Origin of the sequence: Paenibacillus antibioticophila, assembly GCF_000455265.1 — a bacterium.
In the GTDB taxonomy this organism is placed as follows: domain Bacteria; phylum Bacillota; class Bacilli; order Paenibacillales; family Paenibacillaceae; genus Fontibacillus; species Fontibacillus antibioticophila.
In genome coordinates, this window is sequence record NZ_HG005139.1 from 1,605,052 (window position 1) to 1,647,175 (window position 42,124).

Consider the following 42,124-nt stretch of genomic DNA (forward strand, 5'->3'; position numbering starts at 1 on the left):
CGCCGTTGCAGCGGGATGCCGGATTATGAGCGCATACCCGATTACTCCGGCTTCGGAGATTATGGAATACTTGATCAAGAAGCTGCCGAAGTTCGGCGGCACTGTCATCCAGACGGAGGATGAGATTGCGGCGGTAACCATGGCCATCGGCTCCTCTTACGCCGGGGTGCGCAGTATGACAGCCTCGGCTGGACCTGGCCTCTCCCTGATGATGGAAGCAATCGGCCTTGCCGGGATGACCGAGATTCCGGTCGTCATTGTGGATACACAGCGCGGCGGTCCGAGTACAGGGCTTCCTACGAAGCAGGAGCAGAGCGACATCCATGCGCTGATCTACGGAACACATGGTGAAATTCCGAAGATTGTACTCGCTCCAAGCTCGATTGAAGAGTGCTTCTATGATACAGTGCAGGCCTTCAACCTAGCGGAAAAATATCAGGTTCCGGTCATTCTTGCAACCGATCTGCAATTGTCTCTGGGCAAGCAATCCTGCGAAATGCTGGATTATGAGAAAATTCAGATCGAGCGCGGTTATATCGTAAAGGACATCCCAGAGCGGGAAGATCAGAGCATGTTCAACCGTTATGCCTTTACCGAGAGCGGCATTTCACCACGGGTGCTGCCTGGGGACAAGAATGGCATCCATCACGTGACCGGGGTCGAGCATGATGAATCAGGCCGTCCATCGGAAAGTCCTGTGAACCGCAAGAAGATGATGGATAAGCGGCTCCGCAAGCTTGCGAAGCTGGAGGTTGAAAATCCGATCCATCTGCATGCTCCGCATGCGGAGCCGGATTTGCTGATCGTGGGCATGGGCTCTACCGGCGGGACAATCGACCAGGCTCGTCTGCGGTTGAACTGGGAAGGAATTACCTCCAACCATATGACCGTTCGTCTGCTTCATCCGTTTCCGGCTGAAGAGGTTCGCGAACAGATGGCCAAGGCCAAGAAAATCGTTGTACTGGAAAATAATGCGACAGGTCAACTGGCGAATCTGATCAAGTTGAATGTTGGATACCACGATAAAATTGTTAACATTCTGAAATACGACGGCAACCCGTTCCTGCCAGCGGAGATTTTCGAACGCTGCCAAGAAGCGGCTGGGATCAAAGCACAGGAGGAGTTGGTGAAGAATGGCAACATTTAAGGACTTTCGTAATAACATCAAGCCTAACTGGTGCCCTGGATGCGGGGATTTCTCGATTCAGGCGGCAATCCAGCGAGCGGCGGCGAATGTCGGTCTGGAGCCGGAAAGTCTTGCCGTCATCTCCGGTATAGGCTGCTCAGGACGGATTTCAGGTTACATTAACGCATATGGTTTGCATGGCATCCATGGTCGCGCACTTCCGATTGCTCAAGGCGTGAAGCTGGCTAACCGCGACTTGACTGTAATTGCCTCCGGCGGGGACGGAGACGGCTTCGCCATCGGGATGGGCCACACCGTCCATGCGATTCGCCGGAATATTAATATCACTTATATTGTTATGGATAACCAGATTTACGGCCTGACGAAGGGGCAGACCTCGCCGCGCAGCGGTGAAGGCTTTAAGACCAAGAGCACACCGGAGGGAGCAGTGGAGACAACACTGTCCCCGCTGGAGATTGCGATTGCGTCAGGGGCGACCTTCGTAGCCCAGTCCTTCTCAAGCGATATTAAGCAGTTAACGTCCTTGATCGAACAGGGCATTCAGCATGAGGGCTTCTCGCTGATCAACGTATTTAGCCCTTGCGTTACTTTTAATAAGGTTAATACCTATGATTGGTTCAAGGAGCATATTATTAATCTGGATACGGTTCCGGATTATGATCCGGCCAACCGCGCGATGGCGATGGGTAAGCTGATGGAGACCGGAAGCATGATTACCGGCCTGATCTACCAGAACCGGGAGAAGAAGAGCTACGAGAATCTTATTCACGGATTCAAGGCAGAACCGCTGGCACATCAGCCGCTTGATCTGAAGAAGAATGAGTTTGACAATCTTGTTGCGGAATTTGTATAAACCCTGAAAAGATGTCTGTATTTGCAGACATCTTTTTCATTTTAGATAAAATAGGTGTATAATGAGTAACGATGTGAATCGTCATCGATACAGAGAATATACGAGGAGTGTTATCACAAATGAGCAAAATTGTACAAGTCGGCGTATCAGCGCGTCATATTCACTTGACGCAAGAACACATTGAGGCTCTGTTCGGTCAAGGCTATCAGTTGACCGAGTTCAAACCATTGTCCCAACCGGGCCAATTCGCGGCTAATGAGACGGTAGCGGTAATCGGTCCTAAGGGTCAATTCGACAAGGTTCGTATTTTGGGGCCAGCACGTTCGGCTTCCCAATTGGAGATTTCCCGTACGGATTCCTTTGCAATCGGCGTGAAGGCTCCGGTTCGTGAATCAGGCAATATCGACGGAACACCAGGTGTTAAGATCAAAGGTCCTGCTGGTGAAGTAGAACTTCAAGAAGGCGTCATTGTTGCGGCTCGCCATATTCACTTTCATACCTCGAACGCTGAGAAATGGGGCATCAAGGACAAGCAATTGCTGAAGGTTCGCTTGAGCGGCGAACGCGGACTGATCTTGGAAAATGTCATCGCTCGCGTATCCGACAATTTCGCACTTGATATGCACATTGATACCGATGAAGCGAATGCGGCCGGCGCTAACAATGGCGACACGGCAGAGATCGTAGACTAAACCGATACACGGAATATCAAGAGGCACAGAAGCTTGAAAGCTCCTGTGCCTCTTTGTCATGGTTCGGACTATCCGCCCCGCTCGATGGCGACTGCATGTGCGATACAAGGAATACTCTCGCCTTGCTGGAAGGATAAGGGGGAGAGCAGAGCGCCAGTAGCAACAACCAGAATCCGGTTCAATTCGCCGGATCGGAGCTTTCTGAGCAGATGTCCATAAGTGACGACAGCGGAGCATGCGCATCCGCTGGCGCCCGCCTGAACATTTTGTTTCTCATAGTCATAGATCATCATGCCGCAATCCTTGTAGGTCGTCTGCTTGATGGGGATGCCATGCCGCTCGAGCAGCTCATTGGCAATCTCATAACCAACCTTGGACAAGTCTCCGGTGACGATCAGGTCATAATAGGAAGGCTCGATTTGCAGATCGCGGAAATGTGCCTGAATCGTATCGACGGCTGCCGGAGCCATGGCCGCCCCCATGTTGAACGGGTCGCTAATCCCCATGTCAATCACCCGCCCAATGGTAGCCGACGTTAATACGGGGGACCCGGCGGGGCCCTCGAGAGAAACGACGGCAGAGCCTGAGCCTGTAACCGTAAATTGAGCGGTAGGGGGCTTCTGCGAGCCATATTCGGTGGGGTAGCGGAACTGCTTCTCGACACTGGCGTTATGGCTGCAGGTGCCTGCCAGCGCGTAGTTGGCGCCTCCGGAATTGACGATGTAAGCGGCCAGCGCCAAGCTCTCCATCGAGGTGGAGCAGGCTCCGAATACGCCGATGTAAGGGATGGCGAGTGTTCTGGCGGCAAAGCTGCTGCTAATAATCTGGTTCATTAGGTCTCCGCCGAAGAAAAACTGGATCTGCTCCTTGGTCAGTCCCGCGTGCTGAATCGCCAGGGAGGCGGATTCCTCCAGCAGCTTCTTCTCGGCTTTCTCCCAGCTGTCCTGGCCAATGTACAAATCTCCGTGGATGACATCGAAGTCATCACTTAGAGGGCCCTGTCCTTCAAAGGGTCCCACAACGGTAGCCGTGCTAATAATTTTGGGGCGTCCGGCAAAGTGCCAGCTTTGATGTCCCTTTAACATCGTTAATGACCTCCTGCATAACCGGGAACGAAAATCGCATAAATGATCCCGATAATAAATGCGGCAACCGTACCAAAGACGATGACCGAGCCGGCAAGCTGAAACATACCTGCAGCTACGCCGAGGACGAACCCTTCCGGGCGGTGTTCAATGGCGCTTGAGGCCATCGAATTGGCAAAACCGGTTATAGGTACGGCGGTTCCCGCACCGGCCCATTGGGCAATCTTGTCATAGACGCCAAAGCTCGTCAGCAGGACGGACGCAATGACCAGCACGGCGGCCATCGGACCTGCCGCATCTTTATCGCTGAACCCGCCAAAATGAACAAACGCCTGCCGGATGCATTCTCCAAGCAGACAAATGATTCCGCCGCTAAAGAATGCCTTCAGGCAGTTGGCCGCTACCGGCCGTTTCGGTTCGATGTCCGCAGCCAGTCTTTGATACTGCTGCTGTGTGGGCGTCAACTTCTTGTTCTTCTTTTTTGCCATTGTCATTTTCTCCTTTATTGCGTGAGCAGCGGTTTCATCTGGTTGATCACGCCAAGCAGCTTCGCCGAGCATTCGCCGTACATTTGCTTGGCTTCGGCCTCATCGGTGGATAGCGCGAACAGCTCCAGATCGGCTTCGCATTTTTTCAGCTGGGCGTAGAGGGTAGCTCTCTCCTGGGGCTGGGGAACCTGAATCATGTCATCGTACAGATCGACATACAATTGGCCGAAGCTGTCCACTTGCGCAATATTGACATTGTCAAGTGATACCCCGAGCTTCTCCAGCTCGGTATGCAGCCACTGGCGTGAATATCCGCTTGTTGCCAGAGGCTCGTCCATGATATTTCCATCAATAATGACAGTCTGTGTTTCTTGCTCGGGCGCGACCTTAATCCCCAGGCTGGAGGGGGTGATCGGCTGATATTCTTTCTTGAGCAGCGCATTGATCTCCCCGTCGGGCTCGATCACGGCGAACTCTACCTGTGCAGCTTGGAAAATACTTTTTTTCCGCAGTTGTTCCAGAAGTTCGTCGTTGGTCAGCTTCTCCTTCTTCAAATTTTCTTCGAGAATTTTGCCGCCTTTGATCAGCACGGTTGATTTGCTGTCGATCCAGTTCCTGGCCTTCACGCTTTTGATCTGTAAATACTCGATCCCCAAAGAGACCAGAAACCAGACGCCCATCGAGATTAAGCCGAGCGACCAATGGTTATCAACATCGACGGACAAGTAGGCGGTGATACTGCCGATGGTAATCCCGGTCACGTATTCGAAGAAGGACAACTGGGATATTTGCCTCTTACCGAGCAGTCTTGTAAAGACGAACAGCGCTAGGGCGGAAGCCAGTGTTCGAACTACTACTTCTAGCCATAAAGGCATAACAAAAGCCCCTTTCATCACCACGTCGCAAAATGATTTTTTGTTTTTCTGATTAGTCCAATTATGTGTAGTGGGGGATGCTTTTATCTATTTTTTAAAAGTAAAATTATGTAATGAATAACATTATTATGCTGTGGGAACATTATGTCTCGGTAAGCGGTGAAAAAAGGACCAACAGTTCATAAAGGTGGTGAAGCGAAAATGACAGTTGCATCTCAAGTCAAAACAACACTTGCCTCGTTGAAGAGCGCTCAAGCCAGCTTGGAGCAGTTTGCACTTGGTACGCAGAACCAGGAGGCCAAAACACTGTTCACCAATGCGGCGGAACAAACCCAACAGATTGTTACGCAAGTTGAGAGCCGTGTTCAGCAGTTGGAAAATGAAGAGCCGCAATATAAAGGCTTCTAATATCTGCGGATAAAAGCATATTCAGAGTTTGGAGTAAGGCACTAAGAAGGCCCGTAATAACAACGGGTCTTTTTGCTGCGTACTTCATAAGACTATATATGGAAGAGCATGCGGTTGTAAGGATACTCAGAAAGTCGTCTTTGACCGGGGCTGAAAAGCGACTTTTTGAACTCGCATTTATATGATATAATTTTTAATTGATATGTCTAATTATTGGATATCCAGATCGCTAGGGATTTTATGAAATAAAAGGGTGTGAACAGCATGACGAAGGGGAGCCAGACTCCAGCAGACTTAAAATCTGCCAAGGACAAGGATTACTCCAAGTATTTTGACTTTACGGATGCTAGGATTATTTCTGAAGATGAACATGGGAAGAAGATTCGGATTCGCGGAAGAGATATCCAGATTTTATCGGAGCCGAATCACCGGAAGGAAAAGCAGCGCGGCAAGGAGGATGTGCAGGTGCATTACGATCATGCGGTGCCTGAAGAAATGCGGGGCATCGGGATCGGCAAGCACTATATCGTCTATACCTTTGGCTGCCAAATGAACGAGCATGACTCCGAGACGATCAAGGGAATGCTGGAGCAGATGGGCTACCGGGCGACCGAGGATCGGAAGGAAGCGGATATTATTCTTTTGAATACCTGCGCGATTCGCGAAAATGCGGAGGACAAAGTATTCGGAGAGCTTGGACATTTGAAGCATTTAAAGACCGAGAAGCCGGGACTCCTGCTGGGTGTTTGCGGCTGCATGTCGCAGGAGGAAGGCGTGGTCAACCGGATTCTGCAAAGACATGGCTTTGTGGATATGATCTTCGGAACCCACAATATTCATCGTCTGCCTCACCTGATTCAGGAGGCGCTGTTCAGCAAGGAAATGGTTGTCGAGGTCTGGTCCAAGGAAGGCGACATTATCGAGAACCTGCCGAAGAAGCGCGAGGGGATGCGGGCCTGGGTCAATATTATGTACGGCTGCGATAAGTTCTGTACGTACTGTATCGTGCCGTTTACGCGGGGCAAGGAAAGAAGCCGCAGACCGGATGACGTGCTTGCCGAGGTTCGGGAGCTTGCCCGTCAGGGGTTCAAGGAGATCACCTTGCTGGGACAGAACGTGAACGCCTATGGCAAGGATTTTACCGATATCAGCTATACCTTCGCCGATCTGATGGACGATATCCGGAAAATTGATATTCCGCGCGTCAGATTTATGACCTCCCATCCCCGGGATTTTGATGACCGGCTTGTGGAGGTATTGGGGAAGGGCGGCAATCTGGTTGAACATATTCATTTGCCGGTCCAATCGGGCAGCAGTGAAGTGTTGAAGAAGATGAGCCGGAAGTATTCCAGAGAAGTATTCCTGGAGCTTGTCCGGAAGATCAAAAAGGCGGTTCCGAATGTCGTATTGACTACGGATATTATCGTAGGATTCCCAGGCGAAACGGACGAGCAATTTGAAGAGACGCTTTCGCTAGTTCGGGAGGTTGGATTTGATTCCGCATACACCTTCATTTATTCTCCGCGCGAAGGTACGCCGGCAGCTGCCATGGTCGACAATGTACCGATGGAAGTCAAGAAGGTCCGGCTGCAGAAGCTTAACGAAGTGATCAATGAGTATTCCCGTCAAAGCAATGATCTGATGCTGGATCAAGTAGTTGAGGTGCTGGTTGAAGGCGAGAGCAAGAACAATTCAAGCGTCTTGTCCGGACGGACCCGCAGCAACAAGCTGGTTCATTTCGAAGGCGGTACGGAGTTGATCGGACAATTTGTCCAGGTTAAAATTACGGATCCGATGACATGGTACATCAAGGGAAGTCTGATTCCCGAAGCTGTAACTTCGGCCTAGTGCCGGGTCCTTCATGCAGGTAAGATCAAATGAGGAGGGAATTCCTTTGGGAGAGCAACATCAGCATCAGGAGTTTACGGATTGCGGTATTCCAACGTATGATTCGCGCAACCTGGTCATTCGTGATGATATTATGGTCAAGGCAAAAGAATTGGCAGGCCTGATAGGTACAAGCGAGGAGGTTCGCCAGTTCCAGAAGGCTGAGCAAATGATCCAGCAGCATGAGCGGATTCAGCAGCTGATCTCCACGATCAAGAAGAAGCAGAAAGAGGTTGTTGCTTTCGAGAGCTTCCAAAACAAAGCGATGGTGGATAAAATCGAGCAGGAGATTGCCGAGCTTCAGGATGAGCTGGACGGCATTCCGCTGGTTACTGAATTCCAGCAGAGTCAGAGCGATATTAATTACTTGCTGCAGCTCGTTATTACTGTGATCCGGGATACCGTCTCGGAGAAGGTAAACGTGGAAGCAGGGAGCGAGCCGGCAACGACTTCCGGCTATGGAGAATGAGATTCAAGTCGGTGCGGAAGGTTTCTTCCGCACCTTTTTGATGAATTTCAATTCAAATCAAATATAACCTCTAATATTACATAAAAGACTACAGACACAATAGTTACGAAAAGGGCCTGTAGCGGACAGGAGGCAGGTCTTTGCATGGAATGGAAAGAGATTATGGGTAAGGAGGAGCACTCCTTCTGGGGGCTTCTTGGCATGGAACTGATTTCGGTAAACAAGCAGATGGTGGAGATCGGGCTGAATGCTGACGAACGCCATTTGAACTCGATGGGCATCGTTCACGGAGGCGTTCTGTCGGCAATGATGGATCAGTCGATGGGGACGTTGGTAGCGGCCGTTAAGGGAAGGCTGGGCGTCACGACGCATTTGAATGTCCAGTTTCTGTCGCCGATGCATAAAGGTATACTGAAGGTATCTGCATTTCCATTGCACGAAACTTATCGTACAATGACCCTTAGGGCGGAGGTGCGGGATGCCGAAGGGATATTGGGCTGCATCTCAACGGCAACGTTCCGTGTGCCGAAGGCCTGAGATTTTCCAACAGTTTATGAAGGAAGCGACTGCGAGGAACGATCTGCGCGGCGTTTACAACTCACAGATGTGGTGATAAGGATGAGTAGTGGAGAGCGGCAAGAGGAGCCGATGAATGAAGTGAAAAAGTACCGGACACCGGATGGAATTCCGGCAGATATAGTGATGTTCACATTGACCCGGCAGGAGCGAAAGGCGGTCACCAAGTCGCTGCCCCGCTTTGACCTTAAGGTCATGCTTATCCGCCGCAGAAGCTGGCCGTTCGCCGGCGCTTGGGCATTGCCGGGGGGGCTTTTCCCAGGAGAACGAGTCATTATATGAGACGGCCAGACGTGAGCTGAAGGAGGAAACCGGGGTTGATGGCCATCATCTCGAATATTTGGGAGTCTACAGCAAGCCTGGGCGTGATCCGCGCGGTTGGATTATCTCTCATGCCTTTTTCGCTCTGGTCGAGGAATGGGTGCTTGAGAAGCGGCAGTCAGCGGATGATGCTCAGGAGGTAGGACTGTTCACGATGCAGGAGGCATTGGAAGAGCTGGATCTAGCGTTTGACCATCGCGAAATTCTGGAGGATGCCTACCGCCGGATTCAGGCGCAAATGCTTCAGACAACGATTGCCAAACAGTTTCTTCCTCCGCAGTTTACGCTTGGCGAGCTTTATCAAGTGATTCAGACGGTAGTACCTGATTTTGCAGAACTGAATTTCATTCGAAAAATCACCTCTACCCGCAGCCGCCAGGGCATTCTGGAGGAAGTGCTTGATGAAACGGGAAAGCCGATGCTTTCCAATCAGTACTCCCAGCGGCCTGCGCAATTGTACAGATTCACTGACTTCACGCCGCAGTTATCTATTTATACTTAAACAGCACATGTTCAGTCAAGGAGGAGAAGAACCATGCGCAGCGAAAGCCTGGCGCTTCATACAGACAAATACCAGATTAATATGATGTATGCCCATTGGGTCCATGGTACCCATCTTCGCAAGGCGGTATTTGAGGCGTACTTTCGGAAGCTTCCGTTCGGGAACGGCTATGCTGTGTTTGCCGGATTGGAGCGGATTGCTAAATACGTGGAGCATCTGCGTTTTACGGAAGAAGATTTGAGCTACCTAATGGAGCAGGAAGAGAATTACGATCCTGCATTTATCGAGCTGCTAAGAAACTTCCGGTTTCGCGGAACGATCCTCTCCATGCAGGAAGGCGATCTTTGCTTTCCTAACGAGCCGTTGATCCGGGTGGAAGGGACGATTCTGGAGACGCAGCTCATCGAGACTGCACTGCTTAATTTTATGAATTATCAGACATTGATTGCTACTAAGGCGTCGAGAATCAAGCTGGTTGCAGATAAGGATGTTCTTCTGGAATTCGGAACGCGCAGAGCCCAGGAAGCGGATGCTGCGGTCTGGGGCTCTCGAGCCGCCTATATAGCCGGGTTCGATGCCACTTCGAATCTTTTGGCCGGCAAAATGTTTGACATTCCTACCAAAGGAACCCACGCCCATTCCTGGGTGCAAACCTTCGGCTCGGAGCAGGAGGCATTCGAGGTGTTCGCCAAAGCCTTGCCTGATCAAGTCTCCTTGCTAGTCGATACGTATGATACGTTAAGCAGCGGAATTCCTCACGCGATCAGAACCGCGGAGCTGCTGGAGAAGATGGGCAAGCGACTCGGCAGCATCCGGATTGATAGCGGTGATTTGGCTTACCAGTCCATTCAAGCCCGGCAGCTGCTTGATGAGGCGGGGTTGTCCTATGTGAAGATCGTTGCATCCAATGATCTGGATGAAAATACAGTCTTTAACCTCAAGGCCCAGGGAGCGAAGATTGATACTTGGGGAATCGGCACACAACTGATCACCGCTGCGGATCAGCCGGCGCTTGGCGGTGTTTACAAGCTGGTGGAACGCGAGCTTGACGGGGAGATGGCGCCGACGATCAAGATTTCAGGCAACCCCGAGAAGGTGACCTCACCGGGCAAGAAGGATGTCCTGCGGATTGTGAGTAAGGAGAGCGGCAAGGCCATTGCAGATTATATTTGCCTTCCGCATGAGCAATTGGCCCGTGAGGGGGAGAAGCTGCGTCTGTTTGATCCGGTGCACCCTTACATGAAGAAGACGGTCAGCAACTATGAGGCTGTCTCGATGCTGCGCCCGATTTTTATAGACGGAGAACGGGTCTATTCATTACCTGGCCTTCAGGAAATTCGGCAGCATCATCGGGAGCAGCTTAGCATGTTCTGGCCTGAGTACCTGCGGAAGCTGAATCCGGAGATCTATCGGGTTAATCTGAGTCAGGAAGCCTGGGAACTGAAACAGCGAATGATTGAAGAATATATGAGCCAGCTGGAGGAATAATCCGGCTGGTTTTTTTATTTCTTGGGAAAGCGCAGGATTCGAGATTTTAGTCTGTTTCATGCGGTGAATTCGACATTCTGTGATTTTTATGACACCTGCGTAATCACGGATGATTTGAGATTGTCCATATGACATTTGTTACATTCGTCACACTATGATTGTGATAAATTAAAACATTAATCAAGGATTATTTTTGTGTGACTAATTTAACTATGTTAATTATGTAACTGTATTTCATTCGCAGCAGCGAAGAAGGGGGAGTCGTCGGACTAATGGTACAATTGCCGAAGCTCAATCAACTTGGTTTTTTTGAAATTCGTTTGGAATCGATCGGAGGCCTTGGCGCCAACCTGGCCGGCAAGATGCTTGCCGAAGCGGGGGTGGAAGGAGCAGGTCTTGGAGGCGTCAGCTTCTCTTCCTACGGATCGGAGAAGAAGGGTTCGCCGGTTAAGGCGCATATCCGGTTCTGCGATCTGAATACCCCGATCCGCGATACGTCGCCGGTAGAACGCCCGCATATGGTAGCTATTTTTCAGGAGGCGCTTTCAAAGACGTTGAATGTGATCAGCGGGATATACGAGGACAGCACCGTACTGGTCAATTCCAAGAAGACGCCGGAGCAATTGAAGGAAAAGCTGAAGCTGGTTGGAGGAACGATTGCGGTCATTGATGCAACCGGAATTGCATTGGAAGAGAATAACAAGGTAAATATGGCGATGCTGGGTGCGATGTTCCGCCTTTGCCCGTTCCTGGATCCCGAGACGATGAAGACGGTTATTCGCAAGTCGCTGGAGAAGAAATATCCCGGAGCTGTCGCCCCGGCCTTGGCGACCTTTGAACGCGGGTATCAGGAGGTTGAAATTCGAACCTTTAAGCTGCCGGAAGGAATCCAGATGCCGGAATTTGTTCGATCGGACACGCCGGTGCTCGGATATGAAACCCAGCCGATCGGCGGTTTGGTCATTAATCCGGGCAATAGCATGCTGAAGGATCTGAGTATCTCCCGCTCAGGGATGCTTCCTCATTTCAAATCTGAGTCCTGTATTCACTGTGCCCAGTGCGATAACGTCTGCCCGGATAATTGCTTTGTCTGGGAGGAGCTGCCTGACAAGAAGGGGCGTCCTCAAATGTTCTTGATGGGCATTGATTATCAATACTGCAAGGGCTGTTTGAAGTGTATCCATGCTTGTCCGACGGACGCGCTGTCCGGAGAACGGGAAGAAGACGGATACGGCGAACAGTACCGGGTGCCGCATTTGTTTGATCTGGTGAATCAATAGAGGTTGTTCAAAAAGTCATCTTTTGATCACGAAGTAATTCATGAGGTTAATTCGACATCGAATCTTGCGCTCACCCTAGAAGTCCGAGCGGATGCTTACGAGGTATGCTTCCTTTAGAAGCATTTTGCTCATGTAGGTTTTGCCTACACTCCGTTCCTCCTTCTTCGGGTTCTCACAACCTTTCGGTGCTGAAAACCCAACTTTTTGAACACGAATCAATAGGAACATTCTAGGAAAAAAGAAAGGCGGTATACCAATCATGGCGATGAATTTGGATCAGGAGCATGAATTAACCCATGGAACAGTAGAGCAGCGGGTTGTATATGAGTCAGGCAACGAAATGGCGGCCTATGCCGCAAGTCAAATCAATTATCATATTATGGGGTATTTTCCGATCTCGCCTTCAACGGAGGTGGCGCAGTTCCTTGATCTGATGAAGGCGAATGGCCAGCATGATATCAAGCTGATTGCCTCTGACGGCGAGCATAGCTCGGCGGGGATTTGTTATGGCGCCTCCACGGCGGGCGGGCGAGTATTTAACGCCACAAGTGCTAACGGGTATATGTATATGCTGGAGCAAATGCCGGTACAGGCAGGTACCCGTTTTCCGATGGTCATGAACCTGGTCTGCCGCTCGGTCTCCGGGCCGCTGGATATCCACGGCGATCATTCGGACTTGTATTTTGCCCTGAACACGGGCTGGCCGATCCTGATGTGCCGGGATCCGCAGTCGGTCTATGACATGAATATTATTGCGCTCAAGCTGGCTGAGGATCCAGAGGTGCGCTTGCCGGTGCTTGTGGCATCGGATGGTTATTTTACCTCCCATCAAAAGCGGCGTGTGAATACTTTTGCCAACAGTGAGGATGTGCTCAAATTTGTTGGAGAACGGCCGCCGGCCGGGTTCCCGCATACGCTGGATCGTAATAATCCGATTACGGTCGGACCCTACATGAACGAACCGGATTATATCAATAACAAATACCAGCAATCCCAGGCGATGTACCGTGCGGAAGCGGTATTTGAACGGATTGCCGATGAGTATGCAGAGCTGACCGGCAGAAAGTACAGCATGCTGGATACGTATCGGATGGAGGATGCCGAGGTAGCGGTGTTCCTGATGAACTCGGCTTCCGAGATCATTAAGGACGTAGTTGATGATCTGCGCCGTCAAGGTATCAAGGCCGGTTCAATTGCACCGAATGTCATCCGTCCCTTCCCGCAACAGCAAATTGCGGATGCCCTGAAGCAGGTCAAGGCGGTTACAATCGGTGATCGGGCAGACTCCTATGGCGCTTACGGCGGCAATATGAGCAATGAAATCAAGGCTGCGCTGTTCACCCACGGCAACCATACTACTCAGGTGATTAGCCGCGTGTACGGACTGGGCGGTAAAGAGTTCTATGCCGAAGACGGCATGCATCTGTTCGAACTCGCGATTGAAGCCGCCAAACAAGGCCGGGTTGAAGTGCCGTTCGATTACTATGGACATACGCCGGGGAATCCGGATGCGGCCCCAGCCCGGGTGCTGAATCCGCTGAAATTCGAGGATCTGAAGACAGGTCTTATCACAGTGACAAAGAACGAAGAGACCGGCAAGCTTGGCGTGCGGATTCCGCCGCTGCGGGCCCTGACGAAGAAGCCGAAGCGGATTGCTCCGGGACATGGCGCTTGTCCGGGCTGTGGTATTTTCTCGGGATTGGAGCTGTTCTTTAAAGGGATTGAGGGAGACATTGTTGCCTTGTTCCATACCGGCTGTGCGATGGTAGTTACGACCGGCTATCCTTATTCCTCTCATAAAGCGACTTATATTCACAACCTGTTCCAGAATGGTGCGGCCACGCTGTCCGGTGTTGTAGAGATGTTCTGGGAACGCAAGCGGCGCGGCGAGCTGGATGAGCTTGGCTTGAAGGATGACTTTACGTTTGTCATGGTTACCGGTGACGGCGGGATGGACATCGGGATGGGGCCGGCGATTGGCGCGGCATTGCGAAATCATCGGATGATCATTGTCGAGTACGATAACGAAGGATATATGAATACCGGAGCGCAGCTCTCTTATTCGACTCCGCTCGGACACCGGACCTCGACGTCCAATATCGGTACCGTACAGAAGGGAAAGGTATTTCATCACAAGGATACACCGCAAATTATGGCGGCTACCAATATCCCTTACGTATTTACCGGCAGTGAAGCTTACCCGCAGGATTTGGTCAAGAAAGCGGCCAAGGCGCAATGGTACGCACAGAACGAAGGACTGGTCTATGGTAAAATATTGATAGCCTGTCCGCTGAACTGGATTACGAAGGATGATCAAGGTACAGAGATCGTGGATGCAGCCGTGAATTCCTGCTTCTTCCCGCTGTATGAGGTCGAGCATGGTCAGACAACCATTACTTATAATCCGGAGGATAAAGCCAAGCGGGTGCCATTGACTGATTGGCTGAAGACCATGGGCAAGACACGTCATTTGCTCAAGCCTGAGAATGAAGCTGCACTGCATGAATTTGAGCGTGAAGTGGATCGTCGTTGGCAAATCCTGCTGACCAAGCATGAGCATCCTTTGCTGTAGTCTTCGGCCGGGCATGTAAGGTAGAAGCGAAGCAAAAGGAGGATTTACCGTGGAGAAGGAGTATTTTCGCGCGTTCCGTGTTCATAAGGATGAATCGGAATTTCGCACAGGGATCGAGCAGATTGCACTAAGCGATTTGCCGGCGGGAGAGGTATTGATCGAGGTTCATTATTCAAGCGTGAATTATAAAGACGGACTGGCTTCACTTCCGGACGGGAAAATTGTTCGGCGCTATCCGTTTATTCCGGGAATCGATCTGGCGGGAAAAGTGCTCGCCTCTGACGATAAGCGGTATAACATCGGTGACTATGTAATTTGCACAGGATATGAATTGGGCGTTAATCATGAAGGCGGATATTCAGAAATTGCGCGGGTTCCTGCCGATTGGCTTGTGCCGCTTCCCCCGGGTCTGACAGCCCTTGAAGCGATGGCGATTGGTACAGCCGGATTCACAGCTGCTCTGTCCGTACAACGATTACTGGCTAATGGTCTGACTCCGGACTCGGGCCCGGTATTGGTGGCAGGGTCTACCGGAGGCGTAGGCAGCATGGCGGTATCGATACTGGCTAAGCTTGGCTTCAAGGTGACGGCCGTCACGGGCAAACCAGCACTGACTGACAAGCTGCTTGGCTTGGGAGCTTATCAAGTGCTTAGCCGTGAAGAAGCGGCTTCCGGAGCAAAGGGCGCATTAGGCAAAGAGCAATGGGCTGCCGTCGTAGATCCGGTTGGCGGAGCCTTTACTGGTGATTTGCTGAAAAGCGTCTCTTACGGCGGATCCATTGCCGTGTCGGGAATGGCTGCCGGAGGGCATTTTGATACCACCGTATTTCCATTTATCCTGCGGGGTGTAAATCTGCTGGGCATTGATTCGGTATTTTGTCCCATGCCGCAGCGTCTTGCCCTGTGGGAGCTGCTGGCCGGAGAGTGGAAGCCGGTAACAGCCCTGGAGGAGTGGACTTCCGTTTATCAGCTTGATCAGCTTCCTGAAGCCTTATCGAAGGTGATCGACAGTAAGGCGGTTGGCCGTCAGGTCATTGCTGTAAACAGCGGATTATAAAAGAGTAACTCGAGAGGCTTGATTCTGGGCGTGCGCACAGGATTCAGGCCTCTTCTTGTATTTGGCGATGATTTCCTCGGCATAAATATAAGCAGAATTACACACGCTAACCCCAATTATTGGATGGATTACCCATCGAAATAAAGGAGGAATCAGGGATGCCGAGAAGATGGACGCTCATCATTATTACCACGTTATTTGCCTTAACGGCTGCTTCGGGGTGCGGAGCTGGAGCGAAACAAATTGCTGCCAGAGAAATGGACAAGTACAGCATGAAAAGCGCCAGAGAAGGAAATCTCAGACAACGAAGCAGCGGGGTAACGCTGAACGGCCCCTTTTTGAAGACCCTTAAGGAAGAATGTCGAAAGAGGGGGATCACGCTGACACATGAGACCTATTCCGAAGGCTTTGAGGGGAATATGAGCTATAGTTATTTTATCAACGGGAGTGCCAAGGATTATGTTATCGTTCACATTTATCCAAGTGAACAGGAAAGAACCCGGCAAATTTCAGAATTGTATAGAGGGAAGGGCCAGAATAATGCACTGGAGCAAGAGGAGACAAGAGTGATTTCAGAGCGGGGAAAGACAGCGCTGGTGTATACTTCAAGCAGGACTGATAAGAGCAATTACAGCTATGAAATCAAGGCGGCATTTGAGCAGGCTCTGGACTGGATGACCCGTTAAGGCTGCAATTGATCCCACATGATTCATTCACAATCCCTCTGACCAGAGTTTGTTTATGGTCAGAGGGATTGTTTTATTAGACGATGATTGCTACTTGTTCAATTCTCTAATGACATGTCTTAATTCAGGAAGAATAATCTTTTCCATAGCCAGCTTAACGGCACCTTGAGAGCCTGGCATGGAGAAGATGGCGACATTTCCGATCGTCCCGGCAATAGCCCGGCTTAATATCGCTGCGGCGCCGATATCCTCCGTGTAGCTCAGATAACGGAAAATTTCTCCAAAGCCCGGCAGTTCTTTGTTCAGCAGACTGCGGACGGCCTCATACGTATTATCTCTCGGGGCAATGCCCGTACCGCCATTGAGCAGAATGGCTTCCACCTTGCGGCTGGATACGGCCTCTCTCAGCAGTTGGCGGATACCATCATAGTCATCCTTAATGATTCTGTAATCCACAACCTCATATTCTTGGCTGCTTAGCAGTTCCTTTGTAAGCTGCCCGCTGTAATCATTCTCCGCGACGCGGGTGTCCGATACGGTCACAACCAGGCACTTCACATGCTTGGGCGCTTCCCGCCGATGTTCATCAACCGATCTGATCATGATGTGATCCTCCAGTAAGTGGATTTTCTTATATAAGAGGTAGTTCAAAACTTAACTTTTTGAACACTCACTATAACTATCTTATCACAATGAGTTGAAAGAAATGTCAGGCGTTTGCAGGTTGCGCGAAGCTTCTCATTGGTGTAAACTCGCTTTCATGGAAAAGGATGCCGAAAAAACGGAGGTAATAATACAATGCAGGAATTATCCCATTTACAGACTACACCTGTTTACATATTATCAGGATTTTTGGGAAGCGGGAAAACAACCCTATTAGGGAGGCTGTTATCCTATTGGAAGAACCAGGGGTTAAAGCCTGCGGTGATTATGAATGAAATTGGCGAGGTTAATCTCGATGGTCTGGCGGTGGGGCCTGATGTTCCGATGGCCGAAATGCTGGATGGTTGTATTTGCTGCAGCATTCGGGCAGACCTCAGCGTGGAGCTTTATGAGCTGATCCAGAATGAACGGCCTGACCTTGTAATCATTGAAGCAACGGGAGCAGCAAATCCAATGGAGATTTTTGATGCGGTATCCGAGGCTTCCCTCTATTTGAAGCTGGATATTAAACCGATGATCACCGTTGTGGATACCGCTTATTTCTCTGAGCTGTATGCTTCCCAGAAGGGGAAGACCTATCGTCTGATGATGGAGCAAATTCGCTGCGGTTCCGTGCTGGTCATGAATAAGCTGGATCGGCTTAACGCCAAGCAGCAAAAGGAGGTCAAGGAGCTGCTGATTAAACTGAATCCGCACGCCGCGATCTTTGAAGCGGTGCGCTGCGATGTGAACCTGGAGGAGTTATTAACGAACCGGACTGTCAGCAAGTCTCCTGCTTCGGATAATCAGCAGAAGCAGCACAGCGATTGCGGACATGATCACCCTCATGGCGAGCATTGCAATCATCCGGATCATCATCACACCCATCACTCTCACAGCCATGTGACCGTCTACACGTATTACTTCAAGGCAGCGGTCAATAGCTTCCAGTTTGAGCGGTTCATGAAGGAGCTTCCAAGAGAAGTATACCGGGCCAAAGGAATTCTTCATTTTTCCGATACATCCAGCCGCTTTCTGTTTCAATATGCATATCGTGAGAGCGATTATTTGAAGATTACACCGCAGGGGCAAGTGCCTGATGTGGCTGTGTTTATTGGCGAGCATTTTGATCAAGAGCTTATCCGGGCCGCTTTGGAACAGCTGGAGCAAGAGAGCACGGTAGCGGGAGCGGAGCAAGGGGAACGAAACCTGCGTCAGATGTGATTTTATATTGATTTGTTGATTTGTACTTGCTGTTCGTTTCAGGATCAGGATAAGACGGTTATACATGAATGAGTGTTGAGAACTGAATAACGACATCGGGAGGAATCTGCCATGATTCAGGAAAAATACCGTGAATGTATTGAAGCATGCCTCGCATGCATGAATGCCTGTAATTATTGTTATGTATCCAGCCTGAAGGAATATGAGCTTGCTATGCTGCGGGAATGCATCCGACTGGATCGAGAGTGCGCGGATATTTGCGCTTTCACTGCCGAAGCCCTGTCGCGGAATACTCTTTTTGCGCTAGAAATCAGCGCATTGTGCGCTAAAGCCTGTGACGCATGTGCGGAGGAATGCGAGAAGCATAGTCATGATCATTGCCGCCAATGTGCAGAGGCCTGCCGCCGTTGTGCGGAGGCTTGCCGCCAAATGATAGGTGCAGCTTGATTCACCGTGTCAGGAAAATTTTGCAACCTTTTCGGAGGGGGCAGCGTCTTGGGGATGAGGTGATTAAAAATGAAGAAAAACAAATTAAAAATTACAGCGGCTCTTTTGATGTCAAGCTCTCTCCTTCTGGCCTCTTCAGCGTCAGCCTTCAGTGATGTGAAAGGTAAGGACAGTACGATTACTGAAGCGCTTCAGAAGAAAGGGATCGTCCAGGGCGTCGGCAAGGACAAGTTTGCCCCTCATGGTAAATTGACCGGAGCTGAAGGCGTGTACATGATCATTAAGGCACTTGGTCTTAAAGAGACAAATGACGCTTCATCCAAGAAATATCATCAGTTCAAGCAGCCATGGTACAGCGAGGTCAAGGCCATTGCCGAGGAGAATGGAATTAAGCTGCCTGAGAAGTTTAGCTGGACTTCCGAGCTTACTAAGGAGCAATTCGCCTACATCCTGGATCAAGCGGTTCATGCCACAGGCAACTATCCGCTGATCAAAATATTTATTGATGTGAAGGATGCCGACCAGGGAAATGTTCTCTATTCCGGAAGCATTCAAAGGCTTCTTGTGATGAAAATAACGGAGCTGGATGATAAAGGGAAGTTTTATCCGACCGCCTCAATGACAAGAATTGAAGCAGCACGCATGGTGTATAATGCCGCTCAATTTGTAGAGAAGCAGAAGGAATTGGAGCAGCAGCAGAACAATCGAGTCAGCTACGCTGTGACCAAGGTGAATGATCAGGTGAACAAGGTTGTATTAACTCGTTATGAGCAGCCTCATCCTGGGTATGGAATCCGGGTAGCCAAGGTAGAATTCACCAAGGACAGCAAAGCGATCATCCACTACGAGCTGCTGTCGCCGGACCCGGATATGGTGTATCCGCAGGTGATCACAGACAGCCAGACCGAAACCTATATTTCCAGCGATTACAGTATCGAAATTAAAGAAGCGAAGGAAACCCAATAAATACTATCTTATTCTAGAGTTAGGGTTCTTAAGTAGAGATGCTTGAAAAGGTTGTCTTTTCCGTTTAGATGCGGGAAGGCAGCCTTTTTTTGCGTGCGGAAACAGTGGGTTGTAAAGTATCTGTAATACAAGCATCTACTCGATGCAGTGCGGTGTTCCATATTTACAGGAGAGTGTGCAGTATCGGGGAGACAGTTAAACACAAATTGGCACGTTAGAGGGGCAACGTGTGAAGTGTACTTTCGATCGCTGTTGTTCGCAGATTTCTTTAATTGGACTAAGTTCCCACAAGGGAGAAATCCGCTCACAAAGGCGAGCGCTCCGCTTCTACAGTACACTTCACACTTATGCCCTGACTACTTCGCCTTTGCAGTTCAACTGTAATGCAGTTTGCACATGAATGCGCATAAACTGCAATGCAATATGCTGCGCTTCAAATAAGCTTGCCGCCTGTGGCATGTCAGTAGGATATGCGCGCAAGCCTTGGGCAAAGCGCGCATAGCAGCTCGAGCGCTCCGCTTTTCGCACGAACGCAATGTATACCGATCACATGCCTGGAAGTTGTGCTCTGTCTCACGTGCGGACGTTCACTCGGCGAAGCAAGTGCCCAAAAGCAATTAAATCACTGGAGTCTGCGTTCATGCAGGTCAAGTCCATTATTGTGTGTAAAATCCTCGTCAGAGATTGTCTAGCCGATCCGAACTACTTTTGAATCTCCTTTTTTCCTGTTCTTGCGCCATTCTAGAAACTCAGTCATTTCGAGATACTTTTTGCCCATGGACCACTTTTCATCTTGTTCCATTAGCAACGCCCCAAGAAGACGGAGCACCGACTCACGGTTTGGAAATATGCGAATAACACGCTCTCTGCGCCGAATTTCGGCGTTTAAACGTTCTACCGCATTGGTTGTACGAGTACGCTTTCTATACTCAGGAGGAAGCACTAAAACGGCTGTAGCATCGTCAAATCCAGCCTCCAAGATCTCCATGGCTTTGGAGGCTTTTTTCTTGAAACAAATCTACTGTCTGGGCAAGCAAGGTGCGTGCAGTTTGTGGATCAGCTGCCTCAAAGATGGAGCGTACATGAGCTTTAACTTCGCTCCTTAGAGGCTTCGGGGTAGCGTCTAAGATATTGCGCATAAAGTGTGTTTGGCATCGTTGCCAGGTAATCCCCTGTAGGTGCTGCCCAATGGCTTTTACAAGGCCCCCATGGCTGTCACTGGTGATGATCTCAACACCGCGTAGCCCACGATGCTTGAGTTGGGTAAAGAATTCACCCCAGCTTGCTTCTGATTCCGTGTCACCAACCATCATGCCAATAATTTCTCGGTAACCTTCCAGGTTGATCCCTGTGGCGATCATAACGCCTCTTGAGCGAACCCGGCCATCTTCGCGCACCTTGGTGTAGAGTGCATCTACGATGACAAATGGGTACTCCTCCTTCAAAGGTCGATGATTCCAAGCGGTAACGATAGGATCCAACTGCTTGCACAGATCACTCACGGTCGACTTAGAAAACTCAGCACCGCATAATTCCTCTGTCACCTGGGTGATCTTACGAGTGGATACACCATTGATGACCATCTCCATCAGTGCAAGCACAAGAGCTTGTTCACTTCGTTGATAGCGAGAAAAGAGCTCCGTGGAAAACTTACCGTCTCTGAAACGTGGCACATAAAGCGTCAGATTACCTACGCGAGTGGTCAGGGTATGTGGATAAGTTCCATTGCGGTAACCAAGCCGTCCCTCCGTTCTCTCATACTTTTCTGCTGCTAATTGATCCGATGCTTGTGCCTTCAATACTTGATTTAATACAGATTCCAACAAAGCGGATACCCCCGCATCCTGTGAACTACCTAAAAACAACTGATGCAAAAGCTTGGAATCTAGGTTAATCTGGTATTGAGTCATATCAAAATCCCCTCCAAAGAATGTTGTCTCGACAACCTCATTCTAAACGAGGATTTTGACTATGGCTCCTTTTATTTTTGAAGCCTAGCTTTTTACACAATTATATGGACTCTACTTTCATGCAGCTAAACAAGTGCTGGAAAGCATTTAAATTGCTGGTGCGAGTGTTCATGCCCACGAAATAAATGCTAAAAGGCAATTAAATTGCTGGAGTGGACACCCATGCCATCAAACAAGCGCTGAAAAGCAATTAATTTGAACTCCGTGATACTCCGGCTATCGAAACCACCTCTGTTCCTCCATCATCTTGCCCACTAGAATTCCAATTTTGCTCCTAACTTTTCACTCATCCAACTTGACCAACCTCATTCTGGTTACGCTCCAATGAAGTTTGTAATGATAGCCCCATCCGGCACCTCAGATGCCGGATGACAAGCCTGCGATGAAATTCGAGTGCTTTAATACCGAATAGGGACCTTGTGTGAGCTACTATAGTGCATCCGGCACTATAATGCGAACTAATGAGCCTGCGTAGAAAGGGCATAAGTGTGAAGTGTGTTGAAGAAACGGAGTGGTCGCCTTTGCGAGCGGATTTCTTCCTTGTCAGAACTTATTACAATAAGGGAAATCCGCGAGCAACAGCGATCGTAAGCACACTTCACACGTTGCCCCGGCAACGCAGAATCATTGGACGGTTTTTTGGTTGTTGGTGTACTCGTACTGCTGCGCTATTGCATGAAACTGCGATGAATGGAGCGATGGCATGAACTTCAAGGGTAGCCCTTCGTTAGGCGTTGCATTCGACTACCTCTGGTTCACCGCAGGCTGCACGGACGCAGCCGCGACGCTTGGAGCGGGATCGGCACCGCCTGATTGCAGGCGGTACATCTTGTAATAGCGGCCGCCAAGCGCAAGCAGTTCTTCATGTGTGCCGCTCTCTACGATTTGACCGCGATGCAGAACCAAAATCTGGTCCGCACTGCGGATCGTTGATAAGCGGTGGGCGATAATGAAGGTCGTGCGGCCTCGTTTGAGCACCTCCAGCGCCGATTGGATCAGGGCTTCCGTCTCGGTATCGATGTTCGCCGTAGCTTCATCCAGAATGAGAATAGCCGGATCAAAGGCCAATGCCCGGGCAAAGGAGATCAGCTGCCGTTCTCCGGCGGACAAGGTGCTTCCCTTTTCCACGTCCGGTTCATCAATTCCTTTCGGCAAATGGCTCAATATCCGCGTAGCGCCGACGTCATCAAGGGCTTTCTGGATTGTCTCGCGGGTGATGCGTTCATCGCCTAGGCTGACGTTGGAAGCAATGGTCCCCGTGAATAAGTACGGGTCCTGCAGTACAATCCCCATATGCTGGCGAATCCACTGCTTGGGCAACTCCTTGACCGGCTTGCCGTCAATGGTAATCGTACCCTTCTGGGGATCATAGAACCGGAACAGCAGGTTGATAATGGAGCTCTTGCCGGAGCCGGTATGACCGACCAGCGCAACAGTCTGGCCTTGCTTGGCTCCGAAGGAAATGTTTTTTAATACGAAATCCTCCTTGTAAGCGAAAGAGACATCCTTAAACTCGACGTTGCCGCGGTAGCGCGGCATGGAGCCATCTGTCACATCCTCGCCGGGCTCCTCCATCAGCTTGAACACGCGTCCTGCCGATACCATGGAGGAATCAAGCGCAGCCAGTTGGTTAACCATCCCGGTCATCGGCTGGAACAGCCGGCCCAGGACGTCAACGAAGGCATATAGGACTCCAAGCGAGATGATCCCAGCACCGCTTAATTGGGCGGAGCCGAAATACCACAGCACAACCGCGAATGCCAGGCTCCGAATCACGTTCACCAGATTGTGGGAGGTGAAGGCATTGAGATTAAGCATTTTGTTGCTGTGACTCATATAATCATTATTCAGATTTTCAAACTCTTCCCGGGTCTGCTTCTGACGCCGAAAAATCCGGATAATGGACATACCCTGTATGGATTCATTGATAATTGCGTTGATCTCACTCAACCGCGAGCGAATAATCGTGTTGTATTTGGTGGCAAACTTTCGATAAAGCACAATCCAGGCATACAGGATCGGCACAACAAACAAACACACCAGGCCAAGCCGGACATCTAGGATAAATAACGCGATGTAAACACCGATCATATTGATAATACCGGAGAAGAAGTTCGCCAGCACCGCGATGAACAGATCCTTAACGGCCTCCGTGTCGTTGGTGACCCGGGATACGACCTTTCCGGCGGGCAGATTGTCGAAAAAGTGTACCGGGAGCTTTTGAATATGGGCGTACACATCAATCCGCAGCTTGCGGATCACTTTGTTGGCTGAAGATTGGAGCCAATAGGTCTTCCCGAATTCCATCAGAATTGAAATGGCGAGGAATACCATGTACCAGGAAATCAGCTTCAAAATACCCGGGATCTCCGGCTTATAGAAGGCGAATACACCGGCAGAATCCAACCGGACTGCAGGATATTCCTGCACCTCGCCTTGATGTGATAAAGTCAGAACTCCATCCTTGAAGGAGCGCTCGCCGGATACTTCTGGAATGGCGGCCTCCACAAGTACGAAGGAACGGCCAACCTGCAGCACGCGAACCTCCGGACCCCTGGCCTCCTCCGGAGCAAAACGGTCACTCCGCTTAAACGATCTGCCGTCATAAGAGACCGTCTCCTTGCTTGAAGACGCCGTTTCATAAAACGGCTTCTCGATGGCCAGCATATGGTCATCGATCATGGCGCGGGCCAGAAACGGGCCAGCCAGTTCGGCCGCTACGCCGATAGCTAACATAACCAGCGCCAGGATAAATGTATTTTTTGCATGTAAAGCATATTTGAACAGTCGTTTTCCCGTTTGGTTTTTCATACACGGGCACCTCCTTAGTCGGTCAGGTTCGATTCCACTTGCTGTCGTTCATATTGCTCAAGGTACCATCCGCCGTGCTTCAGCAGCTGTTCATGTGTGCCCTGTTCGATAATCCGTCCTTTATCCAGGACAATAATCCAGTCGGCATGCTCAATGGCTGACAGGCGGTGCGTAGAAATGAGCGTAGTTTTACCGAAACGCTTGGTCCGGATATTTTCGATAATGCGTGCCTCTGTGCGGGCATCGACGGCGGAGAGCGCGTCGTCCAGGATCAGAATCTCCGGCTCAGCGATAAATGCGCGGGCGAGAGAGACGCGCTGCTTCTGTCCGCCGGAAAGGGCAACCCCTTTCTCACCAACCAGAGTGTCCAGCCCATCCGACAATGTCTCGAGATCTTGCTCAAACGCCGCGGTGCGGATCGCCTCCATAATTACTTCGTCGGAAGCATCCTTACAGCCGAATTGAATGTTCTGCCGGACGCTCTTTGAGAACAGAATCTGCTCTTGAGGAACGTAGCCGATCCAAGAATACAACTGATCCAGAGCAATTTGATCAATCGGAACCCCGGAAATCGTCAGCTTGCCGCTGCCGGCCGGATATTCTCTCAGCAACTGCTTAAGCAAGGTTGACTTACCGCTGCCGGTTCTGCCTACTACGCCCAACGTCTGGCCTTTAGCTACAGATAGCTGGATATGCTCCAGATTCGTAACCGTTGAAGTCGGATATTGGAAGGTAAGGTTATCAAATTCGATGGTATCCGGTGAGTCTACCGAGACAGGCTCAGCAGGATCCAAGACATCAGGGCGCACGTTTAAGGTTTCGTTCACACGATCCAGCGAGGCACCGCCGCGCTGCATGATATTGATCAGCTCTCCAATGGCGAACATCGGCCAGATCATCATCCCCAAATACATATTGAAGGAGACGAGTTCACCAAGCGTCAGCTCATTATTGAATACGAGATAAATGCCAAAGGTCAGGCTGATCGCATAGCTGAGTCCTACAAAGAGACGGATGGTCGGCTCAAAGTAGGCATCCACTTTAGCCACGGCCAAGTTTTTGCGGAACACGTCCTCGGTAATATCCGCAAATTTCTTCTCGTCATTCCGCTCCTGAACATAAGCGCGAATAACCCGGATGCCGGATACCGATTCTAGCACCTGATCATTCATATCGCCGAAGGCATCCTGAGCAAGAGTATAGCGCTCATGAATGATCTTCCCGTAAATCTTCATCGCCAGGGCAATGAAGGGAAGCGGGATAATCGCGGCAAGCGTCAGCTTCCAACTGATCAATGTGCTCATCGCGATAAATATAACCGAGAGGTAAGCGGTGGAGTCCGTAAGGGTCAGCATTCCGAAGCCGACTGTGACCGCAACGGAACGCAGGTCATTGGTTGCCCGGGCCATCAGGTCACCGGTGCGGTTGCGCTCGAAGAATGGCGGTGTCATACCGAGCAGGTGATTCATGAAACGGGTGCGCAATAAGCGCTCTACCAGGTTCGAGCCCCCGAACAATTTATGCATCCATATGTAGGTGATCAGATAGATGAAGATCAGAACGACCAGAATGAGTACAATATAGGTGGTCAGCGATTGCCCGGTAATGGACCCTGTGGCAATATCGTCGATTGCATTGCCGAGCAGGCGCGGGGGAGCAAGCTCTGCGATTCCTGCCACGATGAGCAGAACCAGACCAACCAGGTACCGTTTTTGCTCACGCTTGAAGAACCAGCTTAGATTTTTTAGGACTGAAAACATAGCGAGGTTTCCTCCTCTTCCTTGAATAATGTTTCTTTTTCTCTTTGAACCTCTGCTGAATACCCTGAAGAACAGCAAAAAGGCATATCGTCATTGAACGATATGCCCAAAATCCATCATTTAGATTTCGCGTACGTTACACGACAACGTCAAGTAACCGCGCGAATAGGGATGCCGGCTCGCAGCCTTTCCAGGCTAGAAGCCGAATGAACCGATCAGATTCACTCCAGCAGGGGTTACCTTGGTATTCAGTTTCTGCGTGCCCGCATATACAGGAGCGGGAAAATGTTGAATCATAAACACCAGGATCACCCTTTCTGCATGGTAATTAATTGAAAACGAATCTCGTATGTTGACGATTTTAACACCGCTTTCTTAAAGGTGTCAAACTTTTTTTTGCAAATCGGTGAAAATGGACTAAAATAAAAGAAACAACAAGGAGGGATCGAGATGATCGAGGTTACGAGCGATGCGGCCCGTTGGTTCAAGCAAGAGTTGGGATTGAAGTCCGGGCAGTCTGTCCGATTGTTTGCCCGCTATAGTGCCGGAGGAGCCATCCACCCGGGATTTTCGCTTGGCATACAGGCAGATGAGCCCATCTCTCCGGGCATTTCCTCAGAAGCAGAAGGCATCACGTTTTACATGGAGGATCATGATAAGTGGTATCTTGACGGCTACAATTTGAAGGTTACTTATAACGCCGGTGAGGATGATATTGAATATGCCTATCTGCCGGAATCAGCGGCGTCTGACGAAGCTTATCAGAGCCAGTAATTCTTAGAGAGCGGCATAGCTTTAGCGCGACGAATTAAAATAGCACAGGACGCAGAACGATCTCACTTCTGCCCTGTGCTATTTTTTGAGTGTTCATCTGCTAGTAACCTCTTGAATAACTTCGTGATCAAAAGATGACTTTTTGGACTACCTCTGTTAGCCCTGATTGCTGAAAATAGGGTCGTCCATCGCATATTCGAAATCTCCGATATCGAATATCTGTACCGGGGCTTCCACCTCGATGATTCTCCGGATCAACTCCAGTTGATCGGTAAGCACCGGGGCATGCTCCCGCTGAGCGGTCAGGACAAGCTCTGTCTCTATCGGATCAAGCAGTTCGCCGTACATTTCGTTGTCCAAGGCGTTGACGACAGTCCACGAAACTTCCTCCCCAAAGAGGATGGACGGGCTTTTGGACCAGGGCACGGTAAGACAGCGCTCCAGCTTTTTCCGGTTTAACGGCTCCTCCAGATAAGCGATCAGCTCTTCAATCTTCTGCTTCACATGCTGATCGTCCGCAGAATCGTTCATCAAAGGCTCCGGGCTGTTACGGAACTCATAGAGCTCCATGACGGTGGTGTAAGGAACTATATATTCTACTGGTGCCTGAGGCATCAGCAATTCGCCGTAGATCGCCACCATCACGGCCTCGATTACAAAACGTCGTGACATGGGTGTCCTCCTAAATTACATAAGGTCAAGCTGCTGCTAAACCCTTTCATGTTAATATGGAGTATATCATTATTGAACCTACAAATACAGCATCTTACAAAAATGAACAGGCTCATCCTGATCAGGGGAGGAACGATGGAAAACACAGATCAAGTCTTAGAGCAAGGACCTTCTTCGAGAGCACTGAACTGGGCGCTTCGCCAGGCAGGACCGGACAGCAGGCTAGTTCAAGCTGTCCGGCTTAAGGGAGGGATCTCATCGGTTGTCTATCGGCTGGAAATAGCTGTTGATCATCAAGCGGAGAACCGCTTGTGGGTAATGAGAATCATCCAGGACGAAGCGTGGATCAAGGAGGAGCCCCATCTGCCGCTGCACGAGAAGGCAGCGCTCCTGGCGGCCTGTGAAGCGGGCATGCCAGCGCCAGTCTGGATTGCTTCCGACCCGAAGGGACGGGAATGCGGTTATCCGGCTGTACTGATGAGCTGCCTTCCAGGTACAGTCATCTTGGAGAGACAAGCCTCCTCTGCATGGCTTAAGGCGCTTGGTGAAGCCATCGCTAAACTTCACGGAGCACCTGCCCGTAAGATGGCGTGGCATTATTTTACATATGTGTCGCTGGATGAGCTTGAAGTTCCGGTCTGGACGGAAGAGCCGGCCGCCTGGCGCTGTATTCTGGATACGGTAAAAGGCCCGAGGCCAGAGTACACTCCTTGTCTGATACACCGCGATTATCATCCGGCCAATGTGCTGTGGGCAGAGGGAGCCATCAGCGGTATTGTAGACTGGATCAATGCTTGCGAGGGACCGGCGGGGATCGATACGGGGCATTGCCGGCTTAACCTGGTTCAGCTCTATGGCGTGCAAGCGGCCGATGATTTCCTGGATGCGTATCTTGCTGCTCCGGGCGTCTCTCTACTTGCTGCGAACCCATATTGGGATATGCTGTGTTTGGTTGAGATGCTTCCAGGGCCTCCAGGGGTATATAAAGGATGGGAGGATCTTGGCGTGCAAGGATTGACTCCGGAGCTGATCCGGCGAAGGCTGGATGAATACGCGGTGCGGCTTGCCGCAAAGCATAAAGAGTACGAATAAAGGACTCTCGAACATCAGGATTAGAGATACAGAAAGGAAAGTGAACCTAGATTGAAGCATTGGAGAGCCTATTTTCAATTTGTTAAGCCTTATACGAAATGGATACTGCTGACCTTATTTATTGGGGTGCTGAAGTTCGGAATCCCGGCATTGCTCCCTTTAGTGCAAAAATACGTTGTCGACGATGTGCTGCTTAATTCTGCGCTTCAGCTGGAGGAGCAGGTTTCAAGGTTGACATGGGTGCTGACTGGCTCGTTGATTCTGTTTGTGATCGTGCGGGGACCGGTGGAGTATGCAAGACAGTATTTTGCCCAACTGATCACGTCCAGGATTTTGTTCGATTTGCGCAATCGTCTCTACGCACATCTCCAGCGCTTGTCGCTACGTTACTATCAGAATACGAAGGTTGGAGAAGTCATATCGCGCTTTATCAATGATGCGGAGCAGACAAAAAACATTGTCGAAGTCGGCATGATGAATGTGTGGCTGGATTTATTTACATTAATTTTTGTGCTCGGGTTTATGGTGTATCTTGATCCGGTGCTTACGGTGGTCGCCATATCGATTTTCCCGCTGTATGCTATAGCGGTCAAAATATTATACAAGCGTTTGAAGGCGCTGACCAAGGATCGTTCTGCTGCGCTGGCAGGCATTCAAGCTTATCTTCATGAGCGGATTCAGGGGATATCGGTCATCAGAAGCTTTGCGCTTGAGCGTCATGAGGCCCGCCAATTTGAGGGGATCAACGGGAAATACCTCAATAAGGCGATTGCTCACAGCCGCTGGAATGCCTGGACCTTCGCTGTAATTAACACCTTGACAGATATCGCACCCCTGCTGGTTATCGGTTATGGGGGCTATCAGGTCATTCAGCACAATTTGACGCTCGGCACGTTTGTTGCGTTCTTCGGTTATTTGGACAGACTGTATGCGCCGTTGAAGCGGCTGATCAATTCCTCGACGATTCTGACCCAAGCTTCGGCCTCCTGGGAGCGTGTGCTGGAATTGCTGGAGGAGCCTTATGATATGACAGATGCGAAAGGAGCAGCCATTCTTCCGGCCGGCAAGCATGGCGTAGCGTTCAGACAAGTGTGGTTTCAATACCAGGATCAGGGAGGATGGGTGCTGAAAAACATTTCGCTCCAGGCAAGCCCGGGGCAGACGGTTGCGTTAGTCGGCATGAGCGGGGGCGGCAAATCATCACTGGTTGGTCTGATTCCAAGGTTCTATGATGTTCAGAAGGGCTCGATTCTCGTAGGAGGGAGGGATGTCCGGGAATGGACAATGGAGAGCCTGCGCAACCAGATTGGCATGGTACTTCAAGAAAACTTCCTGTTCAGCGGCAGTGTGCGCGATAATATTTCTCTGGGCAATCCGGAAGCGGGAGAAGAGGAGATTATTGCGGCCGCCAAGGCGGCAAATGCCCATGATTTTATTCTGGAATTACCTCAGGGGTATGATACGGAGGTGGGTGAACGCGGAGTGAAGCTGTCGGGGGGACAGAAGCAGCGGGTTGCGATTGCAAGAGTCTTCCTTAAGGATCCAGCGATTCTGATTCTGGATGAAGCAACCTCTGCGCTGGATCTGGAATCGGAGCATCTGATCCAGCAATCGCTGCAAAACCTGTCCCGAAGCCGGACAACTTTGATTGTGGCTCACCGCCTGTCTACGATCACACATGCCGATCTCATTGTCGTCATGAAGAATGGGGCCGTAGCCGAACGGGGAACCCATGAGCAATTGATGCAAAAGAATGGCGTCTATGCCCAGTTGTATAATATTCAGCATTTAAATGCTTAATCAGCCAGGCGGTGTTATCCTTTCCCGATGATGAGGGAGAGGATGCCGGCGGCGATAAGCGGTCCAACAGGCACGCCTTTGAAGAAGGCGACACCGAGCACGGTCCCGATCAATAGCCCCGCAACAACGGTCGGCTGGCTTCCCATCAGGGAAGCGCCTCTGCCGCCCAGCCAGGCTACGAGCACGCCAACGGCAATCGCCAGAAGCGATTGCCAGTGAAAGAAGGAAGCCCACAGTGTCTGGAGCGAAATTTTTCCGCTCGCAACCGGAGCCATCACTCCGATGGTTAGAATGATGATTCCGATGGTCAGGCCGTATTTTTCAAGCCAGGGAAAGGCAAAATGCAGCTGGAGCACACGGACCATCAAAAGAACCAGCATAGCAATGGTGATTGGCATGTTGCCGCTAAAGATCCCAAGAGCTGTCATCAGGAGCAGGAAGAGAGCGATCAGATCAACCTGGTTCATCATGAACGGGTCCCGGTCTTGCTCAGAATATGATCGGCAATCAGCCGTCCGTGTCCTCTTCCTGTTTCTATGAATACCTCATTGGCATTGCGTCCGGAAGCTATGACACCTGCTACATATAAGCCGGGTACATTGGATTCCATCGTCTCCGGGTGGAAGACGGGCTTCTCCATCTCACCGGACATCTCGACCCCGGCATCCAGCATCAGCTTGCGGTCCGGCCGGAAACCGGTTAGTGCCAGCACGAAGTCATTTGGAAGCACTGTTGCCGTCCGGCCGTTTGGGCCAACCGACTCAACGACAATTTCGCTTGGTCTGACCTCCGTCACTCTGGCCTCTAGCATAAGCCGAACCCTTCCCTTATTCACCAGACCCTCGAAGAGCGGTCTTACCCACGGCTTCACAGACTCCGAAAGGGCCTCTCCGCGGGACACCACCGTAATTTCTGCGCCTACACGCACCAATTCCATGGCCGCGTCAATGGCGGAATTACTGCCTCCAATGATCGCAACCTTCATCCCTGCATAGGGATGAGCCTCCTGGAAGTAATGGGAAACCTTGTCCAATTCTTCTCCAGGAATGCCGAGCAGGTTAGGGTGATCAAAATAGCCGGTAGAGATCACGACGTATTTCGTATCATAAACCCATTCCTCTCCCTGTCTTGTCCGGGAATATACTTTGAAGCTGCCGTCAGGCTGCCGGTCGATGCGAGTTGCTTCCTCATAAGCGGCGACGGGTACTTGATAGTGCTCGCTGACCCGGCGGTAATAGGCCAGAGCCTCATGCCGGTAAGGCTTATCGTTGGGCGTTACGAAAGGAATATCACCGATCTCCAGCAGCTCTGCAGTACTAAAGAACTGCATGTAAGTCGGATAGGAGTAGATGGAATGAACAACACAATTTTTCTCAAGTACAAGGGTATGTAAACCGCGCCGCTGGCATTCAATAGCCGCGGACAGTCCGCACGGACCCGCACCGATAATGATCACGTCCTGCATAAGAGCCTCCTGAGTTGTGAGTAATTGAAACAGTTCCATCCTACCGCAAACAGGGGAGAATATCCAGAAGCAGGCTGTTAGGCACGGCAGAAATTTTTTGACTATTGTATGACGTTTTTGCGTTCGAGGTTCATACTTAAAATTTTAGGATATAATAGTATTGAAAGCGTTTGCTTTCTTAGATGATGGAGATAGGAGGTTGATGCGATATGTTCTTTTGGAATAAAAAGCGCAAAACTCTTCCCGCTGACGGTCCCCCTCCTGCCGTACACGTAACGCTCGAGGAGCTCAAACGAGCTGTTCTGAAATATGAGATGGACATGCCGAAGGGAATTAACCGCAAGAATCTGGTCCTGCCGGACAAGAGCCTTGATTTAAGCCGGCTTGTCAGATATTTAGGCGGTATAAGCGATCAAAAGTTTTATCTGTCGTCAGAAACATTCGAAATTTTTGAAGAGCACGAACGAGAGATTCCTTATTATTTGGATTTAGTGCAAAGGGCTGTGGATTCTTATGTAGAAGAATCGGGGAAAATGCCTGTCATCAAGCAGGCGCCGCCGTTTCAAGTCGATATCAAAACGCTGATGGACGGACATTTTCTAAAGGAAGCTCCTCCATTTCCTCTTTATATTACAGACCAGGAAATGCTGTTAACCCATCGGAAGGAAGTGGTGTAAATATACCGTTTAAGCCTGCCTGTTATTTAGATAAATGTCGAATAAGAAAAGATGAAGCGCAGATCCGAATGACGGATTTGCGCTATTTTTGTCGTTTACAGGTTGACAGAAGACTTACAATAAAGGTAGAGAGAATTAATAGAATTCCGGGAGATATTGGGGGAGAACAAGATGATTAAAGGATTGTTATTCGATTTGGATAATACGTTGATGGATCGGGACTGGACCTTTCAAGAGTTTTCCCGTCAGCTGGTTAGAGAACTGTTAAGTGAACAGGATCAGGAGAAGCAAGAGCAAATTGTTGCGTACATGATTGAAAGCGATGCGGATGGTTACCGGCCGAAGGATGGCTTTTTCCTTGAATTGATCGAGCGGCTTCCATGGCGCGTCAAGCCTGTATTGTCCGAGGTCCAGGCCTATTACAACGAGCACTACATGAAGCATGCCAGAGTTATGACCCATGCGCTGGATACGCTGAAATCCTGCCGGGAAGCGGGATATAAGCTTGGTGTAATCACAAACGGGCTTAGCACTGTTCAGCATGGCAAGATCGATCGGCTTGAGCTGCGGGATTATTTTGACGCTATTATCGTCTCCGGAGATCATGGGATGAAGAAGCCTGACCGGCAAATTTATGAGTTGGCTTTGAAAAGACTCGGTACAGCGGCGGAGGAAACGCTAATCATTGGGGATCATCCGGTTAATGATATCTGGGGAGCCTCCAGAGCGGGAATCCGTGGAATATGGCTGAAACGCAAGCATGCATGGCCGGAGACTATGACGGATGCAACGCCGCTTCATGCTGTGCATGAACTGGACGAAGTCGTATCGATTTTGAGGAATCTACAAACTCAGGCTTGACAAATAAAATGACCGTTCATTATGATTAAGAAAATGTTTGTTAAAGGAGGCTGTTACTATGAGCAGAATGACATATTCGATTGAACTGTTGCTTGTCGTACCGTTTAGAGCCTCTGATAAGGTAAGCTATTTGCATCGGGAATTGCAGCCTTGAACTGATCCTGGATCCGTGTTCGAGCGTTATTTCCGTATGATAATACTACCGCAGGGGCGCCTTGGCCCCTGCGGTTTTTTATGCTCTTTCGCTCATTCAACAAAAGGTGGATGAATCGCGGAGTAGTGGACGCAGGTAGATGGCCTGCGTCTTTTTTGTGTTGATCTAAGGATGAAAATAACCATTTGGAGGAATTGAATTGAACATGCATACAGGTGGAAATGAACATCGTAATATCCAGACAGGTCATGAATGGCTTAACAGGTTTGGCTGGAATGCAAGAGCGGAATCAAGCTTCGCGGAACAGTCTCGGGAAGGGATGTTCCCAGCCCGGATCACAGCGGATCATGGACAGAAATACAAGATTGTCTCCGAGCGCGGAGAAGGCTGGGCAGAGCTGTCGGGACGGCAAAAATATGAGCTTGAAGAGCGAAGCGCCTTCCCGGCCGTGGGGGATTGGGTCTTGTTAAGATACTTGACCGAGACGGCGCCAGATGGCATGATCCATGGCTTGCTTCCCCGCAGCAGCCGAATTTCGCGGCGTTCTGCGGGAACCGTGCCCGTAGAGCAATTGATTGCGGTTAATGTTGATCTGCTCCTGCTTGTGGCCGCATTGAACCATGACTTTAACCTGCGCAGACTGGAGCGTTACCTGGTTATGGCTTGGAACAGCGGCGCCAATCCGGTGATTCTGCTTAGTAAAGCTGATCTTGCCGAGGACCCGGAGGCTATTATCGCTGCAGTGGAGGCGATAGCTCCCGGGGTTCCTGTCATTGCTGTCAGCGCCAAGGAAAACCAAGGGAGGGAGCAGCTTGAAGCTCTATTGAAGCCAGGGCTCACGATCGCGATGACAGGCTCTTCCGGAGCGGGAAAGTCAACGATTCTGAACTGGCTGTGCGGTGAGGAGCTGCAGGCAACTACGGAGGTGCGCGAGGATGACAGTCGAGGCCGCCATACGACAACTCACCGCGAGTTATTCCCGCTTCCTCAAGGAGCGGTAATGATCGATACTCCCGGAATGAGAGAGCTTCAATTGTGGGAAGACGAGGACGGGGGATGGGCCGAGGCCTTTGCCGATATCGAGAAGCTGGCTGCTGACTGCCGATTCAAGGATTGCAGACATGAGCAAGAAGCGGGCTGTGCTGTGCTGGCGGCAATCCGCAATGGGGAGCTTGAACGCAAACGGCTGGATAATTACCGGAGAACGGAGCGGGAATTGAAGTATCAGCATGCGAAGGAGAATCAGAGGAAGAGGTCGCAGCATCGAACGGGAGGAAAAAAAGAGCTCCGCCGCGACAAGGGAGCGCAGCGGAGACGTTATGAGCTTGAGCCAATGGACTAATCAGGATTGGCGCAATGGGAGCCATTGCAATACATCCTGGATTCGGGCGTCCCAGTATTCCCAGTCATGGGCGCCCGGTCCTTCCTCATAGGTCAGTTCCAAGCCCGCATGACGGCAGGCATCCCGGAAGATCAGATTATCCTGGTATAGAAAATCTTCCGTCCCGCAGCACTGATATAGACGGGGAAGCAGTTGACGCTGTTCATCCGTCTGGAAATTCCCGAGCAAGTGGATCAGATCATTGTCCGTCCCAGCCGGACCTTTCGGTCCGAAAATGCGTCTGAACAAGTGAGTCCTCTGCGACTCTTCATTTTCTCTCATAAAGATACCCGATGTATGAAGTGCCCCGGAAAGACTTGCCGCCGCAGCGAACATATCAGGTCGGCGAAGAGCGAGCTTGAAGGCGCCGTATCCCCCCATAGATAAACCTGCGACAAAGTTGTCCTCCTTGCGGCTGGAGAGCGGAAAGAAGGAACGGCATTTGGCAGGGAGCTCTTCACTAATAAAGGTCCAGTAACGATTGCCTTCCGCCATATCCGTATAGAAGCTTAGGTCGACTTGCGGCATAACTACGGCTAAACCCAGCCTTGAAACGTAGCGTTCAATCGAGGTTCTGCGCAGCCAGATAGTGTCATCGTCAGACATGCCATGAAGCAGATACAATGTAGGATGCAGTCCGTCGCTGCTTAGTCCTTTCATTCCGATTTGTCCATAGGTGGTCTCTGGCAAAATAACAGTCATGGAGGTGCTGATTCCCAACACATCCGAAAAAAAGCGAACTTGCATGAGAGCCATAGAATAATCTCCTTCCGGTGGAAGCCGCGGCTTCTATGTATGATGAGTGCATGTTATTTCCATTATAGTACGTTGAGAGAACGGTTACAAAATGAAACGTTTAAAAGCTTGGGAACGGTTTATATTAGGGGTATAAGAGCAGAGGGAAATGTCCCCCGTCGGGTGAGACTGAATTCCAAGGAGGAGATGAACATGGGGATTGATCGCTTCCTGATTTATAAAATCAACACCTGCACCTATGAGCCGATGAGGATCAATTTGTTGAAGCTGCTGTTGATCCGGATTGAAAAGGCGTTGGGGGAGGAAGAAGCAATCCAGAAATGAAGAACCAGCCGCCGGAAGGCTCCGGCGGCTGGTTCTTCATATTGGATCATCGTTTGATTTAAGATTAATAAAGCGACAGTGCGAGTGAATCGAATTCGCTCTTACTGTGAAGGATAGCCTCGGAGCCTTCAATTTCAATACTGATGAGCGAGGCCAGACATTTTTTCAGCGCGTTTTTACCAAACAGATATTTGTTCTCGAGCGCGCTGGTCAGCAGTCTTAAGGTACGCTGTACAGGTTGCTTGGTATCGGTATTAAAATATACGGGTACTTGGTTGTCCTGGAAAGTTATTAGAATTCTCATAGTTAATCACCTCTATACAGTGGTCTCATTGTAGACATTGTAAAGTAGAAATCTTAAAAATTCATTAAGATAACATTATAATTCGATTAATGTTTTGTGACGGAGTAACAATTATAATGTAATCTATCCACTTTCGGCTTGAAAAGGAGGAGTGAATATGCAGGAGGATTTTGTAACGGAGAGAAAAGAAGTAACTCTATCTGCCGAAGAATTCTACGGGACCGCTTGTCATTGGGGGATCGGCGAAGTATTGCACAGGCTGGATTCATCTTGGAGTGGCTCGAAGCAAGCACCGGAAAGACTACCTGCCTGGGCATCTGATTTAACGGCCTCTTCCTTTCGAGGATGTTGGATGCGTTATCATTTGGAGGAAGAAGCTGGAGAAGAGTTCATTCATTGCTGTGAAGGGCAGGTTATCTGGGGTAAACGGATGGGAGAGGCTTCTTCCTCGTTCAAGCTGTGTGGAGAGCAAGTACGGGAATCGTTATGTCGAGAATGGGCGAAAAGGGCTTGTCAGAGTATACGGACTGAGGAAAACCGAGCCGAGATGCCAGCGCTGCTGCTGTCCAGAAACGAATATGATACCTTGATTCCTCGCTTGAAGGAGATGGAACTGGATGAACTCATGAACAGACTGGCCGTCCATTCCGGAGATCATGAGGGGAGCATCGCTCTTGCCAGAAGTCTGAAGCGGCCCGGCTCGCATGGGGAGATTCTATTTTATGGCAAGGATTCGGGCTGTGAGAGGCTGGAGCTTCATCAGGTGCGGTTTATCTCTACCGATCATATCAACTGGATCCTGAGAGAAAGCACAGGGGACAGGGAGGATTGGCTGATTGCTTCTCCATCAAGCCGCTATAAATTTCAGGAGATGCTGGAGTCGTGGCTCATGCATTCCCCCTCTGTTGAAACATATAAACAATGTCCTTAAATGGGTTGCGAATCATAGACCTCATCCATTCGGGTGAGGTATTTTTGTTGCATTTAGTGTATATAATGTATATATTGTATATATACATTACTGTGACAGATAGGGCGGTGATTGAGCCGAATGAATATTTTATTGAATCCCTCTTCAGGAGAGCCTATCTACCTGCAGATTGTAAGGCAGATTAGAGCCAGCATATTGCAAGGAGATTTGCTCCCGGGAACTCCGTTGCCGTCGATCCGTCAGCTTGCGAAGGATCTGCAGATCAGTGTCATTACAACCAAGCGAGCTTACAGCGAGCTGGAAGCTGAAGGGCTGATCGACTCTATGGTCGGAAAGGGGTCCTTCGTATCGGGAGGCAGCCCGGAGTTTATCCGTGAGCAACGGATGCGCAGGATTGAGGAGAGAATTCAGGAATTGCTTATCGAGTGCCGCAGCATTCCGTTAAGCACGAATGAGCTGATCGACTGGATCAGATTATTGGAAGGAGAGATCGGGCATGACGGCAATTGATGTTCAGGGATTGAGCAAGCGAATGAATGGCTTTGCACTGCAACAGGTTTCGTTTTCCGTACCAAAGGGTTATATCACCGGGCTCATTGGTCCAAACGGCGCGGGTAAGAGTACATTAATTAAGATAATGATGGGGATGGTCACACCAGATCAAGGCAGCATCACCATTCACGGACAGAGTGCGGGGATTGCCGGAGCAGCATATAAAGCGAATATTGGTTATGTTTCGGATGAGAATATTTACTATGACACCTTGACTCTCGGAGAAATGAAGGAGATTTTCAAATCGTTCTATCCGCGCTGGGATGAGGGGCAGTTCAAGGAATATCTGGATCGCTTCGAGCTGCCTGTAAAGAAGAAAATCAAGGACTGCTCGAAGGGAATGAAGACCAAATTTGCTCTGGCACTCGCGCTGTCGCATCATCCGGACCTGCTTATTATGGATGAGCCAACGGCAGGCCTGGACCCGATATTCCGCAGAGAGCTGCTCGAATTGCTGGCGGAGTTCATTCAGGATGAGAAGCGGACGGTGCTGTTCTCGACCCATTTGACGACCGATCTGGATAAAGTAGCGGATTATATTACCTTCATTCACCGCGGGAAGCTGGCCTTCTCCCAGACTAAGGAAGAGATCCTTGAGCGTCATCTGATTGTTAAGGGCAGCAAGGAACTGCTTGACTCAGATACCCGCAAGGAGTTTGTCGGTCTGCGCGAGACGGATTTTGGATTCGAGGGCCTTACTGCGGACGGAAGCCGGCTGCAATCGATCTTCGGCAGCAGCGCTCTTTATCATCAGCCGACACTTGAGGATATTATGTACTATACGGCCAAGGGAGGGAAGGCATATGCATAGCATCGGAGGGCTGATGAAGAAGGATTTTTTGTTGATTCGGCGTTTTATCTGGCTTCTGGCCATTTATGCGGTTGTCTTCTCGGGAATAATGCAAAAGGAAAATCATACGCTCATTTACAGTCTGTTCCCGGGTTTATTGCTTATTCTGGGCATCAGCTCGGACTCGCAGCGTTCTGCACAGCAGTTCTTGGTCAGCCTGCCCGTTCCAAGGAACCGTCTTGTCTTGTCCAAATACCTCTCTTCATTAATCTTGGTCGTGGCAGCAGTACTGATCGCTACGGGTATGAATTTTGCTTCCGATCTGCTGTATGGACACCCGGTTCATTTAGATTTGATGCTGATCGTCGGGACCTTTCTTTCCATGGTCGTTTTTATGTCCATTTATCTGCCTTTCTTTTACTGGCTTGGGCTCAAGGGGTTTCAGGTGGTAAATGTCGTGATGATGATCGCGATTATGGTGGCGAATGGAGTTATGACCTCGCTGCTGACAGCATCGGATTTCCGATTTTTGCAGGACCGTTTTCTCGAGCAGCCGGGCTTGTCGTGGATTTTTCTGATTTTGCTGACGCTTCTTGTCTCTGTAATTTCCTATCTTATCTCATGCAGAGCATTTCGTACGAGGGATCTATAAGCTTGTTCGGTGATTAAAACGCCCCCCTTTATGGGTAATCTTGAGACAGGTGCTTAACCTAAGTCAATTTCCCATACTGAAAATAGGAGCGTGTATCATCATGGCTGAAAATAACGGAATCCGTCAACGCTTTCAGGGCAAGACGGCAATTGTGACAGGCGCGGGCTCCGGGATCGGCAAAGCGGCTGCAATCAAGCTGGCTAGTGAAGGAGCCAAAGTTGCGCTCTTTGATCTGCTCAATGATCGAACGCACACAACGGAACATCAAATCAATCAAATTTACCGTGGTGTCTCCCGGGCATTCGATGTTGATATCTCTGACCCGCAGCGGGTGGAGAAGGCGGTGAATGAGGCTGTCGAGGCTTTCGGCGGAATCGATATTGTGTTCGCCAATGCAGGAATTAACGGCACACTGGCTCCGGTGGAAGAGATGAGCTTCGAGGATTGGGAGCGAACGATGCGAATCAACCTGAACGGAACCTTCCTGACGGTTAAATATACGGTTCCCCATTTAAAGCGGCAAGGCGGCGGAAGCATCATTATTACCAGCTCGATCAACGGGAACGACAGGTTCTCAGGCTTTGGAATGACGGCTTATAGTACGACAAAAGCAGGACAGGTGGCATTTTCAAAAATGGCGGCACTGGAGCTTGCGAAGTTTAAAATCCGGGTCAACTCGATTTGCCCGGGCGCTATCGCCACGAACATTGATTCAAGCACCGAGGTCAGCGATGAGCTGGACGGGATTGTCATTCCGGTTGAATATCCGGAAGGCTCGCAGCCTCTGGCGGACGGTCCGGGTCAACCTGAAAATGTGGCCGATCTGGTCGCATTTCTTGCATCCGACGAATCAAAGCACATTACCGGTGCCCGGATTGTGATCGACGGGGCGGAGTCACTGCTATAAGTGCGTGTTGAATCTATAACAAATAGGAAGGGGGATCCTGCAAAGGGTCTCCCTTTTGCTCGTTTTGAATAAGTCAGTTCCCGTACAGCAAGCTCAAGGCTTGACCGGTCACGACAAATGGTTCCTGATGAAGCTTCTCAAGCGTGAATTCCGCAATCAAATCCGAAGCTGCAAGCGGCTCGAAATGGTCGATCAGGCCGCTGACATAGGCAAGCCACCCTATGAGGGTCGTCGGCAAAACGCCGTCGCTGCGCAGGCAGGCGATGCTCAGATCACCATGACGCTTGGCAAGGCGGGTGCCATCGGCTCCAAGCAGTAACGGCGCATGAGCGAAAGAAGGGATCTGTTCTCCCCAGCTGAGCGCCCGATAGAGCTGAATCTGTCTTGGTGTCGAATCAAGGAGGTCATCTCCGCGGAGCACATCCGTGATCTCCATCAGGGCATCGTCAACCGTTACGGCTAACTGATAAGAATACATGCCGTCAGCTCGGCGAACGACAAAATCACCGCCACTACCGGGCGAAAATTGCTGAGCTCCGGCAATGCCATCCTGGAAGCACAATAATTGATCCTGCGGCACTTCGGGCAGTGCAAAGCGCAGGGAAGGCGTCTTCCTGCGAGCGCGCTCAGCACGCTCTGTCTTCGTCAATCGCCGGCAGGCTCCGGAATAGGGAGCGCCCTCCGATGCCAATCCGTGAGGAGCGCCTGCAATGCCATGAAGCTCGGCCCGGCTGCAATAGCATGGGTAGAGAAGCCCTTCGGCTTCCAGCCGATTCAGCGCATCAGCGTACAACTCCAGCCGCTGGCTCTGGAAATAAGGAGAATGGGGCTCCAGAGCTCCGGGGCCTTCATCCCAATCCAGACCAAGCCAGCGCAGGTCATCCATGATTTGAACCGATTTCTCCGGTCTGGAGCGCTGAAGATCAATGTCTTCAATACGCAACAGGAATACGCCGTTTGCCGCACGCATTTGCAGCCATGAGAGCAGGGCGATTTTGGCGTTTCCCAGATGCATGTCTCCAGAGGGCGTCGGTGCGAATCGTCCTCTTCTTGTTGAATCCATGGCAGTTCACTTCCTCTTGAATCAAGAAATGTCATTTTAATATTATACAAGCCAATCTTTATGCCGAAAAGAACTCACCTTCACCGGGCGGAAATGATTCCATGATCAAAGGATGGCAGCTGTGGTAAAATTGCTGTGATGATGGATAGCTTAAACGTGCAAGGAGATCAGAATGAATCAAATTAGAATGCCGATTGATGAAGTCATACCTGAGATAAAGCAGCATCTGGAACATTCGGGAGCGGCGGTCCTGATCGCTGAGCCGGGAGCGGGAAAGACAACCCGGACACCGCTGGAACTGCTCCAAACGCCCTGGATGGCCGATATGGGGATGATTCTGCTGGAGCCCCGCAGAATGGCAGCCAGATCGGCAGCGGTCTATATGGCTGCACAGCTTGGCGAGCCGGTTGGAGAGACGGTCGGCTACCGGATTCGAAGCGAGAGCAAGACCTCTTCCCGCACGCGGATCACGGTGGTTACCGAAGGAATCCTGACTCGGATGCTCCAGCATGACCCTGCCTTGACCGGGATCGGGCTGATACTATTCGATGAATTTCATGAGCGGAGCATCCACGCCGATCTCGGGCTGGCCTTGACACTTCAAAGCCGCGAGCTGCTGCGGGAGGATCTGCGGGTGCTTGTGATGTCGGCGACGCTGGATGCGGAGCCGGTGGCGGCGCTGCTTGGCGGCGCACCGATCGTCGAGAGCCGGGGCGTCATGTATCCGGTCGAGACGATCTATCTGAGACTGCCAAGGCACACG

At 50.4% G+C, this 42,124-nt stretch carries 40 protein-coding genes and 2 pseudogenes; 29 read left to right on the top strand and 13 right to left on the bottom strand.

All coding sequences use genetic code 11. The features are described from left to right. The 3 genes from TX85_RS27420 to pduL all read left to right on the top strand — a co-directional run. Positions 1 to 1,147 (top strand): 2-oxoacid:acceptor oxidoreductase subunit alpha (locus TX85_RS27420; RefSeq protein ID WP_044478436.1); only part of this gene is annotated, 1,147 nt, incomplete at its 5' end. Beyond that, positions 1,134 to 2,000 (top strand): 2-oxoacid:ferredoxin oxidoreductase subunit beta, encoded by an 867-nt coding sequence (locus tag TX85_RS07280; RefSeq protein WP_044478437.1) that lies wholly within the window; start codon positions 1,134 to 1,136, stop codon positions 1,998 to 2,000. The genes TX85_RS27420 and TX85_RS07280, both read left to right, overlap by 14 nt. Before the next feature lie 119 nt (positions 2,001 to 2,119). Further along, a complete protein-coding gene (pduL, locus tag TX85_RS07285) occupies positions 2,120 to 2,692 on the top strand; it encodes a phosphate propanoyltransferase (protein WP_044478438.1) in 573 nt (190 codons plus the stop codon). Between the two features lie 68 nt (positions 2,693 to 2,760). On the opposite strand, the gene spoVAD is transcribed toward pduL, so the two are convergent. The 3 genes from spoVAD to TX85_RS07300 are packed head-to-tail and all read right to left on the bottom strand — an operon-like array spanning position 2,761 to position 5,140. After that, a complete protein-coding gene (gene spoVAD / locus TX85_RS07290; RefSeq protein ID WP_044478439.1) occupies positions 2,761 to 3,777 on the bottom strand; it encodes a stage V sporulation protein AD in 1,017 nt (338 codons plus the stop codon). A 2-nt stretch (positions 3,778 to 3,779) separates the two neighbouring features. Further along, the gene (spoVAC, locus tag TX85_RS07295; protein ID WP_044478440.1) at positions 3,780 to 4,265 is read right to left on the bottom strand and encodes a stage V sporulation protein AC; all 486 of its coding nucleotides are present in this window, start codon (positions 4,263 to 4,265) and stop codon (positions 3,780 to 3,782) included. Positions 4,266 to 4,279: 14 nt separating this feature from the next. Continuing rightward, entirely contained in the window at positions 4,280 to 5,140 is an 861-nt protein-coding gene (locus TX85_RS07300; protein WP_044478441.1) for a DUF421 domain-containing protein, read from the bottom strand. Between the two features lie 201 nt (positions 5,141 to 5,341). Here TX85_RS07300 and TX85_RS07305 point away from each other — a divergent pair, with 201 nt between their 5' ends. From TX85_RS07305 to TX85_RS07350, 10 genes and pseudogenes are all read left to right on the top strand, one after another. Further along, a complete protein-coding gene (locus TX85_RS07305; RefSeq protein WP_044478442.1) occupies positions 5,342 to 5,548 on the top strand; it encodes a DUF1657 domain-containing protein in 207 nt (68 codons plus the stop codon). A gap of 264 nt (positions 5,549 to 5,812) precedes the next feature. Further along, on the top strand, positions 5,813 to 7,396 hold the full coding sequence (gene miaB / locus TX85_RS07310; protein ID WP_044478443.1) for a tRNA (N6-isopentenyl adenosine(37)-C2)-methylthiotransferase MiaB: 1,584 nt from the start codon (positions 5,813 to 5,815) through the stop codon (positions 7,394 to 7,396). A 13-nt stretch (positions 7,397 to 7,409) separates the two neighbouring features. Further along, the gene (locus TX85_RS07315) at positions 7,410 to 7,904 is read left to right on the top strand and encodes a RicAFT regulatory complex protein RicA family protein (protein ID WP_081671669.1); all 495 of its coding nucleotides are present in this window, start codon (positions 7,410 to 7,412) and stop codon (positions 7,902 to 7,904) included. Positions 7,905 to 8,048: 144 nt separating this feature from the next. Then, a complete protein-coding gene (locus tag TX85_RS07320; RefSeq protein ID WP_044478445.1) occupies positions 8,049 to 8,441 on the top strand; it encodes a PaaI family thioesterase in 393 nt (130 codons plus the stop codon). 81 nt (positions 8,442 to 8,522) lie between these two features. Further along, positions 8,523 to 9,303, top strand: a pseudogene (locus TX85_RS07325) (NUDIX domain-containing protein). Positions 9,304 to 9,336: 33 nt separating this feature from the next. Continuing rightward, a complete protein-coding gene (locus TX85_RS07330; protein ID WP_044478446.1) occupies positions 9,337 to 10,791 on the top strand; it encodes a nicotinate phosphoribosyltransferase in 1,455 nt (484 codons plus the stop codon). A 272-nt stretch (positions 10,792 to 11,063) separates the two neighbouring features. Beyond that, positions 11,064 to 12,071 (top strand): 2-oxoacid:acceptor oxidoreductase family protein, encoded by a 1,008-nt coding sequence (locus TX85_RS07335; RefSeq protein ID WP_044478447.1) that lies wholly within the window; start codon positions 11,064 to 11,066, stop codon positions 12,069 to 12,071. Positions 12,072 to 12,336: 265 nt separating this feature from the next. Then, positions 12,337 to 14,643 (top strand): thiamine pyrophosphate-dependent enzyme, encoded by a 2,307-nt coding sequence (locus TX85_RS07340; protein ID WP_044479882.1) that lies wholly within the window; start codon positions 12,337 to 12,339, stop codon positions 14,641 to 14,643. Positions 14,644 to 14,692: 49 nt separating this feature from the next. Continuing rightward, positions 14,693 to 15,700: an acrylyl-CoA reductase family protein gene (locus TX85_RS07345; protein ID WP_044478448.1), complete on the top strand. Its 1,008-nt coding sequence runs from the start codon at positions 14,693 to 14,695 to the stop codon at positions 15,698 to 15,700. 158 nt (positions 15,701 to 15,858) lie between these two features. After that, positions 15,859 to 16,386, top strand: coding sequence for a hypothetical protein (locus TX85_RS07350; protein ID WP_044478449.1), 528 nt, complete (start codon positions 15,859 to 15,861; stop codon positions 16,384 to 16,386). A gap of 90 nt (positions 16,387 to 16,476) precedes the next feature. Here the strand turns inward: TX85_RS07350 and TX85_RS07355 are convergent, their stop codons facing one another. Next, positions 16,477 to 16,992 (bottom strand): MogA/MoaB family molybdenum cofactor biosynthesis protein, encoded by a 516-nt coding sequence (locus TX85_RS07355; RefSeq protein ID WP_044479883.1) that lies wholly within the window; start codon positions 16,990 to 16,992, stop codon positions 16,477 to 16,479. Positions 16,993 to 17,184: 192 nt separating this feature from the next. On the opposite strand from TX85_RS07355, the gene TX85_RS07360 reads away from it, so the two are divergent. The 3 genes from TX85_RS07360 (at position 17,185) to TX85_RS07370 (ending at position 19,665) form a co-directional block, all read left to right on the top strand. Beyond that, positions 17,185 to 18,252: a CobW family GTP-binding protein gene (locus tag TX85_RS07360; protein ID WP_044478450.1), complete on the top strand. Its 1,068-nt coding sequence runs from the start codon at positions 17,185 to 17,187 to the stop codon at positions 18,250 to 18,252. A gap of 111 nt (positions 18,253 to 18,363) precedes the next feature. After that, positions 18,364 to 18,699, top strand: coding sequence for a four-helix bundle copper-binding protein (locus tag TX85_RS07365; protein ID WP_044478451.1), 336 nt, complete (start codon positions 18,364 to 18,366; stop codon positions 18,697 to 18,699). Between the two features lie 69 nt (positions 18,700 to 18,768). Beyond that, positions 18,769 to 19,665, top strand: a complete 897-nt coding sequence (locus TX85_RS07370) for an S-layer homology domain-containing protein (RefSeq protein ID WP_044478452.1) — start codon at positions 18,769 to 18,771, stop codon at positions 19,663 to 19,665. Positions 19,666 to 20,353: 688 nt separating this feature from the next. Here TX85_RS07370 and TX85_RS07375 read toward each other — a convergent pair. From TX85_RS07375 to TX85_RS07385, 3 genes and pseudogenes are all read right to left on the bottom strand, one after another. Beyond that, a pseudogene (locus tag TX85_RS07375) lies at positions 20,354 to 21,575 on the bottom strand (IS256 family transposase). Between the two features lie 804 nt (positions 21,576 to 22,379). Further along, a complete protein-coding gene (locus tag TX85_RS07380) occupies positions 22,380 to 24,446 on the bottom strand; it encodes an ABC transporter ATP-binding protein (RefSeq protein ID WP_044478453.1) in 2,067 nt (688 codons plus the stop codon). 14 nt (positions 24,447 to 24,460) lie between these two features. After that, positions 24,461 to 26,206, bottom strand: coding sequence for an ABC transporter ATP-binding protein (locus TX85_RS07385; protein WP_044478454.1), 1,746 nt, complete (start codon positions 26,204 to 26,206; stop codon positions 24,461 to 24,463). A 450-nt stretch (positions 26,207 to 26,656) separates the two neighbouring features. Here TX85_RS07385 and TX85_RS07390 point away from each other — a divergent pair, with 450 nt between their 5' ends. Continuing rightward, positions 26,657 to 26,980 (top strand): HesB/YadR/YfhF family protein, encoded by a 324-nt coding sequence (locus TX85_RS07390; RefSeq protein WP_044478455.1) that lies wholly within the window; start codon positions 26,657 to 26,659, stop codon positions 26,978 to 26,980. Between the two features lie 156 nt (positions 26,981 to 27,136). On the opposite strand, the gene TX85_RS07395 is transcribed toward TX85_RS07390, so the two are convergent. Then, the gene (locus tag TX85_RS07395; RefSeq protein WP_044478456.1) at positions 27,137 to 27,652 is read right to left on the bottom strand and encodes a hypothetical protein; all 516 of its coding nucleotides are present in this window, start codon (positions 27,650 to 27,652) and stop codon (positions 27,137 to 27,139) included. Between the two features lie 135 nt (positions 27,653 to 27,787). Between TX85_RS07395 and TX85_RS07400 the strand changes: the two genes are divergently transcribed. Further along, the gene (locus TX85_RS07400) at positions 27,788 to 28,744 is read left to right on the top strand and encodes a phosphotransferase family protein (RefSeq protein ID WP_049894854.1); all 957 of its coding nucleotides are present in this window, start codon (positions 27,788 to 27,790) and stop codon (positions 28,742 to 28,744) included. 51 nt (positions 28,745 to 28,795) lie between these two features. Further along, positions 28,796 to 30,544, top strand: a complete 1,749-nt coding sequence (locus tag TX85_RS07405; RefSeq protein WP_044478457.1) for an ABC transporter ATP-binding protein — start codon at positions 28,796 to 28,798, stop codon at positions 30,542 to 30,544. 14 nt (positions 30,545 to 30,558) lie between these two features. On the opposite strand, the gene TX85_RS07410 is transcribed toward TX85_RS07405, so the two are convergent. Together TX85_RS07410 and TX85_RS07415 are read right to left on the bottom strand one after the other, a co-directional pair. Next, on the bottom strand, positions 30,559 to 31,011 hold the full coding sequence (locus TX85_RS07410) for a DUF441 domain-containing protein (RefSeq protein ID WP_044479885.1): 453 nt from the start codon (positions 31,009 to 31,011) through the stop codon (positions 30,559 to 30,561). Further along, positions 31,011 to 32,009, bottom strand: a complete 999-nt coding sequence (locus tag TX85_RS07415) for a YpdA family putative bacillithiol disulfide reductase (RefSeq protein ID WP_044478458.1) — start codon at positions 32,007 to 32,009, stop codon at positions 31,011 to 31,013. The genes TX85_RS07410 and TX85_RS07415 overlap by 1 nt, the downstream gene beginning before the upstream one ends. A 209-nt stretch (positions 32,010 to 32,218) precedes the next feature. Between TX85_RS07415 and TX85_RS07420 the strand changes: the two genes are divergently transcribed. The 3 genes from TX85_RS07420 (at position 32,219) to rsgA (ending at position 35,043) form a co-directional block, all read left to right on the top strand. Further along, positions 32,219 to 32,686: a DUF3939 domain-containing protein gene (locus TX85_RS07420; protein ID WP_044478459.1), complete on the top strand. Its 468-nt coding sequence runs from the start codon at positions 32,219 to 32,221 to the stop codon at positions 32,684 to 32,686. A gap of 171 nt (positions 32,687 to 32,857) precedes the next feature. After that, positions 32,858 to 33,547, top strand: coding sequence for an HAD family hydrolase (locus TX85_RS07425; protein ID WP_044478460.1), 690 nt, complete (start codon positions 32,858 to 32,860; stop codon positions 33,545 to 33,547). Positions 33,548 to 33,906: 359 nt separating this feature from the next. Continuing rightward, positions 33,907 to 35,043, top strand: coding sequence for a ribosome small subunit-dependent GTPase A (gene rsgA / locus TX85_RS07430; RefSeq protein WP_071784201.1), 1,137 nt, complete (start codon positions 33,907 to 33,909; stop codon positions 35,041 to 35,043). On the opposite strand, the gene TX85_RS07435 is transcribed toward rsgA, so the two are convergent. After that, positions 35,044 to 35,838 (bottom strand): alpha/beta hydrolase, encoded by a 795-nt coding sequence (locus tag TX85_RS07435; protein WP_044478461.1) that lies wholly within the window; start codon positions 35,836 to 35,838, stop codon positions 35,044 to 35,046. Positions 35,839 to 36,030: 192 nt separating this feature from the next. On the opposite strand from TX85_RS07435, the gene TX85_RS27935 reads away from it, so the two are divergent. Further along, a complete protein-coding gene (locus tag TX85_RS27935; protein WP_262362620.1) occupies positions 36,031 to 36,162 on the top strand; it encodes a hypothetical protein in 132 nt (43 codons plus the stop codon). Between the two features lie 64 nt (positions 36,163 to 36,226). Here TX85_RS27935 and TX85_RS07440 read toward each other — a convergent pair whose 3' ends face one another. Further along, entirely contained in the window at positions 36,227 to 36,466 is a 240-nt protein-coding gene (locus tag TX85_RS07440; protein ID WP_044478462.1) for a hypothetical protein, read from the bottom strand. Positions 36,467 to 36,623: 157 nt separating this feature from the next. Between TX85_RS07440 and TX85_RS07445 the strand changes: the two genes are divergently transcribed. The 5 genes from TX85_RS07445 (at position 36,624) to TX85_RS07465 (ending at position 40,298) form a co-directional block, all read left to right on the top strand. Then, positions 36,624 to 37,397 carry a hypothetical protein gene (locus TX85_RS07445; protein WP_044478463.1) on the top strand — a complete coding sequence of 258 codons (774 nt, stop codon included), beginning with the start codon at positions 36,624 to 36,626 and terminating at the stop codon, positions 37,395 to 37,397. Positions 37,398 to 37,517: 120 nt separating this feature from the next. Next, positions 37,518 to 37,907 carry a GntR family transcriptional regulator gene (locus tag TX85_RS07450; protein ID WP_044478464.1) on the top strand — a complete coding sequence of 130 codons (390 nt, stop codon included), beginning with the start codon at positions 37,518 to 37,520 and terminating at the stop codon, positions 37,905 to 37,907. Further along, entirely contained in the window at positions 37,894 to 38,760 is an 867-nt protein-coding gene (locus tag TX85_RS07455) for an ABC transporter ATP-binding protein (protein ID WP_044478465.1), read from the top strand. Before TX85_RS07450 ends, TX85_RS07455 begins: the two co-directional genes overlap by 14 nt. Next, a complete protein-coding gene (locus TX85_RS07460; protein ID WP_044478466.1) occupies positions 38,753 to 39,391 on the top strand; it encodes an ABC-2 transporter permease in 639 nt (212 codons plus the stop codon). The genes TX85_RS07455 and TX85_RS07460 overlap by 8 nt, the downstream gene beginning before the upstream one ends. A gap of 100 nt (positions 39,392 to 39,491) precedes the next feature. Continuing rightward, a complete protein-coding gene (locus tag TX85_RS07465; RefSeq protein ID WP_044478467.1) occupies positions 39,492 to 40,298 on the top strand; it encodes an SDR family oxidoreductase in 807 nt (268 codons plus the stop codon). Between the two features lie 73 nt (positions 40,299 to 40,371). Here TX85_RS07465 and gluQRS read toward each other — a convergent pair whose 3' ends face one another. Further along, complete coding sequence (gene gluQRS, locus TX85_RS07470; protein ID WP_044478468.1) at positions 40,372 to 41,361, bottom strand: tRNA glutamyl-Q(34) synthetase GluQRS; 990 nt, start codon at positions 41,359 to 41,361, stop codon at positions 40,372 to 40,374. A 172-nt stretch (positions 41,362 to 41,533) separates the two neighbouring features. Between gluQRS and TX85_RS27425 the strand changes: the two genes are divergently transcribed. Then, positions 41,534 to 42,124, top strand: a 591-nt coding sequence (locus TX85_RS27425) for a DEAD/DEAH box helicase (protein ID WP_407636285.1), incomplete at its 3' end; no start/stop codon positions are given.

Excerpts from the sequence above, each read along its gene's own strand:
- TX85_RS07280 (WP_044478437.1), top strand. The coding sequence starts at position 1,134 with ATGGCAACATTTAAGGACTTTCGTAATAACATCAAGCCTAACTGGTGC.
- pduL (WP_044478438.1), top strand. The coding sequence starts at position 2,120 with ATGAGCAAAATTGTACAAGTCGGCGTATCAGCGCGTCATATTCACTTG.
- spoVAD (WP_044478439.1), bottom strand. The coding sequence starts at position 3,777 with ATGTTAAAGGGACATCAAAGCTGGCACTTTGCCGGACGCCCCAAAATT.
- spoVAC (WP_044478440.1), bottom strand. The coding sequence starts at position 4,265 with ATGGCAAAAAAGAAGAACAAGAAGTTGACGCCCACACAGCAGCAGTAT.
- TX85_RS07300 (WP_044478441.1), bottom strand. The coding sequence starts at position 5,140 with ATGCCTTTATGGCTAGAAGTAGTAGTTCGAACACTGGCTTCCGCCCTA.
- TX85_RS07305 (WP_044478442.1), top strand. The coding sequence starts at position 5,342 with ATGACAGTTGCATCTCAAGTCAAAACAACACTTGCCTCGTTGAAGAGC.
- miaB (WP_044478443.1), top strand. The coding sequence starts at position 5,813 with ATGACGAAGGGGAGCCAGACTCCAGCAGACTTAAAATCTGCCAAGGAC.
- TX85_RS07315 (WP_081671669.1), top strand. The coding sequence starts at position 7,410 with ATGCAGGTAAGATCAAATGAGGAGGGAATTCCTTTGGGAGAGCAACAT.
- TX85_RS07320 (WP_044478445.1), top strand. The coding sequence starts at position 8,049 with ATGGAATGGAAAGAGATTATGGGTAAGGAGGAGCACTCCTTCTGGGGG.
- TX85_RS07330 (WP_044478446.1), top strand. The coding sequence starts at position 9,337 with ATGCGCAGCGAAAGCCTGGCGCTTCATACAGACAAATACCAGATTAAT.
- TX85_RS07335 (WP_044478447.1), top strand. The coding sequence starts at position 11,064 with ATGGTACAATTGCCGAAGCTCAATCAACTTGGTTTTTTTGAAATTCGT.
- TX85_RS07340 (WP_044479882.1), top strand. The coding sequence starts at position 12,337 with ATGAATTTGGATCAGGAGCATGAATTAACCCATGGAACAGTAGAGCAG.
- TX85_RS07350 (WP_044478449.1), top strand. The coding sequence starts at position 15,859 with ATGCCGAGAAGATGGACGCTCATCATTATTACCACGTTATTTGCCTTA.
- TX85_RS07360 (WP_044478450.1), top strand. The coding sequence starts at position 17,185 with ATGCAGGAATTATCCCATTTACAGACTACACCTGTTTACATATTATCA.
- TX85_RS07365 (WP_044478451.1), top strand. The coding sequence starts at position 18,364 with ATGATTCAGGAAAAATACCGTGAATGTATTGAAGCATGCCTCGCATGC.
- TX85_RS07370 (WP_044478452.1), top strand. The coding sequence starts at position 18,769 with ATGAAGAAAAACAAATTAAAAATTACAGCGGCTCTTTTGATGTCAAGC.
- TX85_RS07380 (WP_044478453.1), bottom strand. The coding sequence starts at position 24,446 with ATGAAAAACCAAACGGGAAAACGACTGTTCAAATATGCTTTACATGCA.
- TX85_RS07385 (WP_044478454.1), bottom strand. The coding sequence starts at position 26,206 with ATGTTTTCAGTCCTAAAAAATCTAAGCTGGTTCTTCAAGCGTGAGCAA.
- TX85_RS07390 (WP_044478455.1), top strand. The coding sequence starts at position 26,657 with ATGATCGAGGTTACGAGCGATGCGGCCCGTTGGTTCAAGCAAGAGTTG.
- TX85_RS07395 (WP_044478456.1), bottom strand. The coding sequence starts at position 27,652 with ATGTCACGACGTTTTGTAATCGAGGCCGTGATGGTGGCGATCTACGGC.
- TX85_RS07400 (WP_049894854.1), top strand. The coding sequence starts at position 27,788 with ATGGAAAACACAGATCAAGTCTTAGAGCAAGGACCTTCTTCGAGAGCA.
- TX85_RS07410 (WP_044479885.1), bottom strand. The coding sequence starts at position 31,011 with ATGAACCAGGTTGATCTGATCGCTCTCTTCCTGCTCCTGATGACAGCT.
- TX85_RS07415 (WP_044478458.1), bottom strand. The coding sequence starts at position 32,009 with ATGCAGGACGTGATCATTATCGGTGCGGGTCCGTGCGGACTGTCCGCG.
- TX85_RS07420 (WP_044478459.1), top strand. The coding sequence starts at position 32,219 with ATGTTCTTTTGGAATAAAAAGCGCAAAACTCTTCCCGCTGACGGTCCC.
- TX85_RS07425 (WP_044478460.1), top strand. The coding sequence starts at position 32,858 with ATGATTAAAGGATTGTTATTCGATTTGGATAATACGTTGATGGATCGG.
- rsgA (WP_071784201.1), top strand. The coding sequence starts at position 33,907 with ATGCATACAGGTGGAAATGAACATCGTAATATCCAGACAGGTCATGAA.
- TX85_RS07435 (WP_044478461.1), bottom strand. The coding sequence starts at position 35,838 with ATGGCTCTCATGCAAGTTCGCTTTTTTTCGGATGTGTTGGGAATCAGC.
- TX85_RS27935 (WP_262362620.1), top strand. The coding sequence starts at position 36,031 with ATGGGGATTGATCGCTTCCTGATTTATAAAATCAACACCTGCACCTAT.
- TX85_RS07440 (WP_044478462.1), bottom strand. The coding sequence starts at position 36,466 with ATGAGAATTCTAATAACTTTCCAGGACAACCAAGTACCCGTATATTTT.
- TX85_RS07445 (WP_044478463.1), top strand. The coding sequence starts at position 36,624 with ATGCAGGAGGATTTTGTAACGGAGAGAAAAGAAGTAACTCTATCTGCC.
- TX85_RS07450 (WP_044478464.1), top strand. The coding sequence starts at position 37,518 with ATGAATATTTTATTGAATCCCTCTTCAGGAGAGCCTATCTACCTGCAG.
- TX85_RS07455 (WP_044478465.1), top strand. The coding sequence starts at position 37,894 with ATGACGGCAATTGATGTTCAGGGATTGAGCAAGCGAATGAATGGCTTT.
- TX85_RS07460 (WP_044478466.1), top strand. The coding sequence starts at position 38,753 with ATGCATAGCATCGGAGGGCTGATGAAGAAGGATTTTTTGTTGATTCGG.
- TX85_RS07465 (WP_044478467.1), top strand. The coding sequence starts at position 39,492 with ATGGCTGAAAATAACGGAATCCGTCAACGCTTTCAGGGCAAGACGGCA.
- gluQRS (WP_044478468.1), bottom strand. The coding sequence starts at position 41,361 with ATGGATTCAACAAGAAGAGGACGATTCGCACCGACGCCCTCTGGAGAC.